The organism is Herbidospora solisilvae (genome assembly GCF_009901565.1).
Lineage (GTDB): Bacteria > Actinomycetota > Actinomycetes > Streptosporangiales > Streptosporangiaceae > Herbidospora > Herbidospora solisilvae.
The window spans coordinates 452208-508498 of the sequence record NZ_WXEW01000002.1 but is presented as its reverse complement, the minus strand read 5'-3'; the positions used below and the strand labels follow the sequence as shown (position 1 = coordinate 508498).

Annotated in this window: 53 protein-coding genes (2 of these 53 cut by a window edge); 24 read left to right on the top strand and 29 right to left on the bottom strand. The window is 70.9% G+C overall.

The features are described 5' to 3' along the window. The 4 genes from GT755_RS08030 to GT755_RS08015 form a co-directional block, all read left to right on the top strand. Positions 1-56: the 3' portion of a PadR family transcriptional regulator gene (locus tag GT755_RS08030; RefSeq protein WP_161479060.1), read on the top strand. It extends 667 nt beyond the left edge of the window; 56 of the gene's 723 nt are visible here — the last part of the coding sequence; its start codon lies off the left edge, out of view; its stop codon occupies positions 54-56. A 9-nt stretch (positions 57-65) separates the two neighbouring features. Next, complete coding sequence (locus GT755_RS08025; RefSeq protein WP_161479059.1) at positions 66-557, top strand: DUF1707 SHOCT-like domain-containing protein; 492 nt, start codon at positions 66-68, stop codon at positions 555-557. Between the two features lie 24 nt (positions 558-581). Then, entirely contained in the window at positions 582-1661 is a 1080-nt protein-coding gene (locus tag GT755_RS08020; protein WP_161479058.1) for a HesA/MoeB/ThiF family protein, read from the top strand. Positions 1662-1889: 228 nt separating this feature from the next. After that, positions 1890-2498, top strand: a complete 609-nt coding sequence (locus GT755_RS08015; RefSeq protein ID WP_161479057.1) for a DUF6879 family protein — start codon at positions 1890-1892, stop codon at positions 2496-2498. Here GT755_RS08015 and GT755_RS08010 read toward each other — a convergent pair. The 4 genes from GT755_RS08010 to GT755_RS07995 all read right to left on the bottom strand — a co-directional run bounded on the left by GT755_RS08010 (position 2452) and on the right by GT755_RS07995 (position 9122). Further along, on the bottom strand, positions 2452-3861 hold the full coding sequence (locus GT755_RS08010) for a sugar porter family MFS transporter (protein ID WP_161479056.1): 1410 nt from the start codon (positions 3859-3861) through the stop codon (positions 2452-2454). The genes GT755_RS08015 and GT755_RS08010 overlap by 47 nt on opposite strands. Before the next feature lie 283 nt (positions 3862-4144). Next, positions 4145-6598: a polynucleotide kinase-phosphatase gene (locus tag GT755_RS08005; RefSeq protein WP_161479055.1), complete on the bottom strand. Its 2454-nt coding sequence runs from the start codon at positions 6596-6598 to the stop codon at positions 4145-4147. Further along, positions 6595-7980: a 3' terminal RNA ribose 2'-O-methyltransferase Hen1 gene (locus GT755_RS08000; protein WP_161479054.1), complete on the bottom strand. Its 1386-nt coding sequence runs from the start codon at positions 7978-7980 to the stop codon at positions 6595-6597. The genes GT755_RS08005 and GT755_RS08000 overlap by 4 nt, the downstream gene beginning before the upstream one ends. A 230-nt stretch (positions 7981-8210) precedes the next feature. After that, positions 8211-9122, bottom strand: coding sequence for an LLM class F420-dependent oxidoreductase (locus GT755_RS07995; protein WP_161479053.1), 912 nt, complete (start codon positions 9120-9122; stop codon positions 8211-8213). A gap of 79 nt (positions 9123-9201) precedes the next feature. Here GT755_RS07995 and GT755_RS07990 point away from each other — a divergent pair, with 79 nt between their 5' ends. Then, positions 9202-10173 carry a glycoside hydrolase family 18 protein gene (locus GT755_RS07990; protein ID WP_161479052.1) on the top strand — a complete coding sequence of 324 codons (972 nt, stop codon included), beginning with the start codon at positions 9202-9204 and terminating at the stop codon, positions 10171-10173. Here the strand turns inward: GT755_RS07990 and GT755_RS07985 are convergent. Continuing rightward, positions 10167-10538 (bottom strand): hypothetical protein, encoded by a 372-nt coding sequence (locus GT755_RS07985; protein ID WP_161479051.1) that lies wholly within the window; start codon positions 10536-10538, stop codon positions 10167-10169. The genes GT755_RS07990 and GT755_RS07985 overlap by 7 nt on opposite strands. Positions 10539-10687: 149 nt before the next feature. On the opposite strand from GT755_RS07985, the gene GT755_RS07980 reads away from it, so the two are divergent. Next, on the top strand, positions 10688-11230 hold the full coding sequence (locus GT755_RS07980) for an RNA polymerase sigma factor (protein WP_161479050.1): 543 nt from the start codon (positions 10688-10690) through the stop codon (positions 11228-11230). After that, on the top strand, positions 11227-12312 hold the full coding sequence (locus GT755_RS07975) for a hypothetical protein (RefSeq protein WP_161479049.1): 1086 nt from the start codon (positions 11227-11229) through the stop codon (positions 12310-12312). The genes GT755_RS07980 and GT755_RS07975 overlap by 4 nt, the downstream gene beginning before the upstream one ends. A gap of 4 nt (positions 12313-12316) precedes the next feature. Here GT755_RS07975 and GT755_RS07970 read toward each other — a convergent pair whose 3' ends face one another. Both GT755_RS07970 and GT755_RS07965 read right to left on the bottom strand, forming a co-directional pair. Further along, positions 12317-13549, bottom strand: coding sequence for a class I SAM-dependent RNA methyltransferase (locus GT755_RS07970; RefSeq protein ID WP_161479048.1), 1233 nt, complete (start codon positions 13547-13549; stop codon positions 12317-12319). Between the two features lie 7 nt (positions 13550-13556). Continuing rightward, complete coding sequence (locus GT755_RS07965) at positions 13557-15605, bottom strand: APC family permease (RefSeq protein WP_161479047.1); 2049 nt, start codon at positions 15603-15605, stop codon at positions 13557-13559. Between the two features lie 98 nt (positions 15606-15703). Here GT755_RS07965 and GT755_RS07960 point away from each other — a divergent pair, with 98 nt between their 5' ends. Together GT755_RS07960 and GT755_RS07955 are read left to right on the top strand one after the other, a co-directional pair. Beyond that, positions 15704-16375, top strand: a complete 672-nt coding sequence (locus GT755_RS07960; protein ID WP_161479046.1) for a potassium channel family protein — start codon at positions 15704-15706, stop codon at positions 16373-16375. Continuing rightward, positions 16375-17034, top strand: coding sequence for a potassium channel family protein (locus GT755_RS07955; protein ID WP_030454388.1), 660 nt, complete (start codon positions 16375-16377; stop codon positions 17032-17034). Before GT755_RS07960 ends, GT755_RS07955 begins: the two co-directional genes overlap by 1 nt. Positions 17035-17038: 4 nt before the next feature. Here GT755_RS07955 and GT755_RS07950 read toward each other — a convergent pair whose 3' ends face one another. From GT755_RS07950 to valS, 6 genes are all read right to left on the bottom strand, one after another. Beyond that, on the bottom strand, positions 17039-17671 hold the full coding sequence (locus GT755_RS07950; RefSeq protein WP_328794241.1) for a DUF3159 domain-containing protein: 633 nt from the start codon (positions 17669-17671) through the stop codon (positions 17039-17041). Between the two features lie 55 nt (positions 17672-17726). Next, entirely contained in the window at positions 17727-18113 is a 387-nt protein-coding gene (locus GT755_RS07945) for an OB-fold nucleic acid binding domain-containing protein (protein ID WP_030454390.1), read from the bottom strand. 70 nt (positions 18114-18183) lie between these two features. Continuing rightward, a complete protein-coding gene (locus GT755_RS07940) occupies positions 18184-18864 on the bottom strand; it encodes a DUF3710 domain-containing protein (RefSeq protein WP_285583059.1) in 681 nt (226 codons plus the stop codon). A 14-nt stretch (positions 18865-18878) separates the two neighbouring features. Beyond that, complete coding sequence (gene dut / locus GT755_RS07935; RefSeq protein WP_030454392.1) at positions 18879-19316, bottom strand: dUTP diphosphatase; 438 nt, start codon at positions 19314-19316, stop codon at positions 18879-18881. Positions 19317-19327: 11 nt separating this feature from the next. Next, positions 19328-20497 (bottom strand): AI-2E family transporter, encoded by a 1170-nt coding sequence (locus GT755_RS07930; RefSeq protein WP_328794239.1) that lies wholly within the window; start codon positions 20495-20497, stop codon positions 19328-19330. Between the two features lie 42 nt (positions 20498-20539). Further along, a complete protein-coding gene (gene valS / locus GT755_RS07925; protein WP_161479045.1) occupies positions 20540-23062 on the bottom strand; it encodes a valine--tRNA ligase in 2523 nt (840 codons plus the stop codon). A 68-nt stretch (positions 23063-23130) separates the two neighbouring features. Between valS and GT755_RS07920 the strand changes: the two genes are divergently transcribed. Continuing rightward, the gene (locus tag GT755_RS07920) at positions 23131-23430 is read left to right on the top strand and encodes a DUF4235 domain-containing protein (RefSeq protein ID WP_161479044.1); all 300 of its coding nucleotides are present in this window, start codon (positions 23131-23133) and stop codon (positions 23428-23430) included. 38 nt (positions 23431-23468) lie between these two features. On the opposite strand, the gene GT755_RS07915 is transcribed toward GT755_RS07920, so the two are convergent. The 5 genes from GT755_RS07915 to GT755_RS07895 form a co-directional block, all read right to left on the bottom strand. Then, on the bottom strand, positions 23469-24842 hold the full coding sequence (locus GT755_RS07915; protein WP_161479043.1) for an alpha,alpha-trehalose-phosphate synthase (UDP-forming): 1374 nt from the start codon (positions 24840-24842) through the stop codon (positions 23469-23471). A gap of 162 nt (positions 24843-25004) precedes the next feature. Further along, positions 25005-25802, bottom strand: coding sequence for a hypothetical protein (locus GT755_RS07910; RefSeq protein WP_235966197.1), 798 nt, complete (start codon positions 25800-25802; stop codon positions 25005-25007). A 19-nt stretch (positions 25803-25821) separates the two neighbouring features. Next, positions 25822-26121 carry a DUF4193 domain-containing protein gene (locus tag GT755_RS07905; RefSeq protein WP_161479042.1) on the bottom strand — a complete coding sequence of 100 codons (300 nt, stop codon included), beginning with the start codon at positions 26119-26121 and terminating at the stop codon, positions 25822-25824. 233 nt (positions 26122-26354) lie between these two features. Further along, a complete protein-coding gene (locus tag GT755_RS07900) occupies positions 26355-27647 on the bottom strand; it encodes a sensor histidine kinase (RefSeq protein WP_161479041.1) in 1293 nt (430 codons plus the stop codon). 59 nt (positions 27648-27706) lie between these two features. After that, positions 27707-28360 carry a response regulator transcription factor gene (locus GT755_RS07895; protein WP_030454400.1) on the bottom strand — a complete coding sequence of 218 codons (654 nt, stop codon included), beginning with the start codon at positions 28358-28360 and terminating at the stop codon, positions 27707-27709. A 192-nt stretch (positions 28361-28552) separates the two neighbouring features. Here GT755_RS07895 and GT755_RS38465 point away from each other — a divergent pair, with 192 nt between their 5' ends. Continuing rightward, the gene (locus GT755_RS38465) at positions 28553-28717 is read left to right on the top strand and encodes a hypothetical protein (protein WP_169806295.1); all 165 of its coding nucleotides are present in this window, start codon (positions 28553-28555) and stop codon (positions 28715-28717) included. A 129-nt stretch (positions 28718-28846) separates the two neighbouring features. Here GT755_RS38465 and GT755_RS07890 read toward each other — a convergent pair whose 3' ends face one another. The 5 genes from GT755_RS07890 to GT755_RS07870 all read right to left on the bottom strand — a co-directional run bounded on the left by GT755_RS07890 (position 28847) and on the right by GT755_RS07870 (position 36399). Then, positions 28847-29656, bottom strand: coding sequence for an inositol monophosphatase family protein (locus GT755_RS07890; RefSeq protein ID WP_161479040.1), 810 nt, complete (start codon positions 29654-29656; stop codon positions 28847-28849). A gap of 106 nt (positions 29657-29762) precedes the next feature. Further along, a complete protein-coding gene (locus GT755_RS07885; protein ID WP_161479039.1) occupies positions 29763-31973 on the bottom strand; it encodes an ATP-binding protein in 2211 nt (736 codons plus the stop codon). Then, positions 31970-33094, bottom strand: a complete 1125-nt coding sequence (locus tag GT755_RS07880; RefSeq protein ID WP_161479038.1) for a hypothetical protein — start codon at positions 33092-33094, stop codon at positions 31970-31972. Before GT755_RS07880 ends, GT755_RS07885 begins: the two co-directional genes overlap by 4 nt. A gap of 6 nt (positions 33095-33100) precedes the next feature. After that, positions 33101-34267 (bottom strand): DNA methyltransferase, encoded by a 1167-nt coding sequence (locus GT755_RS07875; RefSeq protein WP_202609755.1) that lies wholly within the window; start codon positions 34265-34267, stop codon positions 33101-33103. A 206-nt stretch (positions 34268-34473) separates the two neighbouring features. Continuing rightward, positions 34474-36399: a S9 family peptidase gene (locus tag GT755_RS07870; RefSeq protein ID WP_161479037.1), complete on the bottom strand. Its 1926-nt coding sequence runs from the start codon at positions 36397-36399 to the stop codon at positions 34474-34476. 30 nt (positions 36400-36429) lie between these two features. Between GT755_RS07870 and GT755_RS07865 the strand changes: the two genes are divergently transcribed. Beyond that, complete coding sequence (locus GT755_RS07865; protein ID WP_161479036.1) at positions 36430-37392, top strand: ferrochelatase; 963 nt, start codon at positions 36430-36432, stop codon at positions 37390-37392. Here the strand turns inward: GT755_RS07865 and GT755_RS41010 are convergent. Further along, positions 37383-38537: a lytic transglycosylase domain-containing protein gene (locus tag GT755_RS41010; protein ID WP_161479035.1), complete on the bottom strand. Its 1155-nt coding sequence runs from the start codon at positions 38535-38537 to the stop codon at positions 37383-37385. The two genes, GT755_RS07865 and GT755_RS41010, sit on opposite strands and share 10 nt — an antisense overlap. Before the next feature lie 175 nt (positions 38538-38712). On the opposite strand from GT755_RS41010, the gene GT755_RS07855 reads away from it, so the two are divergent. From GT755_RS07855 to sepH, 3 genes are all read left to right on the top strand, one after another. Continuing rightward, positions 38713-39915, top strand: coding sequence for an MFS transporter (locus tag GT755_RS07855; RefSeq protein ID WP_161479034.1), 1203 nt, complete (start codon positions 38713-38715; stop codon positions 39913-39915). Next, positions 39912-41189 (top strand): D-arabinono-1,4-lactone oxidase, encoded by a 1278-nt coding sequence (locus tag GT755_RS07850; protein ID WP_161479033.1) that lies wholly within the window; start codon positions 39912-39914, stop codon positions 41187-41189. Before GT755_RS07855 ends, GT755_RS07850 begins: the two co-directional genes overlap by 4 nt. Before the next feature lie 314 nt (positions 41190-41503). Beyond that, positions 41504-43471 (top strand): septation protein SepH, encoded by a 1968-nt coding sequence (gene sepH, locus GT755_RS38460; protein ID WP_202609754.1) that lies wholly within the window; start codon positions 41504-41506, stop codon positions 43469-43471. Here the strand turns inward: sepH and GT755_RS07840 are convergent. Both GT755_RS07840 and GT755_RS07835 read right to left on the bottom strand, forming a co-directional pair. Further along, a complete protein-coding gene (locus tag GT755_RS07840; RefSeq protein ID WP_328794237.1) occupies positions 43468-44925 on the bottom strand; it encodes a PH domain-containing protein in 1458 nt (485 codons plus the stop codon). The two genes, sepH and GT755_RS07840, sit on opposite strands and share 4 nt — an antisense overlap. Then, a complete protein-coding gene (locus GT755_RS07835) occupies positions 44922-45431 on the bottom strand; it encodes a PH domain-containing protein (protein ID WP_161479032.1) in 510 nt (169 codons plus the stop codon). The genes GT755_RS07840 and GT755_RS07835 overlap by 4 nt, the downstream gene beginning before the upstream one ends. Positions 45432-45669: 238 nt before the next feature. Here GT755_RS07835 and GT755_RS07830 point away from each other — a divergent pair, with 238 nt between their 5' ends. From GT755_RS07830 to GT755_RS07805, 6 genes are all read left to right on the top strand, one after another. Next, positions 45670-46227 (top strand): YbhB/YbcL family Raf kinase inhibitor-like protein, encoded by a 558-nt coding sequence (locus GT755_RS07830; RefSeq protein ID WP_030454410.1) that lies wholly within the window; start codon positions 45670-45672, stop codon positions 46225-46227. A gap of 227 nt (positions 46228-46454) precedes the next feature. Then, positions 46455-47906, top strand: a complete 1452-nt coding sequence (locus GT755_RS07825; protein ID WP_161479031.1) for a hypothetical protein — start codon at positions 46455-46457, stop codon at positions 47904-47906. A gap of 51 nt (positions 47907-47957) precedes the next feature. Continuing rightward, the gene (locus GT755_RS07820) at positions 47958-50135 is read left to right on the top strand and encodes a SulP family inorganic anion transporter (protein WP_161479030.1); all 2178 of its coding nucleotides are present in this window, start codon (positions 47958-47960) and stop codon (positions 50133-50135) included. Between the two features lie 73 nt (positions 50136-50208). Next, entirely contained in the window at positions 50209-51210 is a 1002-nt protein-coding gene (locus GT755_RS07815) for an NAD-dependent epimerase/dehydratase family protein (RefSeq protein ID WP_161479029.1), read from the top strand. A gap of 102 nt (positions 51211-51312) precedes the next feature. Then, positions 51313-53070, top strand: coding sequence for a hypothetical protein (locus tag GT755_RS07810; RefSeq protein WP_161479028.1), 1758 nt, complete (start codon positions 51313-51315; stop codon positions 53068-53070). A gap of 4 nt (positions 53071-53074) precedes the next feature. Beyond that, complete coding sequence (locus tag GT755_RS07805) at positions 53075-53350, top strand: hypothetical protein (RefSeq protein WP_161479027.1); 276 nt, start codon at positions 53075-53077, stop codon at positions 53348-53350. Here the strand turns inward: GT755_RS07805 and GT755_RS07800 are convergent. Continuing rightward, the gene (locus GT755_RS07800) at positions 53347-53721 is read right to left on the bottom strand and encodes a cupin domain-containing protein (RefSeq protein WP_161479026.1); all 375 of its coding nucleotides are present in this window, start codon (positions 53719-53721) and stop codon (positions 53347-53349) included. The two genes, GT755_RS07805 and GT755_RS07800, sit on opposite strands and share 4 nt — an antisense overlap. Positions 53722-53779: 58 nt before the next feature. Between GT755_RS07800 and GT755_RS07795 the strand changes: the two genes are divergently transcribed. Further along, positions 53780-54235, top strand: a complete 456-nt coding sequence (locus GT755_RS07795) for a MarR family winged helix-turn-helix transcriptional regulator (protein WP_161479025.1) — start codon at positions 53780-53782, stop codon at positions 54233-54235. On the opposite strand, the gene GT755_RS07790 is transcribed toward GT755_RS07795, so the two are convergent. Beyond that, positions 54232-54837, bottom strand: coding sequence for an antibiotic biosynthesis monooxygenase (locus GT755_RS07790; protein ID WP_161479024.1), 606 nt, complete (start codon positions 54835-54837; stop codon positions 54232-54234). The two genes, GT755_RS07795 and GT755_RS07790, sit on opposite strands and share 4 nt — an antisense overlap. Beyond that, on the bottom strand, positions 54830-55354 hold the full coding sequence (locus GT755_RS07785; protein WP_161479023.1) for an NADPH-dependent FMN reductase: 525 nt from the start codon (positions 55352-55354) through the stop codon (positions 54830-54832). The genes GT755_RS07790 and GT755_RS07785 overlap by 8 nt, the downstream gene beginning before the upstream one ends. A gap of 52 nt (positions 55355-55406) precedes the next feature. Between GT755_RS07785 and soxR the strand changes: the two genes are divergently transcribed. Beyond that, entirely contained in the window at positions 55407-55790 is a 384-nt protein-coding gene (gene soxR / locus GT755_RS07780; RefSeq protein WP_161479022.1) for a redox-sensitive transcriptional activator SoxR, read from the top strand. A gap of 36 nt (positions 55791-55826) precedes the next feature. Next, positions 55827-56291 carry the start of a DNA alkylation repair protein gene (locus GT755_RS07775; RefSeq protein ID WP_161479021.1) on the top strand. It continues 603 nt past the right edge of the window, so only the first 465 of its 1068 coding nucleotides appear in the window; it begins with the start codon at positions 55827-55829; the stop codon falls past the right edge of the window.

Here is a 56291-nt window from a genome sequence, read left to right as displayed (position 1 = left end):
AGACCCGGCGCAAGCTCTACCAGGTCCTGGCCGACGGCGACACCGACGAGGAGTAGTGACCCGTCATGACCGCTGACCGTCTCCCGCCCATGGTTCCGGCCGCCGCGATGCGGATCGGCGACAAGGAGCGCGACGAGGTGACCGTCTTCCTGCACGACGCGTTCGCGCAGGGGCGGCTCACCCGCGAGGAGCTCGACGAGCGCCTCGACGTCACGCTCGCCGCCAGGACCGCCGGCGACCTGGGCGCCGTCCTGGCCGATCTGCCCGGTGGGCAGGGCGTCGGCGCGCCCCCGGCGCCCAAGGCGCAGACGCCTCCGGGGATCGACATGGGCAACTGGGGATACCACCTGGCCCGTCCTCCCCACGCCCGGATGCGGCGCGGGCCCGGGATCGGACCGTTCGTGCCCTTGATCGTCGGGGCGCTGATCGCGATGATCCTTGTGGGTGGCGTGTTCACGGTGTTCAAGGTGCTGTTCTTCCTGTGGATCGTCTCGCTGGTCGTGGGGGCGGCCACACGGCATCATCACGGGCGCCGTACACCCACGCGGTTCAGATAAGGCGTCGCACGGGGGAGATCGAGATTGCGGTTCCCGCGGGTCAAAGCGGAGCACCGCCCGTTCCGCACCGCCGGGGGGACCGTCCGGATCGGCGGCGAGATCTACGGCCTCGCCGCCGAGATCGACGACCCCGGGGGCTGGGTCTGGGCGGCGCTGTCGCTGCTCGACGGGCGGCGCGGGCCCGAGGCGGTGGCCGCCCGGCTGATCGTGATGTTCCCCGAGCTCAGTCCCGACGAGGCGCGCGGCGTCGTCGACGACCTGGTCGGCTCCGGCTACCTGGAGGAGGCCACCGCTCCCCCGCCGCGCGGGCTCACCCCGCGTGAGGTCGACCGCTACAGCCGCAACCAGGCCTTCTTCCGGGGCGTCGACCTGGTGCCCGGCCACAGCGCGTGGGAGACCCAGCTCGCCCTGAAGCGGGCGCGGGTGGTCGTGGTGGGGCTCGGCGGCACCGGCAGTCACGCCGCCTGGGCGCTGGCCGCGATCGGCGTCGGACGGCTCCACTGCGTCGACCCCGACCTGGTCGAGTTGTCCAATTTGAACCGGCAGCTGCTCTACACCGAGGCCGACGTCGGGCAGCCGAAGGCCGACCTGGCCCGCGACCGGCTGGGCGAGGCCAACAGCGACATCGTGGTCACCTCGGCCCGCCACCGCGTCACCGGCGAGGCCGACCTGCGATCACTGGTCGACGGCTACGACGCCCTCGCCCTCTGCGCCGACGAGCCCAGGGGCGAGGGCATCCGCGTCTGGGCCAGCCGGGCGTGCGCGGCGGCCCGGGTGCCGTGGGCGGGCGGCGGCTACAACGGGCCGCTCGTCACCGTCGGCGTCTTCGACCCGCCCAAGGGCGCCTGCTACGAGTGCGTCGCCGCGGCCGAGCAGGCCCACCGGCCCAATGGCGGCATCCCCGATCTGGGCGGTCCCGGCGTGACCGGCACGTCGGCCGGCATCTCCGGCCATCTCGTCGCGCAGGCGATCATCTCCCTGGTCACGGGCGTGCCCGAGGTGGCGCCGGGCTACGTCCACGGGATCAATCTGCTCTCGCCCGACCACCACGTCTACGCCCGCCACCCCGCCCGCGCGGGATGCCCGACGTGCTTTGGGCCTTGACGGCTGCGACGGCCGCTTTACGATCACCTCGTGTCGGGGAACCGGGACGGAAGGTAACGGGATGAAACAGTCGCAAAACGACGCCACGCCCAGTACGCCCGTCAGACGGCAGATCACCATTCGCCGCCTGGAGCGTAACGAAACAGCCATCTGCAGCAACTCGTACGGGAACTGACCACCACTTCGGGCCGGCGAGCGGCGCGGGTCGCCGGACCGTCAGGAGGATGTGTGCGGGAGATCGTGCAAGGCGCACCCGGGGTCACACTCGACCGGACGGCGTACACGACCGAGTTCTACGGCCTCTACCGCGAGATGGAGGGGGTGCTCTGGAAGCTGGAGCGGGCCCAGCACTTCCACGAGCCCTACAGCCCGAGCTGGGTGGCCTGGTCCGAAGGCGACTGGGACCGGGCGATGGAGCTGATCGAGGAGTCGGCCGGGGAGTTCGCCGCCGACGTGCCCGATTCGGTGGAGCTGCGGCGGTTGCGGATCGCCGAACGGCCCCTGACGGCGTACCTGCGATGGGAGTTGCAGGTGCTGAAGGCCCGGGCCATGGCGGGTGAACGCACCCGCGTGCTCGACGCCGGAGCGGTGCGGCACCTGGAGCGGGCGGGGCCGCTCCCGGAGATCCTGATCCTGTCCCGCGACCTCATGTACGAGGTCCGCTACGACGACATCGGGGCCCATGTCGGCGGGCGGCGGATCGTCGAGCGCGACGTGATCGCGGCCTGCCTGGCGGAACTGGAGACCCTCTACGGGCAGGCGGGCGACCTCGACCCCTGGCTGGCGGACGCTACCCCATCTCCTCCAGTTTTCGACCCTTCGTCTCCTTCACGATGAAGACGACGAACAGGTAGGACAACGCGGCGAACACGGCGTAGAAGAGGTAGGTCAGCGCCAGGTTCCAGTTCGCCAGCGGCGGGAACGTCACGGTGATCACCCAGTTGGCCAGCCACTGGGCCGCCGCCGCGACCGACAGCGCCGCCGCCCTGATCCGGCCGGGGAACATCTCGCCCAGCAGCACCCACACGATGACCCCCCATGACAACGCGAAGAACAACACGAACGCGTTGGCCGCGATCAGGGCGGCGGCGCCCTGCGCGGCGGGGAGCTGCACGATCCCGTCGACACTGAAGCTGTAGCTGAACGACCACGACGCCACGGCCAGCGCGATCGCCATGCCGGCCGAGCCGACCAGCAGCAGCGGGCGGCGGCCGACCTGGTCGACCAGGGCCATGGCGATGAACGTGCCGACGATGTTGATGATCGAGCTGGAGAAGCTGATCAGCAGCGAGTCCGACTGGGTGATGCCGACCGACTGCCAGAGCACCGACGAGTAGTAGAAGATCACGTTGATGCCGACGAACTGCTGGAAGACCGACAGGACGATGCCGGTCCAGACGATGGGCAGCAGCCCGAAGCGGGGCCCACGCAGGTCGCCGAGCCGGGGCCGCCGCCGGGTGCGCAGCACGCTCCTGATCTCGGCCACCCGTTCGTCGAGGTCGACGTGGTCGCCCTCGATGTCGCGCAGCACCTCGCGGGCCTGCCCTTCGCGCCCGGCCGCGACCAGGTAGCGGGGCGATTCGGGGATGACGCTGGCGAAGACCAGGAAGACCAGGGCGGGCACCAGGCAGGCGCCGAGCATCCACTGCCAGGCCTGCAGGGGACCCAGGTCGTTGTTGACCTCTCCCCCGGCCCACAGGTTGACGGCGAAGTTCACCAGCTGCGAGACGGCGATGCCGAGCACGATCGCGAGCTGCTGGAACGACCCCAGCCGCCCCCGGTAGGCGGGCGGGGCGACCTCGGCGATGTAGGCGGGCCCGAGGACCGAGGCCATGCCGATCGCGGCGCCGGCCAGCACCCGCCAGAAGGCCAGATCCCAGATCGCGAAGGGCAGCGCCTGCCCGACGGAGCTGACGGCGAAGAGGACCGCGGCCAGCCGCATGGTCTTGGTGCGTCCCCACCGGTCGGCGAGGCTCCCGGCGAACCAGGCCCCGACGGCCGAGCCGAGCAGGGCGACGGCCACCACCACGCCGATGGTGACCGGGCCCACGTTGAAATAACGCTGGATGCCCACGACGGCGCCGTTGATCACCGCGCTGTCGTAGCCGAACAGGAATCCGCCGATGGCACCGGCCGCCGCGATGAACGTGACGTAGCCGAGACGCTCCTGCCCTCGCGCGGCTACCGGTGGACCCCCCATGCAGCCTACTTGCCCCACAATTACGGCAAGTAGCGCAATGGCTACACTAAGGGGCCATTACCGGATTCGTACTCTACTTTTCAGGCACACAGTGCAGTGCTGCACCACGACATTGCCGATGCGCTCGGTGTCCTGCCAGTCATGACGCAGGTGGAACCATGGCCGTCTCGTTTGACGTTCATTCATGAGTGATCGCAAGTTCACGCTCTGTCGTCTGCCCCGATCGTAGGGCCTCCTAGAGGACCCTGGGGGTGACGAACGTGTCGCTCCCGTGAAGCCCCGCTCACAACCGGGGGTCGACGGGCTCACACTCCAGGGCGAGCACGGAGAAGACCGCCTCGTGAACGCGGTGGAGCGGCTCACCGGCCGCCAGTCGCGACAGCGCCTCAATGCCCAGGCTATGCTCCCGCAGCGCCAGCGACCGCTTCCGGCCGAGGAAGCGCCTGCGCAGCTCGTCGAGCGACTCCAGGTAGTCGGGGCCGTAGATGATGCGCAGGTACTCGGGCCCGCGCACCTTGATCCCCGGCTGCACCCGCCCACCGGGGTGGGCGACCGGCTTGACCACCATGCCCTCGCCGCCGTCGCCGGTGAGCGCCGTCCACCACTCGACCGCCGCCTCGCGCTGGTCTTCCTTCTCCAGGTCCACGTACGTGTGCCGCGTCGCGGTCACCAGCGGATGGGAGACGGCGGCGAGCCGATCGAGGTGCCAGTCGTGCGGCCGGGTCACGGCGGTGGCGCCCTGGGCGCAGGCGAGGATCTGGAAGGGCGCGAAACGCAGCCCCGAGACCCCCGAGACGGGCTCGCAGTAACGGGCATAGGCCTCGCGGAACCGGGCAGCGTTGATCTCGCGGCGCCGGGTGCGGTCCAGTATCGATCCCACATCCAGGCCACGCCCGGCCGCCGCCTCCAGCGCCGTCACCGCGACGGGCAGCGCGGCCCCGGCGGCGGCGCCGACCGAGGCGTACTGGCTGCGGATGAGCTCGCCGGCCTTGGCCGACCAGGGCAGCAGCTCGCCGTCGAGCACCAGCCACGGGGAGTCCTCCAGCAGGGGCGCGAAGGCCTCGCGGAGCCCGGCGACGAACTCCTCCTGAAGGTCGCCGAAGAAGGGGCGGCCGGTCCGGGTGAAGATCGTGCCGGCGCCCTCGACGCCGAACTTCGCCTGGGCGTCCTGCGGCGTGCGGGCCAGCACGACGATCGCCCGGGAGCCCATGTGCTTCTCCTCGCACACCACCCGGGTCACCCCGGCGGCGGCGAACTCGGCGAAGGCCTCGTCGGGGTGTTCGAGGTAGCCGTCCTTCTGCGAGGTCTCCGGCGGGGCCATCGTCGGCGGCAGGTAGACCAGCCAGCGCGGGTCGACGGCGAACCGGCTCATGATCTCCAGGGCGGCGGTGGCGTTCTCCTCCCTGATCTTGACCGTGCCGGTCGAGGTCTCGACGTAGCGGTCGCCGGTGACGTCGCCGATGTCCAGCACGTCGGGCTCGCGGCCCCGCGAGGTGAGCGGGCGGGCCGGTTCGTACCAGACCCGCTCGGCCGGGACGGAGACGAGTTCCTTCTCCGGGTAGCGCAGGGCGGTGAGCCGTCCGCCGAAGACGGCGCCGGTGTCGAGGCAGATGGTGTTGTTGACCCACTCGGCGTGCGTCGTCGGGGTGTGGCCGTAGACGACCATCGCCCGGCCCCGGTACTGCTCGGCCCACGGGTAGCGGACCGGCAGGCCGTACTCGTCGGTCTCGCCGGTGGTGTCGCCGTAGAGGGCGAACGAGCGCACCCGGCCCGAGGCGCGGCCGTGGTAGGCCTCCTTGAGACCGGCGTGCGCGACCACGAGCCGGCCGCCGTCGAGGACGTAGTGGCTGATCAGGCCCTCCATGAAGGCCTTGGCCCGGCTGGTGAAGGCGTCGTCCTGGCGGGCGAACTGCTCCAGCGACGTCTCCAGGCCGTGGGCGACCCGGACCTTGCGGCCGTTGAGGGCGCGTACCAGCTTCTGCTCGTGGTTGCCCGAGACGCAGAGCGCGGCGCCGCGCTCGACCATGCCCATGACCCGGCGCAGCACTCCCGGGCTGTCGGGCCCCCGGTCGACGAGGTCGCCGACGAACACGGCCGTCCGGCCGCCGGGGTGGACGCCGTCCTCGTAGCCGAGGGTGGCGAGCAGGGTCTCCAGCTCCGAGGCGCACCCGTGCACGTCGCCGATGATGTCGAACGGCCCGGTCAGTTCGGTCTTGTCGGTCCACGCCTTGTCGTAGGCGATCACGGCCTCGTCGATCGCGTCGCCGCGCAGCACGTGGACGCGGCGGAACCCGTCGCGGGAGATCTTCGCCAGCGACTTGCGCAGGTCGTTGCGCTGCCTGCGGATGACGTGGGCGCCGAAGTCGCGGTCGGGCCGGACGGCGTTCCGCGCCACCGCGACCTCCTCGGGCACGTCGAGCACGATCGCGTCGCAGAGCACGTCGTGGCTCTTGGCCAGCGCGACCAGCGCCTCCCGGGCCTTCCACTGGACGTTGGTCGCGTCGACCACCGTCAGCAGCCCGCGCCGCAGCCGCACGCCGACGATGTGGTGCAGCAGGTCGAACGCCTCGGGCGTGGCGGCCTGGTCGTTCTCGTCGTCGGCGACCAGCCCCCGGCAGAAGTCGGAGGAGATGACCTGGGTGGGTGTGAAGTGCCTGCGCGCGAAGGTGGACTTGCCGCTTCCGGACACCCCGACCAGCACGACCAGCGACATCGCCGGGACACGGATCTCGGTCATACCTGGGCCTCCTTCGTGAACACGGCCATCTGGGTGGGCGAGCCGACCTCGGGGTCGTCGTCGCCGACGGGGCGGTGTTCGACCTGGTAGCCGTACCGTCCGGCGACGCTGCCCGCCCAGTCGCGGAACTCGGCGCGGGTCCACTCGAAGCGGTGGTCGGGGTGGCGCAGGCCGGTCAGGTTCTCATAACGCGGGTTGTATTCGGCGTTGGGCGTGGTGACCAGCACGTACGTGGGCTTGGCCGTGCCGAACACCACCCGCTCCATGGCCGGCAGCCGGGGCGGGTCGAGGTGCTCGACGACCTCCATCAGGACGGCGGCGTCATATCCGGCGAACCGGGCGTCGGTGTAGGTGACCGACCCCTGGAACAGGTCCACCCGCTCACGCGTCCGGCTCCCCATGCGGTCGAGCTTGAGCCTGCGCGCCGCGATCATGAGCGTGTGGGCGGAGACGTCCACCCCGGTGATCTTCGGCACGCCCTGGTCGAGCAGGGCCGAGATGAGCTGCCCCGACCCGCAGCCGAGGTCGATGACACTCCGCGCCTGGAGCTCGGCGAGCGTGGCCACCACGGCGTCGCGGCGGAGGGTGTTGAGCGGGATGCGCACCTCCTCCTCGGCCGGCGGCTCCAGCGTCTCCTCCTCGTCGTCGCCCACCTCGGCCAGCCGCGCGAAGGCGGCCCTGGTCAGCGCGGTCCGGCGGTTGAGGAACCGCCGGGTGATGAGGGTGAGGTCGGGATGGGCCGCCAGCCAGCCCTCGCCTGCGCGGATCAGCTTGTCGACCTCGTCCTCGGCGATCCAGTAGTGCTTGGCGTCGTCGAGGACCGGCAGCAGGACGTAGAGGTGGTTGAGCGCGTCCGCGAGCCGGAGCTCGCCCTTCAGCGTGAGGGTGACGTAGCGGGAGTCGCCCCATTCGGGGAAGGCCGGGTCGAGCGGGATGGGATCGGCGGTGACCTCCCAGCCCATGGGCTCGAACAACCGCCGCGCCAGCGCGGGGCCACCCCGGCACGGCAGCGCCGGCAGGACGATCTCCAGCGGGATGGCGGCCTGGGCCAGTTCCGGCCGGGCGTCGCACCGCCCCGCCCTGGCGGTCCGGAACACCTCGGCCATGGCGGTCGAGAGCAGGGAGGAGGCGGCGTAGGGGCGGTCGTTGACGTACTGGCCGAGACTGAAGTCGGGCGTGGTCTTGCCACGGGTGCGCGCGAGCCGCACCGGATCGACGTCGAGCAGCAGCGCGGCGGTGCAGCGCTGGTCGGTGGCCTCGGGATAGAAGACGTGCGCGACCCCGAACGCCCGTGGGAACCGCTGGACTCGATCTGGATGCTTGTGCAGGAGGTAGCCGAGATCGGTCGCCGGTTCACGGGTGGTGGAGATGGTCAGCAGCACAGGGAGAAGTGTGCCTTGCCGAAATGCGCGGGAGCGACCGGGTTTCCCCTGACCGCTCCCGCTTTGTCGGTACGAGTTGAGCCTCGGATGCCGAGCCGGGCGGGGACCTGGTCGCCGCCCATGTGGACAAGCAGAGGTCACGGCTCGCGGGTCCACGTGCGCCAAGTGCAGGGTCGGGCGGCTGACGCCGCCCGAAATTTCGGCATATGCAGCTCCGGGCGGCTCGACGGTCAGACGTGGGGCATGACCTCGCGGGCGATCAGGTCGAGGTGGTCGAGGTCGGACAGGTCCATGACCTGCAGGTAGACACGCTCGGCGCCCAGTTCGCCGAATCGGCCGATCTTGTCGACGACCTCCTCCGGCGTGCCCGCGAGCCCGCCCGACCGCAGCTGCTCCGGGCTCTCCCCGATCGCGGCGGCGCGGCGGGCCACTTCGGCCTCGTCGGCGCCGACGCAGACGGTCTGGGCGACGGAGTAGATCAGCGAGCGGCCGGTCTCCGCGCTGGCCGCCCGCACCCGGGCGAAGCCCTCGGCGACGTCGTCGAGGGAGCGGAAGGGGATGTTGTACTCGGCCGCGTAGGTGGCCGCCAGCCTGGGGGTGCGGGTGGCGCCGAAGCCGCCGATGATGATCGGCAGGGGGTTCTGCACCGGCTTCGGCAGGGCCGGGGAGTCGGTGAGCCGGTAGTGCGTTCCGGCGTACGAGAACGGCTTCTCGGCCGCCCACAGGCCGGTGATGATCGCGAGCTGTTCCTCCAGGCGGTCGAAGCGCTCCTTCACCGGCGGGAAGGGGATGCCGTAGGAGTGGTGCTCGGCGTCGTACCAGCCGGTGCCCAGACCGAGCTCGATCCGGCCGCCGCTCATCTGGTCGGCCTGGGCGACGCTGATCGCCAGCGGGCCGGGGAGGCGGAAGGTCGCGGGCGTGACGAGGGTGCCGAGCCGGATCGTCGCGGTCTCGCGGGCCAGCCCGGCGAGGGTCAGCCAGGCGTCGGTGGATCCCGGCCCGGGGTCTCCGGAGCCGATGGCCTGATAGTGGTCGGATCGGAAGAACGCGTCGAACCCCAGCCGCTCGGTCGCCTGCGCGACCGCGAGCAGGTCGTCGTAGGTCGCGCCCTCCTGGGGCTCGGTGAAGATCCTCAACTTCATTCGGCCATTATCGCCGTCCGGCCCTTGCTAGGGTCCCTTGCGGATAGTAGTCGTCACGCGACGCTCGGTGGTGAATCAGGTGGACTCCGCTCCTCGGCCCCGCCCCGTGGGCACGCCTCCGCGCGCCCTCGTCCTGGCCGCGGCGACCGCCCTCGTCGGAGCCACGGCCGCCGCCCTGGTGCTGCTCCCCGCCGAGCCGCTGCCCGAATGGGCCGCGCCGGTCACCCCGCCCGTGGCCGCCGCCCCGGCCGTCGCGGTGGCCCCCAAACCCGAACGGACCGTCCCCTATGTGACGTTCGTCGACGCCATCCGCGCCGAGGGCGGGATCTCCCGGGCGCCGTCCTACCTGGTCGGCCACGTCAACGCCACCGGCTGCCTCCCCACGTGGAGTGGCCTGCCCGCCTCGGCGAAGAAACCGCTGGTCTCGACCCTGCACAAGACCGGCCGTCCCGTGGGCCTGTCGTTCGGCGGCCCCCGGGGCGCCGAACTGGCCGCGACCTGCGCGGGCCCGGCCCGGCTGCTGCGCGCCTACCGGTCGGTCCTGAAGGCCTACCGTCCCGAGCTGATCGACTTCGAGGTCACCGACTCGGCCGACCTCGCCACGACGGCCCGCCGCGCCGCCGCGATCCAGCGCCTCCAGGACGAGGCCCGCCGGGTCGGCTCCGAGCTGATGGTGACGATGACCCTCCCCGCGACCAGGTCGGGCCTGTCGATCGCCGACCGGGCGATGCTCAGGGCCACCCGCGCGGCGGGCGCCGAGATCGGCAGGGTGAACGTGCTGGTGCCGTTCAGCCCCGGCGCCCGCGACAACCTCCGCGCCCTCGCCGACGCCGCCCACGCCACCAACCGCCAGCTCACCCGCCTGCTGAACCGTCCGGCCTGGCCCCACCTGGGCCTGACCCCGGTCCTGGCCAGCGCCGACGACCTGACGGTCGCCGACGCGAAGACTTTGGTCGCCTTCCAGACCAAGAACAGCCTGGGCGAACTGTCGGTCAGGGGCGCGACCCCGGCCGAAGCGGTCGCCCAGATCCTGACCGCCCCGCGTCAGTAGCGGAAGGGCACCTCGATCGGGGTGCCCGCTCTGCGGCACGCCCCCTCGACCGCCACCAGCGCCGCCGCCAGCGCGGTGGTGTCGCCCGCTTCGGCGGCCAGCACGGCGTCGTCCATCACGGGGGCCACGTCGCCGTTGGCGGCCTGGACGGCGCGGTCCATGTGGCGCAGGGCAGGGGTGAGCGCGGCGCGGAGTTCGCCGCTCGTGACCCGGGCGGCCGCACGGAGGTCGTCTGCGGCCAGGGCGAACTCCAGGCAGGCGGCCGCGTTGACCTGGTCGCGCGGCCGGTCGCCGGGGGCCTCACCGGTGGCGGCGGCGCACGCTGTCAGGGCCAGAAGGAGGCTCAGTAGGGCGGTGATCCTCATGAGGCTCAGGGTTGTCCCACGCGGGGAGCCGACCGCCGTTACTGACCGGATTGGTTGGCGTACCAGGCGCACACCCATCTGGAGGGCTTGACTGTTATCCGAATCCACGTCCCGGACATAGGCAGGCGTCAGGCCGAGAAGGAGGCGGGATGCCGGAGCACGTGGCGAGGTTCACCCGGCTCTTCGACGACTGCTACGAGCCTGTGCTGCGGTACGCGGCGCGCCGCGTCGGCGGCGACTCCGCGGGCGACGTAGCGGCGGAGACGTTCGTGGTGGCCTGGCGCAAGATCGCCGATCTCCCCGCCCGCGACGACGAGGCGTTGCCGTGGCTCTACGGCATCGCCCGCAACCTCGTGGCCAACGAGCAGCGCCGGGAGCGGCGCAGCCGAAGGCTCATGTCACGCCTGATGAGCGTTTCGTGGGCAGGGAGGGACACGGCCGGGGATCACGCCGACGACGCCGTCGCCGCGTCGGGCCTGGAGCAGGCCTTACGACGGCTGTCGCCGCAAGATCAGGAAGTCCTGCGGCTCATCGGCTGGGAGGATCTGTCGATCTCCCACGCGGCTCTGGTCCTGGGATGCACACCCGCGACCATGGCGGTCCGCGCGCAGCGAGCGCGACGACGGTTCCTGGCCGCCCTCGACGATCTCCAGGTGCGGCCGGAGGCCTCCGCGAAGGAGAGAAGGTCATGACGACGGAGTTCGACGACGTGAAACACCTCATGGCACAGCTGGATCCCGTGCCGGCCACGATGTTCGACGGCGTCGCGCGGCACCCTCGATCGCGCGCGCTCCTCGCCCGGATCCTCGCCCCCGCATCCGAACCAGCGGCGGCCTCCCTGCCCACTCGGCGACGGGCACTCGGCCTGGCAGGGGCCGCGACGCTGGCGTCGGTCGCGGGGCTCACCACGTTCAGGTCCCTCGACCGGGTGGACGTCTCCCGGACGCCCACCGTGGCGATGTTGCACTACGACCTGGTTAACGGGAGGGCAGAGTTGAACGGCACACCGCCCGCCGCTGACGCGGTTCTGCTGAAGCTGGCCGATGCGGCCGACCGGCAGCCTGTCACGTCCGTGCCGGCCGACGCCGCGTTCGTATACCTGCAGTTCAACGCGTGGTATCTCAACGTGGCGGTGACTCAGGGGCAGGCCGGCACCGCGGTGGTTCCCACCGTCGTGGAGCAGTGGACGCCGCTCTCGCGCTCCGGCACGGCACGACGCCGCGAACACCGAGCCGAGCCGGTCGTCATCGGATACGGAAGCCCCGAGACGGCGGCCGCGGTGACCGGCGGCTCCCCCGTGTCCGACGAGGTCTTCCCCGCCGACTCCCTGGCCGGGCCGGCTGCGGAGAACCTGCCCCTGGAGGCCGGGAACCTCCGCCGGGCCCTGCTCGGGACCGGACCGGTTCCCGCGGACGTTCCCGACGGATACCGGCTTGTCCGAGGCGTCATCGACCTGCACAGCGAGCAGATCGTCTCGCCGCGGCTGTCGGCCGCGCTGTGGCGGATGCTGGCCGGCCAGCCCTTGGCCTACCTGGGGATGACCGTCGACCGGGCGGGGCGCGCGGGTGAGGCGATCGCCTTCGAGGCCGCGGTCGGGCTCCCCAGGAGATGGGTGCTCATCATCGATCCGACGTCAGGGCGCCTCAACTCCTGCGAGGAGATCCTGACGACGGATCCGGGGAAGCTCAACGTGACGGTCCCTGCGGTCATCGGCTACACGCTGTTCCTGCGCCAGGGCTGGGTGCCGGACGACCGGACGGCAGCGCGGCCTTAGGACACTAGGCCCTGACCAGCAACGCGACACACTCCACGTGGTGCGTCATCGGATATTGGTCAAAAGCGCGGATGTCCGCCAGTTCGTACCCGAGCTCCCCGAACCACTTGATGTCCCGCGCCAGCGTCGCCGGATCACACGACACGTACACGACCCGCGAGGCCCGCAGCCCCGCCACCCGGTCCACGACCTCGCGCCCCAGCCCCGCCCGAGGCGGGTCGGTCACCACCAGGTCGGCGCGTTCGATCTCCAGCCGGTCGAGGGCCTCCTCCACGCGGCCACGCTCGAAGGAGACCTGGGTGACGCCGCGCAGGTTCCAGCGGGCGTCCTGCACCGCCTGGGCCTCGCTCTCGATGCCCAGCACGGCTCCCGACGGGCCGACCGCCTCGGCCAGGCCGGCTGCGAACAGGCCGGCGCCGCAGTAGAGGTCGAGGGCCCACTCGCCCGGCTTGGGCTGGGCGAAGTCGAGGACGGCGTCGAGCAGGGTCGCCGCCGCGCCCGGGTGGACCTGCCAGAAGCCGCTGGCCGAGACGCGGAAGTCGCGCTCGCCCACCCGTTCGGTGAGGGTGCCGTGGCCCTGGAGGACGCGGGTGCCGCGCCGGCCCTCGTCGAGCATGACGCTGGCGTCGATGTCGGGGATCCGCACGTCGCGGTGGGGTTTGGGGGTGACCACGACCGCGTGGTCACCGCCGGTCGAGGCGATGAACTCCACCGAGGAGGCGCCGCGCCAGCCCTCGGTGGCGACGCGCAGTTCCTCGATCGTGGGGTCGGCGATCAGGCAGTCGGTCACCGGCTCGACGTCGTGGGACCGATGGCGGCGCAGGCCCAGGAGGCCGTCGCGGCCGGTGGCGTACTGGACGCGGGTGCGCCAGCCGAGGCCGTCGGGCGCGCCGGGCACCTCCTCGACCGTGATCTTCCGGTCGATGCCCGCGAGCCGGGACAACTGTTCGGCCACCACGTCGGCCTTCAGGCGCCGCTGCGCCTCCAGGGAGGCGTGCTGCCAGTCGCAGCCGCCGCACCGGCCCGGCCCGCTGAAGGGGCAGGGCGGGGTCACCCGGTCGGGCGAGGGCTCCAGGATCTCCACCGCGTCGGCGCGGAGGAAGCGGGCCGTCTCCTCGGTGACGCGGGCCCGCACCCGCTCTCCGGGAAGCGCGTGCCTGACGAACACCACCCGCCCGTCGTGCCGGGCGACGCACCATCCGCCATTGGCCACCTGGCCCACCGTCAGTTCAAGCATCCCTCCATCATGCCTTGGACTGGCCGCCGGACCGACCGGACGAAGATCCATAGGGCCGTCGCACGGATCCCGGGGCGGCCGGTTCGACCCGGCCGATGACCCGGTCGGCCGACTGGAGCTGCCACGGCACGCTGGTGACCATGACACCGGGCTTGAACAACAGTTTGGCCTTCAGCCGCAGCGCGCTCTGGTTGTGCAACAGGTGCTCCCACCAGCGGCCGACGACGTACTCGGGGATGTAGACGGTCACCACGTCGCGCGGGGAGCGGCGGCGCAGCGACTTGACGTACTCGAGGATGGGCCGGGTGATCTCGCGGTAGGGCGAGTCGAGGATCTTCAGCGTCACGGGGATGCCGCGCCGGTCCCACTCCTCCTGGAGGCGCTGCGACTCGGCCGGGTCGACGCCCACCGAGACGGCCTCCAGGGTGGAGGGGCGGGTGGCGCGGGCGTAGGCCAGCGCCCGCAACGTGGGCTTGTGGATCTTGGAGACCAGCACGATCGCGTGGTTGCGGGCCGGGAGCATCGAGGCGTCGATGTCGTCCTCGGGCGCGGACAACTCGGTCGCGACCGCGTCATAGTGGTGCCGGATGCCCTTCATCATCAGGAACAGCACCGGCATGGCGATGCAGACGATGTAGGCGCCGTGGGTGAACTTCGTGATCAGCACGACCACGAGCACGACGCCGGTCATCACGCCGCCGAACCCGTTGATCACCCGGGCCCGCATCATCTGGAACCGGACCTTGGCGTCGGTCTCGGTGCGCAACATCCGGGTCCAGTGGCGGACCATGCCCGTCTGGCTGAGCGTGAACGACACGAACACGCCCACGATGTAGAGGTTCAGCAGCTTGCTGACGTCGGCGTCGAACGCCCAGATCAGCAGGCCCGCCCCGGCGGCCAGGATGATGATGCCGTTGCTGAAGGCCAGCCGGTCGCCCCGGGTGTGGAGCTGGCGGGGCAGGTAGCGGTCCTGCGCCAGGATCGAGCCCAGCACCGGGAAGCCGTTGAACGCCGTGTTGGCCGCCAGGAACAGGATCAGCGCCGTCACGGCCGAGACCAGGATGAACAGGAGCGTTCCCGGCCCGAAGACGGCCGAGGCGACCTGCGAGATGATCGGCTCCTGGTAGTAGTTCGGGCCGACCGCCGTGCCGTCGGGCCGCAGCAGGCCGCCCGCGACGTGGGCCGGCTCGGCGACCGTCACGCCCGCCTTCAGGCCCAGGAAGATGATGCCGCCGAACATGCTGACGGCGACCGTGCCCATCAGCAGCAGCGTGGTGGCGGCGTTGCGGCTCTTGGGCTTGCGGAAGGCCGGCACGCCGTTGCTGATCGCCTCGACCCCGGTCAGCGCGGCGCAGCCTGACGCGAAGGCCCGCAGCACCAGGAACGCCAGGGCGAACCCGGCCAGGTCCATCTCCTCGGGCACCACGTCGAACCCGGCGGTCGGGGCGCGCAGCTGGTCGCCCAGGACGATCAGCCGGAACAGCCCCCAGAGGATCATCCCGATGACCGACGCCATGAAGAGATAGGTGGGGACCGCGAACGCGATGCCCGACTCGCGGATGCCCCGCAGGTTCATCAGCGTCAGGACCACCACGATGAGGATCGCCACGAGCGGCTTGTGGGTGGCCACGAACGGGATCGTGGCGCCGACGTAGTCGACGCCGTTGGCGACCGACACGGCCACCGTGAGCACGTAGTCGACCAGCAGCGCGCTGGCCACGGTGAGCCCGGCGTTGGGCCCAAGGTTGACCGTGGCGACCTCGTAGTCGCCGCCGCCCGACGGGTAGGCGTGCACGTTCTGCCGGTACGACGCCACCACCGTCAGCATGATCACGACGACGCCCACGGCGACCCACGGGCTGAAGTTGTAGGCGGCGACACCGGCGATCGAGAGGATGACGAGGATCTCCTGCGGCGCGTAGGCCACGGAGGAAAGCGCGTCGCTGGCGAAGACCGGCAGGGCGACGCGCTTGGGCAGGAGCTGCCCGTGCAGCTCGGTGCTGCGCAAGGCGCGCCCGACCACGAGGCGCTTGACGAGATCCGTCACCTTTGGCACGACTGAGAAGCCTAGTCGCCCTGACCAGGGACACGGCACGCGGCGGTGCCCATAGACGGGATACTGTCCCCATCGACGTCTCGACACCGGCGGGGAGCATGCACATCGTGATCATGGGGTGCGGGCGCGTGGGATCCACGCTCGCCCACATCCTGGAGGACAACGGCCATTCGGTCGCGATCATCGATCGTGATCCCCAGGCGTTCCGCCGCCTGCGCGCGGGGTTCCGGGGGCGCCGGGTCACCGGGATCGGCTTCGACCGAGACGTCCTGGAAGAGGCGGGCATCGAGTCGGCCCAGGCCTACGTCGCGGTGTCCAGCGGCGACAACTCCAACATCATCAGCGCCCGCGTGGCGCGCGAGACCTTCGGCGTCGACAACGTCGTGGCCCGCATCTACGACCCCCGCCGCGCCGAGGTCTACCAGCGGCTGGGCATCCCGACCGTGGCCACCGTGCGGTGGACGGCCGACCAGATCCTGCGCCGCGTGCTGCCCGAGGGGGCCGAACCGCTGTGGCGCGACCCGACGGGCACCGTCGTGCTGGCCGAGGTCACCTACAACCCGGCCTGGATCGGCACCCGCGCCGTCGACCTCGAGACCGCCGTCGGCGGCCGGGTCGCGTTCTTCAACCGGATGGGCGAGGCGGTCGTGCCGGCCCAGGACACCGTGCTCCAGGAGGGCGACGTGCTCCACGTCGTCGCCGCGGGCACCCACATGGACCACATCAACAAGGTGCTGTCCGGCACTCCGGCCGAGACCGAGGAGAACTGATGCGCGTCACGATCGCCGGGGCGGGCGCCGTCGGCCGCTCGATCGCGGCCGAGCTCCTCGAGAACGGCCACGAGGTGCTGCTGATCGACATCGACCCCAAGGCCATCAAGATCGACAGTGTGCCGAGGGCCGAGTGGCTGCTCGCCGACGCGTGTGAGATCTCCGCGCTCGACGAGGCCGGGCTGAACGCCTGCCACGTCGTGATCGCCGCCTCCGGCGACGACAAGGTCAATTTGGTGGTCTCGCTGCTGGCCAAGACCGAATACGGCGTGCCGCGGGTGGTCGCCCGCATCAACCACCCGAAGAACGAGTGGTTGTTCAACGAGTCGTGGGGCGTCGACGTCGCGGTCTCCACGCCGCGCCTGATCAGCGCGCTCGTCGAAGAGGCGGTCAGCGTCGGCGACCTGGTGCGGCTGATGACGTTCCGCCAGGGTCAGGCCAACCTGGTCGAGCTGACCCTGCCGGAAGACGCGCCCGTGGTGGGCCAGCGGGCCGGTTCGGTGCCGTGGCCGACCGATTCGGCGCTGGTGGCGATCCTGCGCGAGGGCCGGGTGCTGGTGCCCTCGGCCGACGACCCGCTCGAGGCCGGCGACGAACTGCTGTTCGTGGCCAGCCAGGAGGTCGAGGAGGAGCTGAGCCAGCTCCTCGCCCCCCACTGACGGGTCAGGTGGTGGGCTGGGTGGTCCGTCCGCGGGCCAGCATCCAGCCCACCGTGGCCAGCGCGGCCAGGTAGACCGGCCAGCCGAGGGCGACCTTGGCGATGCCGAGCCAGAAGACGTTGCCCGCCAGGTAGAGCGGGATCTGCACGCCCAGCTTGATCAGGCCCGGCAGGGCCATGATCCACGACAGCTTCACGCACAGGTCGACGATGCCCTTGTCGCGGTGCCAGGCGATCGGGTCGTCGGGGTTGGTGGCCCCCAGCAGGAAACCCAGGAACGGCCAGCGCACCAGGATCGACAGGATCATCAGCGCCTCGACGACGGCGATCCAGAGCATGCCGGGCAGGAACGCGTCCTCCGCGTTGCCGCTGCGCAGCGCGAAGAACGCGCCGATGCCGATGCCGAAGAGGCTGTTGAGCACGAACTGCGGCGTCGACCGCTGCACGATGCGGACCAGCAGCAGCACCACCGACAGGGCGACCGAGAGGATCACGGAGAACTTCAGGTCTTCGGTGAAGATCCAGGTCAGCGTGAAGGCGATCGTCGGCACGGCCGCCTCGACGGTGCCCCGCCTGCCACCGAACGCCTTGGCGATCTGGGCCCGCACCACGGCCTCGACGCTCTCGTGGGCGCTCACCGGCGGTGGGGGGCGGCCTCTTCGGCAGTGCTCACGTGTGGTTCACCGTTCCTCGTCACCCGGTTGGGCGAAGTTCGTACCGCGGGTTGAACATGACCTTGCGACCGTCTTGCAGGCTCACGAGGCCCTCGGCCCGGACCACCCGGCCCGGCTCGATGCCGACGATCTTGCGTCGGCCCAGCCAGACCAGGTCGATGACGTCGGAGCCGTCGTACAGCTCGGCTTCGAGTGCCGGGGCGCCGCCTCGTGGCCGGAGGGTCACCGTACGAAGGGTACCGGCCACGCAGAAACGCTGGCGTTCGCCACACGCCGCGATGGGAGTGGCCCCGTGGCTTTCGAGGTCTTCCCGTAGTTCAGCCGCCTCCAGCTCGGCCTGGCTGGTGGCCAGCCGGCGGAAGAAGCCGCGTAGTCCGCCCTTTTTGACGGGCTCCTGTGTGCTCATGATGCTTCAGCCTAGGCGATGGGCGTCCAGGTGCATAACGGTCCCATATCGACCGGGCAAAAGCGGGAATTCACCGGGTCTCGGTGATCTCCGGGCCTCGTTCGTAGGGGTCGTAGCCCTTGTCCTCCGACTGCTCCTCCAGGGCCTGGCGGGCCTCGGGCGGAAGCTGGAGCGGGATGCCCTCGCGGGGGGCCATCGGCTCGTCGCCCCGGACGACCACGACCTCGCGCACCACGCCTTCCAGGACCGCGGCGGCGGCCGGGTCGACGGCGGCCCGGCCGGTGATCACGGCACGCAGGAACCAGCGCGGGCCGTCGACGCCGATGTAGCGGATGGACGCCTCGGGGCCGTTCTGCTGCGGCACGACCGCGTGGAGCTCGGTGCCGAAGGGGCCCTCGGCCTCCTTGACGGTGCCCTTGGCCGACTCGACGTCGCGGGTGAGCTCGACCCGCAGGTCGTCCCACAGGCCCGACTTCTTCGGGGCGGCGAAGGCGTGCAGCTGCAGGGCGCTCTCGTGGGCCAGCACCAGCGCGCCGACGATCTGGTCGCCGGCCACCTGGAGCTGGACCTCGAAGTCGGGGCCGATGGGCAGGTGGAGCCCGCCCAGGTCGACCCGGTCGGCCTCGGGGTAACTGTCGGCGGCGTCCCAGGGGCCGGACTCGCGGGCCGGGCCCTCGGGTGCGGAGGCCGGCTGCCGGTCTGGAGTGGGCTCGGACGGGGTCTCGGCCGCGCCGCGTCGGCGTCGGAACACGATGGTCACCTTTCCTATCTGCCGGTGGAGCCGAAGCCGCCGGCGCCGCGCGCCGATCCGGGGAGCCGCTCCACCTCGTAGAACGCCGCCTTCTCGACCCGCTGGATGACCAGCTGGGCGACGCGGTCACCGCGCCGCAGCCGGACGGCCTCCTTGAGGTCGGTGTTGAGCAGCGTCACCTTGATCTCGCCTCGATATCCGGCATCGACCGTTCCAGGCGCGTTGACCAGCGTCACGCCGTGCTTGGCCGCCAGCCCGGAACGTGGGTGGACGAACGCGGCGTAGCCGTCGGGCAGCGCGATCGCCACGCCCGTGCCGACCATGGCCCGCTCGCCCGGGAGCAGCTCGACGTCTTCCGCCGCGTAGAGATCGGCACCCGCGTCGCCCGGATGGGCGTATGCGGGTAGCGGCAGCTCAGGGTCGAGCCGGTGGATCAGCACCTCGACACTCATGGATCGCAACCCTACCGGTTGGGGCCACCCGGGACGGCGTCTCCCGCGCCTGGTGAGGGCTCTGGTTCGGGCGGGTTGGGTTCGACCGGCTTGGGCGGTTCCACGGGCCGGTCGCGGCGCAGCTCGGGCAGTGCCCGGTAGATCACCGCCGTGACCGGGACGGCGACCACCGCTCCCGCGATGCCGCCGATGATGCCGCCGACCGCCAGCACGATGATGATGGCCAGCGGGTGGAACTCCAGCGCCCGGCCCACGATCAGGGGCTGGAGCACGTGGTTCTCCAGCTGCTGCTCGACCACCAGGACGCCGACGAAGATCAGGGCGTACACCCAGCCCTGGGAGCCGAAGACGACGAGGGTGGCCACACCGCCGGCGAAGAAGATGCCGACGATCGGGATGAACGACGCGAAGAAGATCAGCACCGCGAGCGGCGCCCACAGCGGCACCCGCATCCCGGCCAGCACGATGCCGATGACCAGGGCGTGGACGGCCGCGACCGCGACGGTGCCCAGCACGTAGTGGGACAGGGTGCGCCAGGCGGCCCGGCCGGCCCGGTCGACCCGGTCGGCCGCGCCGCCGAAGGCCCGCAGGAACCAGGCCCAGATCCGGTCGCCGTCCTTGAGCAGGAAGAACGTCACGAACAGCAGCAGCACGATCGCGGCCAGCGCCTCGACGAGGGCGGTCGCGCCGGTCAGCACGGTGTCGGTGATCTGGCTGCGCTGCTCGTTGATCTGCCGCGTCAGTTCCTCGACGAAGTCGGCGATCTGCGCCTCGCGCAGGTGGAGCGGCCCGGTGAGCAGCCAGGCCTGCACGTCGCGCGCGGTCTGCTGGATCTGCGCGACCAGGCCGGGGAACTCGTCGTTGGCCCGGTTGCCGATCAGGAAGCCGAGGCCGCCGATGAACGCCAGGGCGACGAGCATGGTCGTCCAGGTGGCGTATATCGGCCGGAACCCGGCCCGGCGCAGCCGGCTGGTGATCGGGTAGAGCAGCGCCGTGAGCAGGAACGCGATCGCGACCGGGAGGGTCACGAAGCTCAGCCTGGCCAGGATCATGGCGAAGAAGTAGACGACCACGCCGATGACGATGACCCGCCACGACCAGGCCGCGACGATGTTCAGTGTGGGCGGTACGCTCGCCCGCCGGCCCTTCCCCGGATGGGCATGCTCACGATCTGCGATCACGCGTCCAGCCTGGCACGGGAACCGGCCGGGCGCGCAACCGGATTAGCCTTCTTCGAGGACGGTGTTGACCACGAGCGGGCCCTCGGCCCTCTCCAGCACGAACTCCTCGACGTTGCCCGCCGCGCACAGGTCGTCTTGGGCGAGCCTGACCAGGTCGGCCTTCTCGCCGCGCACGTCGAGCCGGGTCACCTCGGCCCGCATCGACACCTTGGCCGCCGACTTGGCCTTGCGCACCCGCGCCAGCACGTCGGCCACCGCTTCGAGCACCTCGGGGTCGCCGCCGCGACCGGCGACGGCGGGCCAGGCGGCGGTGTGGACCGAGCCGTCGCGCCACCACGACCAGACCTCTTCGGTCACGAACGGCAGGAACGGCGCGAACAGCCGCAGCAGCGTGTCGAGCGCGGCCCGCAGCGCGGCCACCGCCGAGGCGTCGCCGTCGTAGGCGCGTGCCTTGACCAGTTCGAGGTGGTCGTCGCAGAACGCCCAGAAGAACCGCTCGGTCCGTTCGAGGGCCTTGGTGTAGTCGTAGGCCTCGAAGGCGCGGGTGGCGTCGCGGACCACCTCGTCGAGGGCGGCCAGCATCGACAGGTCGAGCGGCGCGGTGATCTCGCCGGGGTTGTCGTCGAAGGAGAGCACGAACTTCGACGCGTTGAGGATCTTGATGGCCAGACGGCGGCCGATCTTGATCATCCCGGTGTCGAAAGTGGTGTCGGTGCCCGGACGGCCGTTCGCGGCCCAGTAGCGGACCGCGTCGGACCCGTACTGCTCCAGCAGGCCCATGGGCGTGACCACGTTGCCCTTGGACTTCGACATCTTCTTGCGGTCGGGGTCGAGGATCCAGCCCGAGATGGCGGCGTGCTTCCACGGCAGCACGCCCTCCTCCTGGTGGGCCCGGACCATCGTGGAGAACAACCAGGTGCGGATGATCTCGTGGGCCTGGGGCCGCAGGTCCATCGGGAAGACCCGCCGGAACAGGTCGGCGTCGCGCTCCCAGCCGCCCGCGATCTGCGGCGTCAGCGAGCTGGTCGCCCAGGTGTCCATGACGTCGGGGTCGCCGGCGAAGCCGAAGGGCTTGCCGCGCAGGTCTTCGGTGAAGCCGGGCGGCACGTCGCTGGAGGGGTCGACCGGCAACATGCTCTCGGGCGGCACGATCGGCGCCTCGTAGACGACCTCGCCCTCGCTGTCGAGCTGGTACCACACCGGGATGGGCACGCCGAAGAACCGCTGCCGGGAGATCAGCCAGTCGCCGGCCAGCCCCTCGACCCAGTTGTCGTAGCGGACCCGCATGTGGGCGGGGTGCCAGATGAGCTCGCGACCCCGGTCGAGCATCTCCCAGCGCAGCTTGGCGTCGCGCCCGCCGTTGCGGATGTACCACTGCCGGGTGGTCACGATCTCGAGGGGCCTGTCGCCCTTCTCGTAGAACTTGACCGGCCGCTTCACCGGCCGCGGCTGCCCTTCGAGCTCGCCGCTCGCGGCGAGCATCTCGACGATGCGCTCGCGGGCGCTGTGCACGGTCTTCCCGGCCAGTTCCCGGTACGGCTCCGCGTTCACGCCCTCCGGCGCGTCGGGCAGCATCCGGCCGTCCCAGCCGACGACGGCGCGGGTGGGCAGTTCGAGCTCCCGCCACCAGGTGACGTCGGTGACGTCGCCGAAGGTGCAGATCATCGCGATGCCCGAGCCCTTGTCGGGTTCGGCCAGGTGATGGGCCAGGACCGGCACCTCGGCCCCGAAGAGAGGAGTGCGCACGGTCGACCCGAACAGCGGCCGGTAGCGCTCGTCGTCGGGGTGGGCGACCAGCGCCACGCAGGCGGGGATCAGCTCGGGCCGGGTCGTCTCGATCCAGACCCGGTCGGCGAACCCCTGCGCCTGCTGCTCGGGCGACAGGTGGAAGGCGATGCGGTGGAAGGCGCCCGGCCACTCGCGGTCTTCGAGCTCGGCCTGGGCGACGGCGGTCCGGAAGGTGACGTCCCAGAGCGTCGGGGCCTCGGCGAGGTAGGCCTGCCCGCGCTCCAGGTTCCGCAGGAACGCCCGCTGGGACGCCGCCCGCGCGTTCGCGTCGATCGTCTGGTAGGTCATCGACCAGTCGACCGACAGGCCGAGGCGCCGCCACAGCTCCTCGAACGCCTTCTCGTCGTCGGCCGTCAGCCGCTCGCACAGCTCGATGAAGTTGCGCCGGGAGATCGGCACCTGCTGCTTGCCCGGCTTCTCCGGCGGCTGGAAGTCCGGGTCGTAGGGCACCGAGGGGTCACATCGCACGCCGAAGACGATCTGGACCCGGCGCTCGGTCGGCAGGCCGTTGTCGTCCCACCCCATGGGGTAGAAGACGGCCTTGCCCCGCATCCGCTGGAACCGGGCGATCGTGTCGGTGTGGGTATAGGAGAAGACGTGGCCGACGTGGAGTGATCCGGAGACGGTGGGAGGCGGCGTGTCGATCGAGAAGATCTGCTCACGCGGACGCGACCGGTCGAACCGATAGAGGTCGTCGGCGGCCCAGCGGTCTACCCACGCCTGCTCCAAGCCGTCGAGGGAGGGCCTGTCGGGGGGCAGTGGTCGCTGAGTCGTCATGCCACCAGATGTTATGGCGTACGGGCCTGGCGGACGCACCAGAATAAGGTCGATACCGAGGAGGGATCATGGCGGGTAAGGAAGAGAAACCGGACATGCAGTGGCGCATCGTCGGCGGCCTGGTGGGGCTGGCCGTCGGTTTCGTCGCCAAGAAGGCCCTGTCCTTCGCCTGGGAGAAGGCCACCGGCAGGAAGCCCCCGGCCAGCGTCGACTCCCCCGACGTGAGCCTCGGCGAGGCCATCGCCTACGCGGTCGTGATGGGCCTGGGCATGGAGGTCACCCGCATCGTCGCCACCAGGGCCGCGGCGAAGCGCTGGAAGAACTGGAAGGACATGGCCCGGGACGTCGCGGAGGAGATCAAGGACTGAGGCTCACCCTGGTCGGTCGCCGGCCGGCCAGGGTTCGCTCACGCCTCCAGGTCCTTGAGGAAGTCGCTGGCCCAGCGGTCGACGTCGTGGGTGGCGACGCGGCGGCGGAGGGAGCGCATCCGCCGGCCCAGCTCGTGGGGCGGCTCGTGCATGGCGGTCATCATGGCCCGCTTCATGCCGTCGATGTCGTAGGGGTTGACCATGTAGGCGTGCTTGAGCTCGTCGGCGGCTCCGGCGAACTCGCTCAGCACCAGGGCGCCGCGCAGGTCGTGGCGGCAGGCGACGTACTCCTTGGCGACCAGGTTCATGCCGTCGCGCAGCGGCGTCACGACCATCACGTCGGCCGCGCAGTACAGGGCCGCCAGTTCCTCCCTGTTGTACGACTGGTGCATGTAGTTGATCGGCGACCAGCCGAACAGGCCGTACTCCCCGTTGAGGCGGCCGACCTGGAGCTCGATGTCGTTGCGCAGCCGGATGTACTCCTCGACCCGTTCCCGGGTGGGCGTGGCGATCTGCACGAACACCGCCTCGCCCGGCTCGATCCGGCCCTCGGCCAGCAGCTCGCCGTAGGCCTTGAGGCGCTGGCCGATGCCCTTGGTGTAGTCGAGCCGGTCGACGCCCAGCAGCACGTGGTCGGGGTTGCCGAGCTCGGCCCGGATCTCCTTGGCCCGCGTCATGATGTGGGGTTCGCGGACGAGCTGGTCGAGAGACCCGAAGTCCACCGATATCGGGTAGGCCTCGGCGCGCACGATCCGGTCGTCGACCTGGATCTCGTTGCGGCTGGCCGGCAGGTTGAGCACCCGCCGGGCGAGCCGGACGAAGTTGGAGGCGCCGCCGGGGCGCTGGAAGCCGACGAGGTCGGCGCCGAGCAGGCCTTCGAGGATCTCCTTGCGCCAGGGAAGCTGCCAGAACAGTTCGGCGGGCGGGAAGGGGATGTGCAGGAAGAAGCCGATCTTCAGGTCGGGCCGCAGCTTGCGCAACATCGCCGGCACGAGCTGAAGCTGGTAGTCCTGGATCCACACGACCGCCCCGGGGGCCGCCGCGTCGGCCGCCGCCCGCGCGAACCGGTCGTTCACCGCCCGGTAGGCGTCCCAGAGCACCCGCGAGTAGACGGGGGTGGCGACGACGTCGTGATAGAGGGGCCACAGCGTGGCGTTGGAGAATCCCTCGTAGTAGAACTCGACCTCGAGCTGCGACAACGGCACGGGAATGAGGTGCATCCCGTCGTGGTCGAACGGCTTGAGTTCCTCTCCGGCCGCGCCGTGCCAGCCCAGCCACGCCCCGTCTCTCCGCTGCATCACCGGAGCGATCGCGGTCACGAGGCCGCCGGGACTGCGACGCCATTGTTTTTCGCCCACACGGTCGACCGGCAACCGGTTCGCGACGATCAGGAACGAGCTGGTGCCACGCATGAGCCCTCCAGTTATCGCCTTACGAACAACCATACGTAAGGTCCCCGGAACCGCCCATACCCCCAACGACGTGCACAATTCATTACGTCAAGTGTGAGAATGATCTCCCGCAGGTCGTGACCTGTTACCGAATGGTTTAGACCAGGGGGTAACGGTTTGATATCAGCTCTGCGGAGCGGGGGGAAGACCACGCTGACGGCGCAGATCGGTGCGCACGGCCTGGGCCAGCCGCTTGGTGGCGAGCCGGTTGAGCGCCCCTCCGGCGACGGCGCCGGTGAGGAAGGGGCCGAGGGTGGTGAGGTGGCGGCCGAGGGTCCGCATGAGCCGGTTGCGCAGCGAGGTCTTGGCCGCCGCCCCGAGGGCGAGCGTGACCGACGCGGGCTTCAGGGGGTCGACCCCGCGCTGCTTGGACCAGGCGATGGCGAACTGCGCCGCCTGCGCGGGCCGGGTGCCGGGCACCTGCACGCCGTAGACCTCGTGGAGCTCGGCCAGCAGCTTGACCTCGATGGCGGCCACGACGACGGTCTCGGCGACGAGTTGCGCCGGAGCGGAGAGGAGGAGAGGGGGCGCGGCGAACTCCGCCGCGGCAAGGGCGCCGCCCACGGCGCCGACGGCCATCGTGGCCTTCGTCGCGGTGCGGACGAGGTCGTCGGCCAACTGCTCGCCGGTGAGACCGTAGTGGTGTTCCTGCAGGGTCGCCAGGTCGCGGATCGGCAGCCGCATGGCGACGTTCATGAACAGGTCGGCCAGCCAGCGGCCGCGGCCGACCCCGCTGGCGCCCGCCTTGCGGGCGGACGTGGCCAGTACGCCGCTGAGGCGGCCGAGCAGCCTGCGCCGCTCGGCGCCGTCAGTTTCCCCCGGTGCATCCTGGCTGACAAGCTTGCCGATGATCTCGGCGACTTCGTCGTCGCCTTCGCGATCTCTACTCTGATCTCTGGTCTGATCCGCTTCTGAAGACATCAACGGACCCTTCCCGGAATCAGGCCGCGCACTCGCGGCAGACCTGCTGTCCGTTCCTCTCGGAGGCGAGCTGGCTGCGGTGGTGCACCAGGAAGCACCGTGAACAGGTGAACTCGTCGGCCTGCCGAGGGATCACTCGGAGCGAGAGCTCCTCGTTCGACAGGTCAGCCCCCGGCAGCTCGAGCGACTCGGCCAGATCGGTCTCGTCGATGTCGATGCTGCCCGACGACTTGTCGCTGCGCCGCGCCTGGAGTTCCTGAAGGCTGTCTTCGCTCAGGTCGTCGTCAGTCTTGCGCGGGCTGTCGTAGTCGGTAGCCATTTGCGTACTCCATCCCCCTCATCTATATCTCTGACGCTTCGGGAGGGTGGCGCCCATACCGGGCATTCGGTACCCCGGATGAATGGACGCTGAACCTCCCGACTCGCGAGGGTGTTCCCCACCTCGGCTCCGGTTAGCCAAATATGGCGAAACCACAGCATTGGCGGGATGACCCACCGCGTTCGACGGCACATCCAACCACATTGCGCGAGTGGATGTGCAGCAGGGCACGATCACCGCGCCGAGGGAGTCGTCGCGGGAGCCGAGCCCGGCAGTCGCACCGTCACCACGAGGCCGCCGCCGTCACGCGGGACCGCCGTGACCGTCCCCCCGTGGGCGCGCACGATGGCGCGCACGATGGACAGTCCCAGTCCCGCCCCCTTGGCCGACTCGATCCGGTCGGCGTGCAGCCGCCGGAAGGGCTCGAAGAGCGCGTCGACCTCGTAGGCAGGGACCAGAATGCCGGTGTTGGCGACCTGAACAACGGAGGCCCCGTCGACGATTCCCGATCGCACCCAGACTTTTCCGCCGGACCCGTTGTTGTACTTGACCGCGTTCTCTACCAGGTTGCTGACGCACCGTTCGAGCAGCACCGGATCGCCGGTGGCCTGGGCGGGATGGAGGTCGTACTCGACGTCGACGCCCTCCTCGGCGGCGAACGGCGCGAGCTGGTCGACGGCGGTCTTCACGACGTCCTGGACGTCGACGGCCTTGCGCACCGACAGATCGCGTTCGCTGCGGGCGAGCAGCAGCAGGCCCTCGATGAGACGTTCGTGCCGGGCGTTGGTGCCGAGCAGGGTCCGGCCGAGCACCTTCAGGTCCTCGGAGGCCTCCGGGTCGGAGAGGGCCACCTCCAGGACGGTCCGGTTGATCGCCAGGGGCGTGCGCAACTCGTGGGAGGCGTTGCCGACGAACCGCCGCTGGGCGTCGAAGGCGCTGTTGAGCCGGGTGAGCATGGCGTCGAAGGTGTCGGCCAGCTCCTTCAGCTCGTCGTCGGGGCCCTGGAGGTCGATGCGCTCGTGGGCCAGCGAGGTCTCCGAGAGCTTGCGGGCGGTCGCGGTCATCTGCATGACCGGCTTCAGCGCCCGGTCGGCCACGACGTAGCCGAGGATGAGGGCCAGGATGCCCACCCCGAGCAGGGCCATCAGCGACCGCTGGAGCACGTAGGTCTGGGCCGCCTCGATGGTCGCGCTGCGCTGGCCGAGCCAGTAGTCGTCCCAGATCTGGGAGATCTCCGCCGGCACGTCGCCGCCCAGCGGCACCGGCGTCCAGGCGTCCTTGATGGCCCAGCCGACCAGCGAGTACATGACGAACACCAGGAGCGCCCCGGCGGCGAAGAACATGGCGCCGTAGGTGATGGTCAGCCGCCAGCGGATGCTGAGGCGGCCGGCCAGCTCCTTGACCTGCTCGGCGAGCGGCTGCCTGACCGGCCGGGCCTCGCCGGGCGGCGGGCCGTCCCAGGCGGGCGGGCCGCTCGGCGGCGGCGGCTGGCTCCGGTAGGGCCCGGTGCCCACCGGCGACGTCATCCGGTTACCTGGCTTGGGACGCTCCGCGGTCACCTCTTCTTTGCGTTCGGTCCAGTCGGTCACAGCTTGTACCCCACTCCAGGCACCGTCTCGATCACCTGGGGCTCGCCCAGCTTCTTCCGCAGCGTCATCATCGTCACCCGGACCACGTTGGTGAACGGGTCGATGTTCTCGTCCCACGCCTTGTCGAGCAGGTCCTCCTGGCTGACCACGGCCCCCTCGGCGCGCAGCAGCTCCTCCAGGACGGCGAACTCCTTCTTGGTCAACGTGATCTCACTGCCGTCACGGGTGACCAGTCGCTTGCCGGGGTCGAGCCGGATGCCCGAGCGCTCCAGCACCGGCGGCAGGGCGGAGGCCGACCGGCGTCCGAGCGCCCGCACCCGCGCCACCAGCTCCATGAACACGAACGGCTTGGCGAGGTAGTCGTCGGCCCCCAGCTCCAGGCCCTCGACCTTGTCGTCGACGTCGCCGCTGGCGGTCAGCATGATGATCCGCGAGGCGCTGCGCTGCGCCACCAGGCGCCGGGCCACCTCGTCGCCGTGGACCTTCGGCAGGTCACGGTCGAGCACGATCACGTCGTAGTCGATGTAGCCCGTCTTCTCGAGGGCCGCGGCGCCGTCATAGGCCACGTCGACGGCCATCGCCTCCCGGCGCAGACCGGTCGCGATCGCGTCGGCGAGCACGCGCTCGTCCTCCACCACAAGCACCCGCATCGGGCTTCCTCCTTCATCAGGTGGGTTCATTCTCGCGGCAGTGACCGTAAGTGCACGGTAAGCCTCATCCCGAGATGGAGGAATTTCCATGTTTAGGCGTTTAAGGGGGGTGGGTAGAGGTGGTCATACCCCCGAGCCTGCGCGTCCGCTTCCGCGTCGGCTCGATGAAACCCCCTTAGGAAAGAAGGTGAGATGGGCGAGTTCACGACCACGATCGAAACCCGGCTCGACCAGGCCTACAAGGGACTCCAGGAGGCCGAGTCGTCCGGTGACGATTTCCTCGCCGACACCCTCACCGCCGAGATCGAAGATCTTCGGAGGCTGGCCGACGACCACGGCATCCCTCTTCAGCGCTGACTGACCCAGGCTGAACTCCGAGCAGCAGCGGACCCCGCCCGGCCGACAGGCCGGGCGGGGTCCGCGTTTTGAATCTGCCCGACAGACACGACCCCGCCCGGCCGACAGGCCGGGCGGGGTCCGTCTTTCTCAGAGGTCTCGTTCCGGGTCGAGTGTCAGCAGCAGGTCGTGGAGCTGGCCGAACAACTCAGGCGCGGCGGCCAGGCCCAGTTCGATGTTGTACGCCGTCCCGCGCAGCCCGCCGACCTTCGCGCCCGCCTCCTGGGCGATCAGCCCGCCGGCGGCGTGGTCCCAGTAGTTGGTGCCGCGCTCGTAGTAGGCGTCCACCCGCCCGGCCGCCACCGAGCACAGGTCGACCGCGCACGAACCGCCCCGGCGGATGTCCCGCACCCGCGGCAGCACCTCGGCCAGCACCTGGGCCTGGACGGCCCGCCGCCCGGCGGCGTACCCGAAGCCGGTCGCGACCAGCGCCCGGTCGAGCGGCACCCCGGTCGAGCAGGTGATCGGCCGGTCGTTGAGGAAGGCCCCGCCGCCGCGCACGGCGGTGAAGACCTCACCCATCGGCGGCACGTTGACCACCCCGGCCACGATCTCCCCGTCGACCTCGACGGCGATCGACACCGCCCAGGCGGGCAGCCCGTAGAGGAAGTTGACCGTCCCGTCGATGGGGTCGACGACCCAGCGCGCGTCGCCCGCGCCGGGGGTGTCGCCGCCCTCCTCCCCGAGGATCGCGTCGTCGGGGCGGTTCTCTGTGATCCGGGCCCGGATCAGGTCCTCGGCGGCGCGGTCGAGGGCGGTCACGACGTCGGTGGGGCTCGACTTGGTCTCCACCACTTCGGGGCGGGCCGAGAGCGCGGCGCGTTCGGCGAGGAGCAGGTCGCCCGCCTCGATCGCGATGCTCCGGGCGAGATCGAGGAACTTGTCCGGGTTGAGCGGCATGCGCCAAGGCTATCGAGGCCCGCCGGACAGGTCGTTTCGAGCCGACGACGACCAGGCCACGTCAGGTGGCCTCCGCGGGCCGATTGATCACTCGACCATGCCGGCGCTAGAAGAGCGTTTCCTCGGGAGGAGGCGCGTAGCGGTCGTCCGGCACCCAGTCATCGGGCGGCCGGGGAGCCCCGTCCTGGCGCGAGCGGGCGTCGGCTGTCGCCCTCACCCATGTCGTCTGGACTTTTGGGTTGTTCGCTCGGGGACGCTTTTCGGCGATCCACGCGACGTCCTGGGGTCCGAGGATTTCCACCAAGGCCCGTTGGTCCAACCGCTGCCGTCGAATGTAGTCCTTTCGGTCTTCGCCCAAAGTGGTGGGGAGGGCCGCCGCGAGAATCTCCATGATGGCGCCCCACGGAAACCCTCGGTCAGTTCGTACCCGGTCCTGGAATTCGGCGTTTTCGGCCAGTCGCCGAATGGCCGCGTACGCGAACGTCTCCATGGTGTCCAGCCGGTTCGCGACGGTGACTCCGGTGCCGCCGACCGCTTCGACCGCATCGTGAACGGCCTGCTGGAGCTCCCTTCTCAGCCGGGAGGCGTAGCAGTCGAGCCCGTCACGGTCATAGTTCGGGTCGGCGAGCTTCACCATGCTCTCGAAGAGCATCGCGCGGATGGGAATCGGGTAGGGCGTGATTCCGGCACTGGACCAGAAGATCCCGTGGCCGGGAATCGGCTCGTTCAGCAGAGACGACAGCAGGTCGTCAGAGAAATGCGCGTTCGCCTTCTTGGCCGCACGAAGATCTCCTTCGGAGAGCAAATGGAAGAGAAACCAGTTGTCCCCTTGGGAAAGGATTTCCGGCGGGATGCTGGCCGGCTGCTGCGTGATCAAGACCGCGCCGAGATCGTACTTCCGTCCTTCCTTGACCCACGACACGAAGGGACCCTCGCCCTGGGCCGCCGCGGGGCTCAAGACCGACTGCGCCTCTTCGATGACCGCGATCGTCGGAATGCTCCGGGAGTCCTTCTTGGTGAACTCCGACTGGTTGTGTTCAAAGATGTGCTGGAGGATGACGCCGGCCAGCGCCAGCCCCTGCGATCCGCGCATCTGCGAGATGTCGACCACACAGAGCTTGCCGTCGGACAGAGCCCTGACGAGTGCCTGCAGGAGCTGGCTCGAAGGATCGTGGAGCGTATTGACGATCCGCACCATGTTGGCGCGTGCCGCGAGCGCCTCCGCGTCTTGACTGCCGTCGTCTCGGAGGTCCAGAGCGCTGTAGATGTGGCGAAGGTCGGTGCCTCCCTTCTCACGCCATACCTGGTCGACCAGCCTCGCCCACACCTCTGGTCGCAACTGCCTGAGCTTGGCGACGTTCTGCTGGTCCTGACGTTCGGCCGGAATTACGAGAGAGACGACCTTGGCGGCCTGGAGCTCCTTGATGTTGAGTTTGACCTTGTCCACGATGAAGGACCGGTAGAAGGCGCTGTCGCCTTCCTTGTCGGTGAAGACGACCAGTCGGTCCCGAAGCCCGGGGACGTCACAGAGACCCGGCCTGCCCTTGTCGTCGGGCCAGTAGTACTCCCCGTCGGGATCGAAGATCACGGTGCCGACGGGGACCACACGGTCACGCTTCGTCGTGGTGGGCGGTGCGGGGCGGCCGTACAGATTCGAGAACTGCATCTTCACGAGGTTCGACTTGCCGAATCCCGCGCGAGCGAAGACGAAGGACCGCCGGCTGACCAACTGGTTGACGTTGAAGCGGGGAATGATCTTCGGGCTGCGCACCTCCAGCCACTCGACATCGCCCACTCGCAGGTCGTCGCCGGCGAAGACGAACTCGCCGAAAGCGAGAAACCCGAGTTCGGCCGCCCCGTCACCTCCGCCGGTGGCACCGGCCACGTGAAGGAGCAGTTGCTCCGACAGGAAGGCGACCTTCGCCCCCACGTGCGGAAGCCTGCGGTGGGAGGGGACGAACATCGGCGCTTTCCCGGCTCCCCCGCTCCGGAGGACGCCGAGAATACGAATGTCCACTCGGTATTTGAGGTACTGCTCCCGCAGGTCCTCCGGAATGGCGCGGTCTTCGCGCTGCTGCCGTAACGCGTAGTCCTCTCCGGTTCCGGAGACAAGGCGGCCCTGCGCGGAGATCGTCGTGATCCGGCCGAGGACCGCTTCCGTGTCGTTCTCCAATCCCACGATGATGAACTGACCGTGCATGGGCGACGACTGGAAGTCATTGCGGTACGGCAGGATGAGGTCGGCGTGGAACTCCAGCCCTCCCTCCGAGAAACCGAGGAAGGTTCCGACCACGTTCTGCTTCTCGAAGAGGGTCATTGATACCTCACCGCTGCCGGGTCGACGGCGGCGAGGCGCTGTGCGTCAAAGACGTGCCGCCGATCAGCGGCGATCTGCTCACGAACGGCCTCCTCAAGCGAGGTTTGAAGGATCGCCAGATCCAGATCGACCACCTGCGCGTGCCGATCGGCCTCCTGCAGGCAGTGGGGATAGAAGGGGACGGGAAAGCCCTTCTGCGCGTCGTCGAGCAGAGAGCCGAACACCTGCTGGGCCCGGTCGGCCTCGCAGTGCAGGATGTCGACGGTCCACACCGGGTCTCCGGAACGGTCGCCGAACCTGACCAGGTGCATGGCGCCCATGTTGAACTTCGGGTTCTCCTTGCCGTCGTCTGCGTCCTCGGGAGAACGAACGTACTCGTCCCATTCGTAAACCTTGCTCTGGAGCGAGGTCGGCACCGGGGCATAGCAGGCGTAGCCGGATTTGAAGACGTTCTGAACGGCCATTGCCAGCCGATATCTTTCGATCACCCGCGAACGCTTCGCGATGCCCACGAGGAAGATCTCTCTTCTGCGCGTTTTCCTCGTGGCCTCTATCGCCCCCTTGATCTTCTTGTACATCTGAACGAAGAGGTCATCCCGGAAGATCTTGGCGCGGAGGAGACCGTCCCTGACGATCAGGGTGTCGCCACCCCATGTCTGTCTGGTGATGAGGTCATACAGCGCCGCCCACTCGCAGAGATCCCGGAATACCAAGGGCCATGACTGCGATTTCGGTCTTGCGGGGATCATCGGGCTCAGATCGGCCAGCGAGGTGACATTCAGATCACTCATCAGCCGGCCCAGGGGTGTGCCCTCATCCAGGTGGCGCTGTCCGAGCGTGGTCGTGTCACTCGACGGGGAGATGACGTCCAGGACCAGTTCCTGGCCGAAGGTGTCCACGACTCGCACGACCTGAAGCGAGAAGGGGTTGAACACCAGCCTGTTGTTTCCCCCGTCGGAGGCCACCAGGGAGATCCGGTTGGTGTTCCGCGGCTGGATGGTGCTGACGTTCTGTTTGAGCAGGGCGACGTCGTCCATCACCTCTTGGAGGAGATTGGCGTCACCGAAGGTGGCGTTACGGATCAACTCTTTCAGCACCGGGAGTCGGTCGAAATCGAACATCGTCGATCACCCGCGCCTCGACGTCGCCGAATTCCCGACGCGCTGTCTTCGAATCAATTCGGCGGTGACGTCGATATCGCCGACGGCCGGTCCCATCCGCTGTTTCCGGTTGAACTGTTCGGCTTGCCTGCGGGAGCCTATGGCCGCACCCGCGGGGCGCACATCCCGCACGAGCCACCCGGCCCCTGCCTCCGTCAACGAGGCGAGCAGCATCTTCTCGGGTGAGACTCCGGCGGACGGCAGTGCCCCGAACCGGACCACCAGATGCGCTCCAGGTGAGCAGCGTTCCGCGACCGCACGCCAGACCTCGGCCATCGCAGAGACGAACGCGGCCTGGCTCCTCTTTGTGGCGAGCTGGCCCTCCGTTCCGTACGGCACGTTCGGCGGACCGCCCAGGAACCAGTTCCTGAGCCACTGATCGGGGACGTAGGTCCGCATCCCGTAGTAGGGGGGCGACGTCACCACGAGGTCGAAACGCCGCCTCAACCGGGCCACGGTCGTGGCCGCGTCCCCGAGCAGCACCCGTCCGCCGGTGCGCGGCGGAAGGTTGCGTAACATCCGCTCTGCCCTGCGTGCCACGACTTCGACCGGATCGATGTGCACGGGACGCAAATCGCGCTCACGCCAGAACCGCACCGCATAGGCGGGCTTCGAGGCATACGTCCTCGGCATCTGATTGGACAGATACGAGGGCAGCCCCTTGTTTCTGGGCCCGTGGAGAACGCCGAGAATCAGGGCGCGGAGCATCACCGAAGTGGCGGTGTCCTGCCACCGCAGCAGCCCCTCACGAAGAGCGGCCAGTTCCCGGAGTGTCTGGTCGTGGAAGGCCCAGTCCCAGAAATCGCCCTTGGGGACGGAAGCGTCGCCGTATTCCCTGATGAGATCCCGGGCCAGGCGGACCACTGACGAGGGTCCCACGCGGGCGAGTTTCGCCTGGGCGATGGCGCCTGCGACGGGATTGACATCGATCCCGACGGCTGACCGGCCGGCCAATCGCGCGGCGTACAGAGTGGTGCCCCGGCCGCAGAAAGGATCGAGGACCCGCCTCGCGTCGGAATACTTCGTCATCTGCTGGAGCGGGAAATCCAGCGGGAACATCGTGTAGTAGGGGCAAACCGCATTCAGGCGAAGCCAGTCTTCCGGCCACGCTTTCATGTCCACCGCTACCGGCATGTGCTGGATCATACAAATCGGGATCCGCACGAGCATAGCCTCGATCGGCGAGAACATATGAGATCGGGATGTATTCGACAGTTCCCGCTATTGACGCTTCACGCCAAAGAAAACCGGGTATGAGTATGAGCTTCCCATTGATGCGTCGCGAATAAGACGGGGCCCGGCTCTCAGAACGGGCCCCGCGAACTGTCGGACGACATCGGTCAAGCCACCGAGCCGGGTCGGTGCCACTCCTCTCCCCGCACGTGGTGGGCCAGGAAGGCGAAGATCGTCTCGTACCAGGCGATCGTGTTGCCGGGCTTGAGGATCCAGTGGTTCTCGTCCGGGAAGTACAGGAACTTGGCCTCGGCCCCCGTGCGCTGGAGGTCCCACCACAACCGCAGGGCCTCGCCGATCGGGACGCGGTAGTCCTTGTCTCCGTGGATGACCAGCATCGGTGTGGCGATCTGGTCGAGCCGGTGGTGGGGCGACAGGCGCTCGTAGCGGGGCGAGCCGGGCAGGCCGAATTCGCGCTGCCAGTAGGAGGAGACGTCGGTCGTGCCGGCGAACTGGTCGAGGTTCCACAGGGAGGCGTGGGTGACGATCGCCTTGAAGCGCGTAGTGTGGCCGGCCACCCAGTTGGCCATGTAGCCGCCGAAGGAGCCCCCCATGGCGGCGGTGCGGGTCTCGTCGATCTCGGGGAGCTTGCACGCCGCGTCGGTGATGGCCATCAGGTCGCCGTGGGTGACCGGGCCCCACTCACCCCAGCCACGGTCGATCATCTGCTGGCCGTAGCCGGTCGACATGGCGGGGTCGGGCAGCAGGACGGCGTAGCCCCGGGCGGCCATGATCCACGGGTTCCAGCGCCACGACCAGTCGTTCCAGCTGCCGAGCGGGCCGCCGTGGATCCACAGGAGCAGCGGGGCGGGCTCGTCGGAGGCGGGCAGCACCAGCCAGGCGTGGATCTCGGTGCCGTCTTCGGCGGTGGCGGTGATCTCGGTGAGCGTGCCGGGCAGGTCGGGGACCGGGGTCGGCGACGGCAGGACGACGTAGCCGCCGTCGGCCAGCTTGACCGGCACCGGCGGGTGGTCGACGGCGCCGCGCAGGGCGTAGACCGTGCCGTCGGGGGCCACGTTGATCTCGGTGTACGCGCCGTGGTCGGGGGTGACCCTGCGGCGCTCGCCGTCGAGGGACACCGCGAAGATCGGGCGGCGGCCGCGGTCGTCGCAGGCGGCGTACAGGAACGAGGAGTCGGGGGCCCAGGCGATCGAGTAGCCGGAGTCGCCCAGGGCGCGCTGGTCGCCGGTCTCCAGGTCGATCAGCCAGAGCTCGCCCCTGGCCGACACCGTCTCGGAGGTGAGGCGCTCGCGGTGGCAGGCGATGTAGCGGCCGTCGGGCGAGATCACGACGGGGCCCTCGAAGTTGTGGTCGTCGTCGCTCGCCAGGACCCGGCGCTCGCCTGCGGTCAGCCCGACCACGCGGACGCGGTGGTCGCCGCCCGGCAGGTCGTCACGCCACAACGCCACGACGGTCGTGCCGTCGGGGGTGACGTCGAAGGAGGTGCGCTGCAGGGCGGCGCCCGCGTCGGGGGTCAGGTCGCCGTGCTCCAGCGAGAACAGCCGGGGGTTGCCGGGGCCGAGGTCGTGGTCCCAGAAGCGGACCGGGTAGCCCTCGTGGAGGATCGCGGTGATGCCGGCCTCCTCGCGTTCCTTGCGGCGGTCGCGCTCGGACTCGGGGTCGCCGGGGTAGACGTCGGCGACGTACACGATCGAGGAGCCGCCGGCCCGCACGCCGGAGACGCCTCCCGGGCGGGTGGCCAGGCGGCGGGCCTCGCCGGTCTTCGGCAGGAGCCACAGGGCGGGCCGGTCGTCCGCGTCCTTCTCGGCGGGGTCCGGGCGGGCGGACACGAAGAGCAGGTCGCCGTCGGGGGTGAAGACGGCGCCGCTCTCTCCCTTCGCCGACCGGGTCAGCCGGGTGGGCTCGCCGGAGGGGTCGAGGGGGATGTCGTAGATCGCCGTGCCGTAGCTCTTGCGGTCGGGGTTCAGGGACTGCGTGACGGCCACCAGCCGGGAGCCGTCGGGGGCGAGTCGCAGCGACGCCGTCCGCGGGACGGCGACGTAGTCACGCACATCCTGGAAGATCGAGCTCATCCGTCGAACCTACCCCCCTAAGCTGGGCACATGGGGAACTACGACGCGATCGTCGTGCTGTCGTTCGGCGGGCCCGAGCGTCCGGAAGACGTGCTCCCGTTCCTGGAGAACGTGGTGCGCGGACGGGGTGTGCCGCGCGAGCGGCTGCTGGAGGTGGAGGCCCACTACCAGTCGATGGGCGGGGCCAGCCCGATCAACGCGCAGAACCGGGCGCTGGTCGAGGAGCTACGCAAGATCGTCGACCTGCCGGTCTACTGGGGCAACCGCAACTGGCACCCCTTCCTGGAGGAGACCGTCGCCCAGATGAAGGCCGACGGGATCAGGAAGGCGGCGGCGTTCGCGACGGCGGCCACGGCGTCCTACTCGAGCTGCCGCCAGTACCGCGAGGACATCGCGCGGGCCGCCGCGGCGGTGCCCGATGGGCCCGAGCTGGTCAAGATGCGCCACTTCTACGACCATCCGGGGTTCGTGGCCGCGATGGCCGACCGCACCCGCGCGGCCCTGGCCGAGGTCGGCGGCGACGCGCGGCTGGTGTTCACGGCCCACTCGATCCCGGTGTCGATGGCCGTCTCGGCCGGGCCGCAGGGCAACGCCTACGAGCGCCAGCTCCGGGAGGCCTCCGCGCTGGTCGCCGCCGAGGTCGGGGCCAGCGACTTCGACCTGGTCTGGCAGAGCCGCAGCGGGCCGCCGCACATCCCGTGGCTGGAGCCCGACGTGTGCGACCACCTGGAGACCCTCCACGCCAAGGGGGTCGAGTCGGTCGTGCTGGTGCCGATCGGGTTCGTCTCCGACCACATGGAGGTGCTCTACGACCTCGACGTGGAGGCCCGCGACCGGGCCGGCGAACTGGGCCTGCGGCTGGCCCGCGCGGGCACGGCCGGCACCCACCCGAGGTTCGTCGAGATGATCCGCGACCTGGTGAACGAGCCCGAGCCGACGGCCTGCCCGGTCACCTGCTGCCCGGCTCCCTCGCGCCCCCGCCCTCAGGGATAGGCGCGGGCGTAGGCGCCGGCCAGTCCCAGCACCTTGTTCACGTAGTCCCACGAGTGGTTGTAGGCCCACACGGCCTTCCTGAGGCTCTCGCCGCCACCGGCCGCGCCGGTGGCGCAGAGGTAGTTGGCCGCGCCGGGCACGGCGTCGTAGGCGTTCCAGATGTCGGCCACCCCGTCGCCGTCGCCGTCGACGCCGTAGGCCCGCCAGGTGGCCGGCATGAATTGCATCGGCCCGAGGGCCCCGGCCGACGAGGGGCCGTTGTTGCGCCCGTGGCCGCTCTCGACCTGGCCGATCGCGGCCAGGACCGTCCACGACAACCCCGGGCAGACGGCGACCGCCTTCCGGTAGAGCTCCAGGTAGCTGGCCGGGCGGCCGACGAGGGTGGTCCGGGCGGCGGGCTGCCGCGCCGCCTCCTCCTTGACCTTCCCGATGGGCACGACGCTGGAGCCGTCGCCCATCAGCTTGCGCACCCGCGTCCCGCTGACGTTGTCGCCGTGCACGAGCACGACCACGCCCTCGGAGAAGCCGAGCCGCGCGCCGAGGTCCTTGGAGATCAGGCCGTCGATGTTGGGGAAGCCGAGGTGGGCCGAGGCGGCGATGCGCAGGCGCGGGCCGTTGTCGACCTGGTACTCCTTGCCGAGCACCATGCCGAGCCGCTTCATGACGGCCGGGTCGGCGACCACCTCGCCGCGCGCGATGGCGCTCCACACCTCCGGATGCTGGGCGACCGGTTCGGGCGTCCACGACCGGAACTGGGCCGGTTCGACGGCGAGCAGCTGCAGCGGGTGGCCCGACAGCCGGACCCCGCCGCCGCCCACCAGGGCGACCTTCTCGACGTGTTTCACCTTGGCGATGCGCAGCACTGTCTCCTGGGGCACCGGCCGGGGCGCGATGCCGAGCAGTTGCGGCGGGGTGACCGGGACGCCGGGCCCGCCGATCTGCCGGGGCGGCGCCGACGGCGCGAGGGGGCCGGGCAGAACGGTCGGCGAAGGCGGGGGCGGTGCGGCCTCACCGGCGACGGGACGGCCGGTGTCGTTGAGGAGGAACACACCGCCGGCGGCGACCGTCACCACGATGGTCGCGGCGAGCCCGGTCACGAGGGCGCGGAGCGGCGTGAACCGGGGATGACGGGGAGCCTGGTTCACGTTGGTACCTTATCGACCGGAAACTCACTTGCCATCCATATCGGCTGTGAGCCATGGTCAGAAGAGTTTCAAGGGGAGTAAGCAGTAGTCGTCCGCGTGCCATCCCATTCCCCCATGGCCGCAGCCGTCTTTTCGGTTCGCCCGGACGCTTGGGAACGGGTAGAGGACTGCTCTCATGCGTACGTATCGAGGTCTGTTCCGCACGCCAGGTGCGAAGGGCTTCGTCATCTCCGGTTTCGTCGGGCGCATCCCCATGTCCATGCTGGGCATCGGGATCACGCTGCTCGTCTCGGCGGTCACCGGATCCATCGCGACGGCGGGCGCCGTCGCGGCCGTCTTCGCTCTCGCCACCGCCGTCGGCGCGCCCGTCATGGGGCGGCTGAGCGACCGTTTCGGGCAGGCGCGGATCGTCGTGCCCGCGGTGCTGGCCCACGGCGGCGCGCTGGTCGCGCTGATGCTGCTGGCCCAGGCCGAGGCGCCGGTCTGGGCGCTGTTCGCCGCCGCCGCCCTGGCGGGCACGACGGCGGTGCAGCTCGGGTCGATGGTGCGGGCGCGCTGGTCGCACCTGCTCGACGACCCGGCGAAGCTGCACACCGCCTTCTCGTTCGAGTCGGTCGCCGACGAGGTCATCTTCGTCACCGGACCGGCCTTCACCGCGGTGGTGGCCACGTCGCTGAACGTGTACGCCGGTCTGATCGTCGCCGTCGTCCTGGCGGTGTCGGGCACCCTGGCGTTCTCGCTGCTCAAGTCGAGCCAGCCGCCGGTCGTGCGGCACCGGGAGCACCGGGGCTCGCCGATCGCGATCCCGGGTGTGGCGCTACTGTCGGTCGTCCTGCTCGGCATGGGCGCCGTGTTCGGCACGGTCGACATCGTCACCGTGGCCTTCGCCGAGGAGCACGGCCACAAGGGCGTGGCCGGGCTGCTGCTGGCCTCCTTCAGCGCCGGGTCGATGGTCTCGGGTCTCTGGTACGGCTCCCGCGCCTGGAAGATCACCCTCCGCAGCCGGTTCGTGCGCGGCCTGGGTGTCTTCGCCGTCGGCCTGACCCCGATCGTGCTGATCGGCGAGCTGGCCCCGATGGCGGTCGCGCTGTTCTTCGCCGGCCTGGCCATCTCGCCCACCCTGATCACCGGCTTCTCGCTGATCGAGCGGCTGGTCCCGGCGCCGCAGCTCAACGAGGGCATGTCGTGGTTGTCGACGTCGATCGGGTTCGGCGTGGCCATCGGCGCCTGGGCGGGCGGCCACCTGGCGGAGACCTTCGGCGCCTCCAACGCCTACGGCTTCGCCTTCGGCTGCGCCCTGCTGGCCGCGCTCGTGGGCCTGCTGGGCTCGGGATGGCTACGCACGCCGGTCGTTTCTGAGTATCGTTCACATTCATGACGTTCACGAACTGGGCGGGCAACCAGTCGATCACTCCGGCTGAGACGCGCACGCCCCGTTCACCCGCCGAGGTCGCCGAGGCGGTGACCGACGCCAAGCGCCAGGGCCGCACGGTCCGCATGATCGGCACGGGCCACTCCTTCACGGGCGTGGCCCTCACCGACGGGATCATGCTCCGGCCCGAGGGCCTGACCGGGATCCTGTCGTTCGGCGACGGCACCGTCACCGTGGCCGCCGGCACCCCGATCCACGTGCTGAACGTCGAGCTCGACCGGCGCGGGCTGGCGCTGGCCAACATGGGCGACATCACGCTCCAGACGGTGGCGGGCGCCGTCCAGACCGGCACCCACGGCAGCGGCCGGTCGGTCGGTGGGCTGGCCGACCAGGTGACCGCGCTCGATCTCGTGCTGGCCGACGGCTCGGCCGTGACGGTCTCCGAGGGCGACCTGTTCGACGCGGCCCGGGTCGGGCTGGGGGCGCTGGGCGTCGTGACGGCGGTGACGTTCCGGGTCGAGCCGGCGTTCCTGCTGCGCAACCAGCGCTCGCCGATGCGGTTCGAGCAGATCCTCGACGCCCTCGACACGCTCACGCTGGAGAACGAGCACCTCGACTTCTTCTGGCTGCCCCACACCGACCTGTGCCTGGTGAAGCGGAACAACCGGGCGGCCGGCGGGCAGCACGCGCCGGGCCGGTTCCGCACCTGGCTCGACGACGTCTTCGTGGAGAACACCCTGTTCGGGGCGGCCAACCGGGTCGGGGCGCGGTTCCCGTCGATCATCCCGCCGGTCAACCGGCTCTCCGGGATGGTGCTCGGCACGTCGGAGACCTCCGACACGGCGTACAGGGTGTTCACCAGCGTGCGCGAGGTGCGGTTCCTGGAGACGGAGTGGGCGATCCCGCGCCGCCATCTGGCCGACGCCCTCCGTGAGGTGCGCGCCCTGATGGAGCGGTCGCCGTGGCGGATCTCGTTCCCGGTGGAGGTGCGGGTCACGCCGCCCTCGACGGCCTGGCTCTCGACCGCCTACGACCGCGACTCGGCGTACATCGCCTGCCACGTCTACCGGCGCACGCCGAACCCCGGCTACTTCGCCGCCGTCGAGGAGATCATGACCGGCCTGGACGGGCGGCCCCACTGGGGCAAGCTGCACAACACGGATGCCACCTATCTTTCCCAGGTATATCCGCGTTTCAGGGATTTCGTCGCACTACGTGACCGGGTCGACCCGGACCGCCTCTTCGCCAACGCCTACCTGGACCGTGTCCTGGGCGCCTAGTTCTCCGCGCAGTTGACCCAAGTTCACCTCCATCCGCCACGTCTCACGCGAGAATCCGGGGAGGACCCTGAATCGCTTGCTCAACCAGCCTGTCTATAGCAGGGTGAACGCGACGAGGCGAGACGCGGACGGCCGACGGCCGGCCGTGGCTCGCGCCATTACTCTGCCTAAGAATGTGACCGGCTTCATGTCGCCTCCGCAGCCCCTGGAGAAGGCGATGTTCGGACATGCCGGGTACGGTGCTTGGAAGGCAACCGGCTCACGCGAGAGACTCAAGGGTCCGGGGGAAGATTTCGCACGACGAAGGGACTCGCATGCAGGAGCTCCGTCTCGTCGCGGTGAGTGAGGACGGCACCTATCTCGTCCTGGCCACGGCCGGGAGAGGTACCCGCTTCACGCTGCCCGTCGACGACCGGCTCCGTGCTGCCGTCCGCGGCAACTTCTCCCGTCTCGGTCAATATGAGATCGAAGTGGAGAGCCCGTTGCGTCCCAAGGAGATCCAGGCCCGGATCCGAGCCGGTGAGACCGCCGAGGAGATCGCCGCCACGGCGGGCATCCCGGTCGAGCGCGTCCGCTGGTTCGAGGGGCCGGTGCTCCAGGAACGCGAATACATGGCCCAGCAGGCCCAGCGCTGCGCCGTCCGCCTCCCCGGCGAGGCGGCCGCCCGCCCCACGCTCGGCGAGCTCGTCGCCGAGCGCCTCACCCGGCGCGGCGTGCCCACCGACGAGATCGACTGGGACTCCTGCAAGCGCGACGACAACCTGTGGCGCATCAAGCTCGGGTACGTCTGGAACGGCCACACCCGCCACGCCGAGTGGCTCTTCGACCCGCGCCGCCGCCACGTCTCCCCCTACGACGACGAGGCGATGCGCCTGTCGGCCGACGACTACGTCGAGCCGCAGGCCGAAGAGGCGACGGTCCGGCCGTTCGTGCCCCGGATAGCGGGCAAGCTCGCCCCGGTGCCGCCGCGCGACTACGACTACGACCTGGCCGAGCCCCCACCGTTAAGGGTCGCCCCGACCGGCAACCTGCCCGACCACTTCTCCCCCCGCTTCACCCCCGAAGCCGCCCCCGCCGCCTTCCACGAGCCCGAGCCGCCCCGCGTGCCCGCCCCGGCGCCCTCCTACCAGGAGCCGCGCTACGCGGAGCCGCAGGTCAGCGCGCCCACCAGCTACGCGACGCCCGAGCCCGCATCCTCCGAGCCGCGCTACGCGCCGGCGCCGCAGCAGCCGCACCACACGGCGGCCGAGCCGCAGGCCGTCGCGCCCACGCGGCAGCACGCACCCGAGCCGCCCGCCGCCCCGGAAGCCCAGGTCGGACAGGCCGCGCAGGCGCCCTCGCCCACCGCCGCTCCCGAAGCGTCGAGCACGCCTGAGCCGACGGCCGATGCCGTCGCATCGGCCGGGCCGGAGGTCGGCCCCACAACCGCGCCAAGCCCGCAGTCAGGTGCACCCGCCTCGCCGGATGCACACGCGAGCACATCCGTCGCGCCGGAAACACACACGAGCACGCCCGCTGTGCCGCAGGCCCAGCCGAGCGTGCCCGTCTCGGAGGCGCGCCCCGGCGCGTCCGACCAGCCGGGCACCGCCACGACCGGGTCCGGCGACCAGTCGGCCGCGCCCGACAACCGGCCGGTCGCGCCCGAGGCGCAGGCCCCCGCCGCCGCTGCCCAGGCCGACACGGCTCCCCAGGCGGTCGACACCGCTCAGGCCTCTTCGGCCGCGCCGCAGGCCCCCGCCCAGGCCGACACGGCTTCCCAGACCGGGGACGCCGCCCCGGCCCCTTCGGCCGCGCCGCAGGTCACCGCCCCGGCGACCCCTTCTCAGGCCGCCGCCGCGACGCCCGGCCCGCAGGCCGCTTCGGCGGTCGACGAGGCGAAGGCCGCCCCGCAGGCCGGACCGCGGGCCGCCGACGCCGGGGCCGTCGCTGGGGGCGTGGAGCGTGCCGCCGATGAGGGGCCCGCGTTCGTCGCGCCGGAGGCGCCCGCCGTGGTGCCGCCGCAGGCCGCGCCCGAGCCGGTCGCCGAGGAGCCCGTCAAGGTCGAGGAGCCGCCGACTCCGGCGGTCATGCCGAAGGCGGTCAAGCCCCGGCCCGCGCCGCCGCAGCCGAAGCCGCCCGCGCAGCGGCCGGCGCCGAAGGAGGAGAAGCCGGCCGAGCCGGTGCCCGCCGGCGCCGCGCCCGCCCCGGCGCCCAAGCCGGCCCCGCGCCGCAAGTCGCGGGCCCGCCGCGCCTCGGTGCCGTCGTGGGACGAGATCATGTTCGGGGCGCCCAAGCAGGACTAGCGCTTGAGGAAGGGCGCCATCCAGTCGGGGGTGACCTCGGCGGCGAACGCGGCCGCCTGGGTCTCTCCGGCGTCGATCGCCTTGTAGCCGCCGCTGCCCGCGCCGACCCCGGCGATCACGGTCACCAGCCCGGCGCGGCGCTGGAACCACGACTGCTCGATGGTCCAGCCGACGACCGCCCGGCGTTCGACGACCGCCTGGGCCCGGCGCAGCGAACCGGAGCGGACCGACAACCGGGTGCCGTCGTAGGTGTGGCCCAGTGACCGGTAACGGTCGAGGCCGAGGGCGATTCCGGCCACGGCCAGGACCGTGGCGGCGACTCCGATGAGGGCGTAGCCCAGGGCGTACATGACCAGGGCCACGGCCACCCACGGCGCGATCGCCCGGAACAGGCGGCGGCGGCGCGCGGCGGGCGGGTGAGGGCGCAGCGCCTCGCTGAACGGGCCGACGGCCTCGGCGGCGATGTCGCCGACGGCGGCGCGGGGGGCCACGGGGAGCAGCTGGCCGCGGGTCTGGGAGTCGCCGAGGCCGGTCACCACCGCCCACAGGCGGGCCACCCGGGCGCGGCGCTCCAGCGGGCTCTCGGCGATCTCGTAGCCGCGGATGCGGCGGCGTTCGAGGGAGACCACGCGCCGGTTGATCAGGCCGCGCTCGGCCACGAGGTGGTCGCCCCGGCCGAACAGCACGAAGTTCCAGTTGAAGAAGGCGTACATGGCCGCGCCCAGGAACGGCATCAGCACGACCAGCACGACCGCCACGCCGATGAGGAGCAGCGGGTGGCCCCAGAGCCACTCGCCGGCGGCCACCGCGTCGTCTTCGTCGAGGCCGAGCTCGCCGCCCCACTGGAAGGCCAGGCCGACCGCGCCCGCGACCAGCGCGAACGGGGTGAACAGGTAGGCGCCGGACAGCGGGCCGTAACGCAGCCAGGCGCGCGGGACCTTCAGGAACACGTGGTCGCGCGGGGCGGCGGGCCGCTCCTGGAGTTCGGGGGCGGCGGCGTGGTGGCGGGACAGCAGCACGCCGCGCAGGCGTTCGGCCTCCTCGACGGTGATGCCGTCGAGCTCGCCCTCCTGCTTGTCGCCTCCGGCGCCGGTGTCGAGCTTGAGCACGGCCAGCCCGAGCAGCCGGTGGAGGAAGGGCGTGGTGACGTCGACGCCGCGGATGCGCTCCAGCGGGATGACGCGGGTGGAACGGCCGATGAAGGCGCGGGACAGTTCGAGACGGCCGCCGGTGATGGTGTAGGAGAAGGTGGCCCAGCGGACGACGGCGTACAGGACCGAACCGGCGACGCCGAGCGCGGCCCAGATGAACGAGCGCGGCGAGAACCCCCCGGCCACCAGCACCCCGGCGAGCGGCACGAGCAGCGAGGGCAGCACCCTGATCGGGTCGATGAGCAGCAGGCGCGGGCTGAGCCGGGCGGCCTCGGGCACCGGCTCCTGGAAGGGGAGGCTCACGTCGCGTCGTCCCGGAGTTCCTGGGCCCGGCGCGACAACTCCTCGGCCAGCCGCGCGGCCACCTCGTAGTCGAGCCCCCTGATCGTGGACGACCCCGCGTAGGAGGCGGTCCGGATCTCGACCGTCGCGAGTCCGAAGAAGCGCTCCAGCCAGCCCTGCGCCTTGTCGACGGTCTGGATGCGGGACACCGGCACGAACACCCACTTGCGCGACAACCAGCCGGAGCGGGCGTAGACGACGTCGGCGGCCAGTTCCCAGCGGTGCACCGCGAACCGCACGACCGGCTCGGCGAGCACGAACGGCACGAGCACCAGCCCGATGGCGAGAGCGGCCACCCAGGTGCGGTCGAGCAACCACTGGGGCAGGAAGTCCCACCCCGTCATCCACATCGACAGCAGCACCAGCCCGACCACCAGCAGCACCGTCACGATGACGGCCTCCGCGAACCAGAGCGACCTGGCCCTCGGCGAGACCTGGTTGGCAGGGTCACGCAGCGCGTCACGCATCTGGCATCACGATCCCACCCTAAATCGTCGGGATGTGCCGTTGGTCACCCCCCAACCCGCGCTTGAAGATTTCTACCGGCGAGTACCACTTCCCCACCAGAATCATAGGAATCCCAGGTCACACCGGTCCGACCGGGGTGGACCACCGCACGAACCCGGCGTTTGTGGAGGTTCTTCTCGCTGCGGATCATCGCGATCGGGTCGGCGCACCTGCGGGATCCGCGTAGCATCATCGGGCATGGGGTCGCTGACGAAGTCCGTTCGCACGCGCCGAGCCGCTCTCATTCCGGCGGCCGTCGCGGCGCTGACGGCATCGGCCTCGGGCTGCGGGATCGTGGGCGGAGGATCGCCCGCCGACCTCGACGTGATCAGTGTGTCGAGCCCGCAGTTCCGTGACGGCGACCCGCTGCCGTCGGGCTACTCGTGCAAGGGAGATTTGGGCAATCCGCCCCTCCGCTGGTCGGGTACGTCGGGCGCCAAGTCGGTGGCCCTCGTGGTCGACGACAACGCCGCGGGAGACAAGGCGATGGTGCACTGGGTGGTCTTCAACATCGACCCCAACACCACCGAGCTCGCGGAGAACGGCACCCCCCGGGGTGCACGGCAGGGGCAGACGACTAGTGGAAAAGTCGGATATGTGCCCCCCTGCCAGCCCAATGACAGCTACCGTTTCACCGTCTACGCCCTGAACGAAGAACTGGACCTCCCGCAGGGTGCCCCCCTCTCGGAGAGTCTGGCCACCATCGCGTCACACACGATCGCCCGAGGTCGCCTCACTGCGGCTGACATCGAGTGACATGCTGATGACCGCAGGTAGTAGTGGTGGACCAATCTTCGCCTAGGGTGTGACAACGGTCATTGTGGTCGAGCAGAATCGGATCCTGAATTGCTGAGCGCAGGTGATCACAGGGGGCAGGTCGCGTCGATGGCCGCGCGATCTCACCGGCGCCGCTGGAAGGCCATGGCCTTGAGGGTGGTGCTATGACCGCGGTCATTTTGGGCCTTGTCGCCGTTGTGCTGTTGGTGCTGATAGTCGTGGCACTCGGCATGCGGTCGATGAACCGGAGAGAGAGCGCGCTCTCCTCCGAGCGCATCAAGGCGATGGCCGAGGGCGCCGCGAAGAAGAAGGGCAGCCGGCCCGCCGAAGAGACCTTTTTCGAGAGCTTCCCCGAGGGCTTCGACGCCTTCGAGGAGCCGAAGAAGGCGCCGCCGAAACCGGCCGCCAAGGCCCCCGGCGCGCCCCCCCGTCCCGGCAGCCGCCAGGGCGTCAAGCAGCAGCCCGCCGGCGCTCCCCGCGGCAAACGCGGGGTCGACGAGTGGGGCGCCGACGACGACTACGACGACGACTACTGGTCGCGGGTCCGCGCCGACGACGGGGCGTTCGGCGGCACCATCAAGCAGCGCATGGCCACCCCCCGCCCGGTCGAGCCCGAGCCCGCCGCGGCCGGTCCCGCCCCCGTGGCGTCGGTGACCCCCATCAGCTCCGTCGACCCCAACGCCGCGACCGTCCAGGGCGTCCTCCCTCAGCGCCCGGCCGCCGCGCAGCCGCCCGCCCAGCCCGCGCCGACGCCGGGTGTCGTGACCCCGATCGCCGCCGTGCTCACCCCCGGGGTGGTCACCCCGATCGCCGGTCTCAGCACCGGCCCCCTGAACACCGGCCCCCTGAACACCGGAACCCCGTCCAACGGCTTCCTGTCCCCCGACACCGGCATGGTCGACGGGCTGCGCGCCACCCCCTCCTCGCAGCTCGCCGAGCAGAAGACCGTCACCTTCTCCGCGCCCACCCCCGAACCGAGCGGCCCCGCGACCGGCCCCTTCTCCTCGGGCCCCTCGACCGGCATGTTCGAACGGCCGGGCTCCTACGACCAGCCCCCGACCGGACCGTTCCCCAGCCGCCCGGCCTACGACGGCGGTTACGACACCGGCTACACCAGCGGGAACTTCCCGGTCCCGGCGGCGCCGCAGCCTGAACCGATCCCGCCGGCCTACCCCGAGCCCACCGGCTGGCCCGCCCCGCCCGCGGGCGGCGCGGCCTACCAGCCGCCGGCCGCCACCCCCGCGTCGTGGGCCGGCACCAGCGGCGACGTGTTCGACGACCCCGAGCCGCCCCGTCCGGGCAGCGGGTCGACCTGGTCGACCGGCGAGGCGGCGGGCTACCAGATGCCGGCGCCGTCCTACAACGACTTCTCGACCGGCGCCTACCAGACCGGCAACCTGCCGACCCCGGCGCCCGGCTCCTACGAGGTCAGCGCCGGCTGGGCGACGATCGACGACTCCGACTCGGTGGCCGGCTCCTACGGCTACGACCAGCAGGGCTACCCCGGGGCCGTCCCGCCCGCCCCGCCGCAGAACAACGGCGGCAGCTGGCCCTCCTACGACGAGCTCTACGGCGAGCAGACCACTCGCAGCGGCGGCGGCCGCAGGGGCACCCACCGGGGCGCCCCCGAGACCGACCAACCCGACTATTACCGCTGATTTCCCCGCCCCAAGTAGGACCCTCGGCTGACCTTGGCATAAGGTCGCCGCATGACCGGGGGTAACAGTTCGACCACGCAGCGTGTTCAATCGGTGCTGCGGCATGACGTTCCGGCCTCACTCGTGGTGTTCCTGGTGGCGGTTCCGCTGTCACTGGGCATCGCGGTGGCGTCCGGGGCGCCGATCGCGGCCGGGCTGGTCGCGGCGATCGTCGGCGGCATCGTGGCGGGCGCGCTGGGCGGGTCCGTCGTCCAGGTGAGCGGTCCGGCGGCCGGGTTGTCGCTGGTGGTGGCCGATCTCGTCCAGGTGTACGGCTGGCGCGCGACCTGCGCCATCACACTCGCGGCCGGATTGCTGCAGATCGTGCTCGGCGCGTTCCGGGTGGCCAGGGCCGCCCTGGGGGTCTCCCCCGCCGTCATCCACGGCATGCTGGCCGGGGTGGGCGTCGTCATCGCGCTGTCGCAGCTCCACATCGTGCTGGGCGGCAGCCCGCAGCGGTCGGCGCTCGACAACCTGCTGGAGGTGCCGGCCCAGGTGGCCACCCTCCACGGCGACGCGGTGATGATCGGCCTGCTGACGATCGGCGTGCTGCTGGTCTGGGACCGTATCCCCAAGGTCCGGCTGGTCCCCGCCCCGCTGGCGGCGCTCGCCATCGCGACGGTGACGGCGGCGCTGGCGGGCTGGAAGTTCACCGAGGTCGACCTGGCCAACGGGCTGAGCCAGCTCGCCGGGCCGATCCTGCCCACGGGCGACTGGCACGCGATCGCCGCCTCGATCCTGCTGGTGGCCGTGCTCGCCGGGGTCGAGTCGCTGCTGACGTGCGTGGCCGCCGACCGCATGCACGACGGGCCGCGCGCCGACCTCGACCGGGAGTTGTGCGCGCAGGGTGTCGCCAACGTGGTGTCGGGAGGGCTGGGCGGGCTGCCGGTGTCGGGCGTGGTGGTCCGGACGACCACCAACGTCCGGGCGGGCGCGCGGTCGCGCTGGTCGACGGTGCTCCACGGCGTGTGGGTGCTGATCGCCACGGTCGCCTTCGCCTCGGCGCTCGGGCTGATCCCGATGGAGGCGCTGGCCGCGCTGCTGCTGTTCATCGGCGTGAAGATGGTCAACCTGGGCACCGCGCGCGGGCTGCGCGGCCACGGCGAGATGCCGATCTACTTCCTGACCATGGGCGCGGTGGTGCTGGTCGGGCTGGCCGAGGGCATCGTCATCGGGCTCGGCCTGGCCGCGCTGCTGGCGCTGCGACGGCTGACCTGGGTGTCGGTCGAGGTGACCCCGTCGGGCGGGCGCTGGCGGGTGGTGGTGACCGGGTCGCTGATCTTCATCGGGGTGCCCCGGCTGACCGACTCGCTGCGCACGATCCCGCGCGGCGCCAACGTCGACATGCTGCTCAACGTCGACTTCATGGACAACGCGGCGTTCGAGGCGCTGCACAACTGGCGGCTGGAGCACGAACGGGGCGGCGGCACCGTCGACATCGACGAGCTCCACGACGACTGGTACACGGCCGCCGCCAGCGGGACGCGGGTGTTCCCGGCCAAGACGCCGCCCAAGCTCGACTGGTCGTGGTTGCCGTGGGCCGACCGGCGCCCTCCGGCGGCCGAGCCGGGCGACCTGCTGGAGGGCACCCGCGAATACCAGCGCCGGACCGCGCCGCTGATCCGGCCGGTGCTGACCCGCATGGCGCGCAAGCAGTCGCCGTCCCACCTGTTCATCACCTGCGCCGACTCGCGGGTGATGCCCTCGCTGATCACCGCGAGCGGGCCGGGCGACCTGTTCATGGTCCGCAACGTCGGCAACCTGGTGCCGCGGTTCGAGTCGGTGCCGGCCGACGACTCGGTGGCGGCGTCGATCGAGTACGCCGTCGGCGTCCTCGGCGTCAGCACGATCACGGTGTGCGGCCACTCGGGCTGCGGCGCGATGGCGGCGCTGCTCGGCGACGCGCCCACGGGCCTGACGGCGGTCGGCAACTGGCTGCGCCACGGGCACCACTCGGTCGAGCGGTTCGAGAACACCCCCCACGGGCCCGAACAGGCGCCGCTCGACCACCTGTGCCGGGTCAACGTGATCCAGCAGCTCGACAACCTGCGCACCCACCCGATGGTGGAGCGGCTGGAACGTTCCGGGAAGCTGGAGCTGTCGGGGCTCTACTTCGACATCCCGACCGCCCGGGTGCACGTGCTCGACGAAGAGGGCTTCCGCCCCGTGCCGGAGCTGCGGGGGCTCTGACTTCGCACAGGGTGAAATCGGCCCGCCGTGAAACAGGGCGGACCACCCGACATCGGGCACCCAGGATGGGGTCATGAGAATTCTGGTGATCGGCGGCTCGGTGTTCCTCGGCCGGGCCGTCGTCGAGGAGGCCCTCGCGCGGGGTCACGACGTGACCATGTTCAACCGGGGGGTGAGCCGGGCCGACCGTCCCGGCGTCGAGACGGTGCACGGCGACCGCGAGAACCACGACGACCTGCTGCGCCTGGTCGAGGGCCGCGAGTGGGACGCCGTCGTCGACGTGTGCGGCTACACCCCGGCCAAGGTGCTCGACGGGGTGCGCGTGCTGAACGGGCACGCCGCCCACTACACGTTCATCTCCAGCATCAGCGCCTACCAGGGCTTTCCCGGCGAGATCGGCGTCAACGAGGAGTCGGAGCAGTTCCCCGGCGACCCCGAGGCGACCGAGGGCGACTACGGCCCGCTCAAGTCGGGCTGCGAGCTGGCCGTCAGCGAGAACTTCGAGGGCGGCACGCTCATCGTCCAGCCGGGCCTGATCCTCGGCCCCCACGAGAACGTCGGCCGGCTGCCGTGGTGGCTGACCCGCATCGAGCGCGGCGGCCGGGTGGTCGCGCCGGGGAACCCCGACCGGGAGATGCAGCTCATCGACGCCCGCGACATCGCCGCGTTCACGATCGCGCAGGCCGAGAAGGGCACCACGGGCAAGTTCCTGACCGGCGGTGTCCCGGCCAACACCACCTACGGCCAGTGGCTGCGCGACTGCGTCGAGGTGACCGGGTCGGACGCCGAACTGGTCTGGGTCGACGACGCGGTGCTGCACGAGCACGGGGTGCAGATGTGGACGGAGTTCCCGCTGTGGGCCGACGACAGCATGCCGGGGGTGTGGCTGACCGACTCGTCGAAGGCCCGTGCGGCGGGGCTGACGTGCCGTCCGGTGAGCGAGACGGTGCGCGACACGTGGGAGTGGCTGCGGGAGATACCGGTCGGGGAGCGGGTGTTCGGAGCACGGTTCACCCATGGGATCGATCCGGACAAGGAGGCCGCGATCCTGGCCGACTGGGACAGCCGGCGCTGACGACTTTCCCGGCATCCTCACCGAGAGCGGAACGCTGCCCCTAGGATTCACGAGCCGCGTTCAGTCGGCTACGCCACGTGATGACTCGGGAGAAGCGTTTCCATGGCAAGGTCCATCAAGGGGAACTCCGCCCTTGCCCGGCCCTACCGCGACCTCGTGTGGCTCGCCTATCTGACGTTGCCGCCCGACAGCGGCGAGCGGCGGGTGCTGCTTGCCCACCGTCTCGCCGCGCGGGCGCTGCTGCGGCGTCCGGGCGACCCGGAGCAGGCCCGCCTCGACGTGCTGAAACGGGTGCTGAAGCGGCGGCCCTATCCGCTGATCGGGTTCGGGCGCCGCCTTGAGGTGGTGCCCGCGGTCGTCCGCAGCGACGAGCGCGCCTTCACCACCGCGCTGGAGGAGCTCCCGCCGGCCGCCCGCGCCGCCTACGCGCTCACCCGCATCGAGGGCCTCGACGCGGGTGAGGCCCGGCGCCTGCTGGGGGCGGCCGGGGTGGCCGAGCCGACGATCGCGCTGGCGCTGATCGACGCGCTCGACGACGAACACGGCCGCCTGGAGGACCACCGCCCGGCCGCCGACCCGACGCTGGCCCGCATCTACGGCCGGGGCCCGTCCAAGGTCCTGATCACGCTGGCCGCCGCCGCGGGCCTGCTCGCCGTCGCGGGCGTGCCCCACCTGCTGGGTCTGCACGACGTCCGCGCCGCCACCTCCGCTCCAGCGTTACCCGAGGTCAGCCGGGTCTCCCCCGGCACCTGGCGGACCACCACCACCCTCGACCTGCACACCTGGGAGCCCCGGGGCGACCTGACCGACGACGACGGGCTGGTGACCCGCGCGGTCCGGGCCTGGCAGGGCGAGGTGACCGCGCAACCGGTGTCGGGCGCGCTGCCCAGCCCGCCGGTCGCGCCGCAGCTTCTCTACGCGGGCCGCCTCGACGGCACCACGGTCGTGCTGCTCCGCGACTCCGGCCGGGTCGCCCGCTACGCCGAGACCGGGCGGTCGCGCTCGCTGGAGGTGTTCCCCGAGCCCCGGCTGAAGGCCGACGGGTCGACCCCGCTGAAGTTGTCGGGGGGCCGTTACCTGGTGCCGCCGTGGGTGACCGAGGTGTCGGCGGCCACCTTGAGCCGGCTGGGCGCGAAGTGGCGTCCGGTCGCCCTGGCCGGCGGGGTGACCGGTCCGGTGCCGCAGGTCACGGCCGGTCCGTGCTGGCGCGGCCCGGTGCTGCGGCTGCGCGCGCCGGGGGTGGCCCACGGGATGGCGTACACGATGCTCGACCTGGGACGGCTCGCGCTGGCGAACGTGACCCACCAGGCGCCGCCGCCCGCCGAGATCAACCGGATGGGGCCCGAGGAGATCGACGTGTCGCCGGGCGGGTTCAGCGCGTGGGCGCACCTGTCGTGCGCGCTGCCGTTCCCCCCGGTCGAGGCCGAGGCGGCGACGGCCTGGGAGTTCTGGTCGGGTGAGCTGCCGGAGTCGGCGCGGGCCCGCTGGATGTGCGCCCGGTTCTCCAACGCCGACGGGACGAGCTCGGTCAGGGCGGTGCTCGCCGTCGCCACCCCCGGCCGGACGGTGACCATCCCGACCGGCTCCCGCGCCGGCACGTGGGACTGCAGCCGCCTGAAGCGCCACGTGGTGGCGGCGACCTGGTGGCAGGCGCCGTCGGGCCAGTGGTACTACCTGGTCGCGGGCAGCCGCGACGTCGCCCGCATCACGGTGACCGGCCCGACCGTGAAAGACGTCCTGGCCGGGCGCGGCCTGATCGCCACCCTGGGACCGAACGGCGGCACGCAGCCGACCGGAGAGGTCACGGTGACGGCGGGCACGACGACCGTGCTGCGCGAGACCGCCCCCTCACTATCGTGACCCCGTGGACGAATGCGCGTGCGGGCACGACCGGCATCGGGCGCCGCGGGACAAGACCGAGGGCCTGGTGCTGGCCGGGCACCTGCGAGAGGTGGAACACCTGCTCGACGTGGTCGAGCGCGACGACTCGCGGTGGCTCGGCATCCTTCGGTGCGGGTCGTGCGGCCGCTACTGGGCCGAGGACAGCATGACGTCGGGCCACGCCGACCTGTTCTTCGTCTACCCGGTCGACACCGACGACCCGCACGCGTGGCTGGCGCGGGCCCGGCCGGTGCTCTAGGCGATCCAGGGCGGGGTGCCGTGGACGGTCCCGTCGGGCAGGATCGCCTTCGCGTCGCCGGCCGCCGTCACGACGGCGGTGAAGCCCTCGGCCGCGGCGGTGACCCGGCGCGCGGTGTGCGGCGGCATGATCACGGTGTCGCCCCCGGCGACCTCGAAGGTCGCGTCGCCGAGTTCGACGGTGGCGGCGCCGGTGACGAACGCCCAGATCTGCTCGCGGTCGAAGTCATGCTTGGGCCCGGCGGTTCCGGGCCGGGCGTCCACCTGCCAGACGGACTGTCGCGCCCCGCCCTGGCCGGGTGAGGCGAAGGTGGTCATGACCCCGGCGGGGGTCTCGGAGCGGCGGGCCTCGGTAGCACGGATGACGGTCATGGCGGATCCCCTAAGATAGACAATGTCGTTGTCCATATAGTCAATCAGGTTGTCTTTCATGTCAAACGGGTTCGAGCTGCCGCTGCGGCTGCTGATGGCCTTCCGCGTGCTCATCGACGCCCTCCACGAGGAGCTCGCCGAGCGGGGCCACCCCGGCATGCGGCCCATGCACGGGTTCGTGCTGCAGGCGGTCTCCCGGGGGGCCGACTCCGCCGCGTCGCTGGGCCGCACGCTGGGCGTCTCGAAACAGGCGGCGGGCAAGACCATCGAGACGCTGGAGGGGCTCGGCTACGTCACCCGCGTCCCCGACCCGGCCGACTCCCGTCGCAAGACGGTCGTGCTGACCGAACACGGGGTGGACGCCCTGCGACGGTCGGCCGAGGTGTTCGACGAACTGCGGGCCCGGTGGGCCGCCGAACTCGGCGCCGACCGGCTCGACGACCTGGAGGACGCGCTGCGGCGGATGACCCCGGGCGACCTGTTCCGGCTCGACGTGCCGGGGTGGTTCGGCTAACGCCCCCAGCCGGGGACCGTCCTCTCCAGGATCACCAGGGGCAGGTCAGGGGGAAGATCCCGGTCATCGGTCGATGTCGGCGCGCGGCCTGATGGGGCGTACCGGCGGAAACCACCGCTGGTCATCCCGGGGAAGTCGTAGACCCGCTGCCAGGCCGGGCTGCGGAGGGTGAGCGCCTCCTCGTGGGCCTCGGCGCCGGTCCAGCCGGCCAGGTTGAGCATGCGGGTGCCGTCGAGGCTGGTGTGGAAGCGGCCCGAGATGCCGCCCGGGTGCGGGTCCTCGGCGGCCATGGCGTCGAAGACGGTGTCGATCCAGCGGCGCAGCCGGTCGGGGTCGGGGCCGTCGAACTCCGCCTCGACCGCGACCACGCAGCCGGGCTCGCGTCCGTCGGTTCCGTGCCGGTAGAGGTGGTAGGCGGCGGGCTCGGCTCCGGTGAGTTCCCTCAGGAAGGCGGCGCCGTCCGTGGTCCATCGGCTGTACGTCATGACGGTGGCCGCGTCGAGGCTCTCGTACACCTCGAAGGAGACGAGCCCCTCCGGCCACGGCGCGGGAGACCAGCCGTCGGCGGCGTTCGACTCGGTGGTGAAGAACAGGTCAGGCAACGGGGACTCCGTAGGGGTGGGCCCGGCGGGCCGACGTGAGGGCGCGCCCCCACCAGGTGAGCTGGTCGAGCAGCCGGTCGGCGGCGGCGCCGCACGGGCCGGGATCGAGCGGACGCCCGTCGTCGCCGAACTGGCCCTGCGCCCAGACGAACGAGACCGTCTCCCGCACCGTCACCGCGTGCAGCTCGGCGAAGACCTGCCGCAGGTGCTCGACGGCCCGCAGGCCGCCCGAGATGCCGCCGTACGAGACGAACCCCACGGGTTTGGCCTGCCACGGCGTCACATGCCGGTCGATGGCGGTCTTCAGCGGGCCGGGGAAACTGTGGTTGTACTCGGGCGTCACCACGACGAACATGTCCGCCGCCCGCAACGCCTCGCCCCCGGGCTCCCCGTGGACCAGGTCCACGACCTCCACGGTCAGGCCGGCCCGCTGCCGGGCGTGGCCGGTGAACCACTCGGCCACGACGGGCCCGAACCGGCCTTGGCGGGTACTGCCGACGATCACGACAAGGTTCATGGCTCCACCCTGGAACCTCAACCGCGCTTGAGGTCAAGCTAGGGTGCCGGGCATGACCCCGGACATCACGATCGGCGAACTGGCCGACCGCAGCGGCGTGCCCCACTCCGCGCTGCGCTTCTACGAGAGCCAGGGCCTCATCCACAGCCGCCGGACGGCCGGCAACCAGCGCCGCTACGTCCGCGCCACCCTGCGGCGGGTGGCGTTCATCCGCGCCGCCCACCACCTCGGCATCCCGCTCTCGCGGGTGGGCGAGGTGCTGGCCCTGCTGCCGTCCGACGGGGCGCCCACCCGGGAGTTCTGGGAGCGCGCCTCGCAATGCTGGAGCGCCGACATCGATTCGCGCATCGACCGGCTGGAACGCATGCGCGACCGGTTCACGCGGTGCGCCGGATGCGGATGCCTGTCGTTCGACGGATGCGCGCTGCTGGACTGAGATTCTGTCGGTGGCGGCTGGCAGCATGGGCGGGTTATGGCTGAACCGCTGAAAGACCAGATCAACACCGCCTCGGTGACCCTGCTCGCCGACGGCCTCGCCGACTGCTCCCCCGCCTTCCCCCGCGACCGTTTCGTCGCCGCCGCCCTGGCGGGGCTCGACGGCCTCGAACTCAAAGACCGGGTCCGGTCCGTCGCCGCCGCGCTCGCCACGGCGATGCCGGCCGACTTCCCCGCAGCCGCCGCGCTGCTCCGCGAGGCCACCACCCGGGTGCGGCTCGACATGTGGAGCGGCTGGCCCGCGACCGAATGGGTCGCGCTCGCCGGGCTCGGCCACCTGGCCGACGCGATGACGACGCTGGGCGTGCTGACCCCGTTCGCGACCGGGGAGTTCGCCGTACGGCCCTTCCTGGCCCGCCACCGGGCCGAGGCCCTCGCGGTGATGCGCGCCTGGGCCGACGCCGACGACGAGCACCTGCGGCGGCTGGCGTCCGAGGGCTCC

Coding starts and splice junctions, on each gene's coding strand:
- GT755_RS07795 (WP_161479025.1), top strand. CDS start 53,780: ATGTCAAACGGGTTCGAGCTGCCGCTGCGGCTGCTGATGGCCTTCCGC.
- GT755_RS07835 (WP_161479032.1), bottom strand. CDS start 45,431: ATGCGTGACGCGCTGCGTGACCCTGCCAACCAGGTCTCGCCGAGGGCC.
- GT755_RS07975 (WP_161479049.1), top strand. CDS start 11,227: ATGACGACGGAGTTCGACGACGTGAAACACCTCATGGCACAGCTGGAT.
- GT755_RS07830 (WP_030454410.1), top strand. CDS start 45,670: ATGGGGTCGCTGACGAAGTCCGTTCGCACGCGCCGAGCCGCTCTCATT.
- GT755_RS07895 (WP_030454400.1), bottom strand. CDS start 28,360: ATGCGGGTGCTTGTGGTGGAGGACGAGCGCGTGCTCGCCGACGCGATC.
- GT755_RS07985 (WP_161479051.1), bottom strand. CDS start 10,538: ATGAGGATCACCGCCCTACTGAGCCTCCTTCTGGCCCTGACAGCGTGC.
- GT755_RS38465 (WP_169806295.1), top strand. CDS start 28,553: ATGGGCGAGTTCACGACCACGATCGAAACCCGGCTCGACCAGGCCTAC.
- GT755_RS07865 (WP_161479036.1), top strand. CDS start 36,430: ATGGGGAACTACGACGCGATCGTCGTGCTGTCGTTCGGCGGGCCCGAG.
- GT755_RS07855 (WP_161479034.1), top strand. CDS start 38,713: ATGCGTACGTATCGAGGTCTGTTCCGCACGCCAGGTGCGAAGGGCTTC.
- GT755_RS07915 (WP_161479043.1), bottom strand. CDS start 24,842: ATGCGTGGCACCAGCTCGTTCCTGATCGTCGCGAACCGGTTGCCGGTC.
- GT755_RS07995 (WP_161479053.1), bottom strand. CDS start 9,122: ATGAAGTTGAGGATCTTCACCGAGCCCCAGGAGGGCGCGACCTACGAC.
- GT755_RS07880 (WP_161479038.1), bottom strand. CDS start 33,094: ATGTTCGATTTCGACCGACTCCCGGTGCTGAAAGAGTTGATCCGTAAC.
- GT755_RS07870 (WP_161479037.1), bottom strand. CDS start 36,399: ATGAGCTCGATCTTCCAGGATGTGCGTGACTACGTCGCCGTCCCGCGG.
- GT755_RS07810 (WP_161479028.1), top strand. CDS start 51,313: ATGGCAAGGTCCATCAAGGGGAACTCCGCCCTTGCCCGGCCCTACCGC.
- soxR (WP_161479022.1), top strand. CDS start 55,407: ATGACCCCGGACATCACGATCGGCGAACTGGCCGACCGCAGCGGCGTG.
- GT755_RS07910 (WP_235966197.1), bottom strand. CDS start 25,802: ATGTCTTCAGAAGCGGATCAGACCAGAGATCAGAGTAGAGATCGCGAA.
- GT755_RS08005 (WP_161479055.1), bottom strand. CDS start 6,598: ATGACCGAGATCCGTGTCCCGGCGATGTCGCTGGTCGTGCTGGTCGGG.
- GT755_RS07850 (WP_161479033.1), top strand. CDS start 39,912: ATGACGTTCACGAACTGGGCGGGCAACCAGTCGATCACTCCGGCTGAG.
- GT755_RS07885 (WP_161479039.1), bottom strand. CDS start 31,973: ATGACCCTCTTCGAGAAGCAGAACGTGGTCGGAACCTTCCTCGGTTTC.
- sepH (WP_202609754.1), top strand. CDS start 41,504: ATGCAGGAGCTCCGTCTCGTCGCGGTGAGTGAGGACGGCACCTATCTC.
- valS (WP_161479045.1), bottom strand. CDS start 23,062: ATGACGACTCAGCGACCACTGCCCCCCGACAGGCCCTCCCTCGACGGC.
- GT755_RS07980 (WP_161479050.1), top strand. CDS start 10,688: ATGCCGGAGCACGTGGCGAGGTTCACCCGGCTCTTCGACGACTGCTAC.
- GT755_RS07955 (WP_030454388.1), top strand. CDS start 16,375: ATGCGCGTCACGATCGCCGGGGCGGGCGCCGTCGGCCGCTCGATCGCG.
- GT755_RS07800 (WP_161479026.1), bottom strand. CDS start 53,721: ATGACCGTCATCCGTGCTACCGAGGCCCGCCGCTCCGAGACCCCCGCC.
- GT755_RS07905 (WP_161479042.1), bottom strand. CDS start 26,121: ATGGCTACCGACTACGACAGCCCGCGCAAGACTGACGACGACCTGAGC.
- GT755_RS07785 (WP_161479023.1), bottom strand. CDS start 55,354: ATGAACCTTGTCGTGATCGTCGGCAGTACCCGCCAAGGCCGGTTCGGG.
- GT755_RS07815 (WP_161479029.1), top strand. CDS start 50,209: ATGAGAATTCTGGTGATCGGCGGCTCGGTGTTCCTCGGCCGGGCCGTC.
- GT755_RS07900 (WP_161479041.1), bottom strand. CDS start 27,647: ATGACGTCGCCGGTGGGCACCGGGCCCTACCGGAGCCAGCCGCCGCCG.
- GT755_RS07960 (WP_161479046.1), top strand. CDS start 15,704: ATGCACATCGTGATCATGGGGTGCGGGCGCGTGGGATCCACGCTCGCC.
- GT755_RS07970 (WP_161479048.1), bottom strand. CDS start 13,549: ATGCTTGAACTGACGGTGGGCCAGGTGGCCAATGGCGGATGGTGCGTC.
- GT755_RS07875 (WP_202609755.1), bottom strand. CDS start 34,267: ATGCCGGTAGCGGTGGACATGAAAGCGTGGCCGGAAGACTGGCTTCGC.
- GT755_RS07920 (WP_161479044.1), top strand. CDS start 23,131: ATGGCGGGTAAGGAAGAGAAACCGGACATGCAGTGGCGCATCGTCGGC.
- GT755_RS08010 (WP_161479056.1), bottom strand. CDS start 3,861: ATGGGGGGTCCACCGGTAGCCGCGCGAGGGCAGGAGCGTCTCGGCTAC.
- dut (WP_030454392.1), bottom strand. CDS start 19,316: ATGAGTGTCGAGGTGCTGATCCACCGGCTCGACCCTGAGCTGCCGCTA.
- GT755_RS08025 (WP_161479059.1), top strand. CDS start 66: ATGACCGCTGACCGTCTCCCGCCCATGGTTCCGGCCGCCGCGATGCGG.
- GT755_RS07820 (WP_161479030.1), top strand. CDS start 47,958: ATGACCGGGGGTAACAGTTCGACCACGCAGCGTGTTCAATCGGTGCTG.
- GT755_RS07945 (WP_030454390.1), bottom strand. CDS start 18,113: ATGAGCACACAGGAGCCCGTCAAAAAGGGCGGACTACGCGGCTTCTTC.
- GT755_RS07890 (WP_161479040.1), bottom strand. CDS start 29,656: ATGCCGCTCAACCCGGACAAGTTCCTCGATCTCGCCCGGAGCATCGCG.